General features: G+C 35.7%; 44 protein-coding genes and 1 pseudogene. 22 read left to right on the plus strand and 23 right to left on the minus strand.

Annotated elements, in window-relative coordinates; genetic code table 11:
* The 4 genes and pseudogenes from Q1V95_RS11545 to pyrH form a co-directional block, all read right to left on the minus strand.
* A pseudogene (locus Q1V95_RS11545) lies at nucleotides 1-149 on the minus strand (adenylosuccinate lyase); the annotation flags it as partial.
* A gap of 102 nt (nucleotides 150-251) precedes the next feature.
* The gene (locus Q1V95_RS11550) at nucleotides 252-1,760 is read right to left on the minus strand and encodes an FMN-binding glutamate synthase family protein (protein ID WP_300674045.1); all 1,509 of its coding nucleotides are present in this window, start codon (nucleotides 1,758-1,760) and stop codon (nucleotides 252-254) included.
* Nucleotides 1,761-1,991: 231 nt separating this feature from the next.
* Nucleotides 1,992-2,546: a ribosome recycling factor gene (gene frr / locus Q1V95_RS11555; RefSeq protein ID WP_300674047.1), complete on the minus strand. Its 555-nt coding sequence runs from the start codon at nucleotides 2,544-2,546 to the stop codon at nucleotides 1,992-1,994.
* 85 nt (nucleotides 2,547-2,631) lie between these two features.
* Nucleotides 2,632-3,336: a UMP kinase gene (pyrH, locus tag Q1V95_RS11560; RefSeq protein ID WP_300674049.1), complete on the minus strand. Its 705-nt coding sequence runs from the start codon at nucleotides 3,334-3,336 to the stop codon at nucleotides 2,632-2,634.
* A 169-nt stretch (nucleotides 3,337-3,505) separates the two neighbouring features.
* Here pyrH and porQ point away from each other — a divergent pair, with 169 nt between their 5' ends.
* The 5 genes from porQ to Q1V95_RS11585 all read left to right on the plus strand — a co-directional run bounded on the left by porQ (nucleotide 3,506) and on the right by Q1V95_RS11585 (nucleotide 6,665).
* Nucleotides 3,506-4,525, plus strand: coding sequence for a type IX secretion system protein PorQ (porQ, locus tag Q1V95_RS11565; RefSeq protein ID WP_300674052.1), 1,020 nt, complete (start codon nucleotides 3,506-3,508; stop codon nucleotides 4,523-4,525).
* An 89-nt stretch (nucleotides 4,526-4,614) separates the two neighbouring features.
* Entirely contained in the window at nucleotides 4,615-5,286 is a 672-nt protein-coding gene (gene cmk / locus Q1V95_RS11570) for a (d)CMP kinase (RefSeq protein ID WP_300674054.1), read from the plus strand.
* Between the two features lie 108 nt (nucleotides 5,287-5,394).
* The gene (locus Q1V95_RS11575; RefSeq protein ID WP_300674057.1) at nucleotides 5,395-5,772 is read left to right on the plus strand and encodes a YtxH domain-containing protein; all 378 of its coding nucleotides are present in this window, start codon (nucleotides 5,395-5,397) and stop codon (nucleotides 5,770-5,772) included.
* A gap of 87 nt (nucleotides 5,773-5,859) precedes the next feature.
* Nucleotides 5,860-6,168 carry a phage holin family protein gene (locus tag Q1V95_RS11580; RefSeq protein ID WP_300674060.1) on the plus strand — a complete coding sequence of 103 codons (309 nt, stop codon included), beginning with the start codon at nucleotides 5,860-5,862 and terminating at the stop codon, nucleotides 6,166-6,168.
* A gap of 2 nt (nucleotides 6,169-6,170) precedes the next feature.
* Nucleotides 6,171-6,665 (plus strand): phosphoribosyl-ATP pyrophosphatase, encoded by a 495-nt coding sequence (locus Q1V95_RS11585; RefSeq protein WP_300674063.1) that lies wholly within the window; start codon nucleotides 6,171-6,173, stop codon nucleotides 6,663-6,665.
* 2 nt (nucleotides 6,666-6,667) lie between these two features.
* Here Q1V95_RS11585 and Q1V95_RS11590 read toward each other — a convergent pair whose 3' ends face one another.
* A complete protein-coding gene (locus Q1V95_RS11590) occupies nucleotides 6,668-7,402 on the minus strand; it encodes an RNA methyltransferase (RefSeq protein WP_300674066.1) in 735 nt (244 codons plus the stop codon).
* Between Q1V95_RS11590 and Q1V95_RS11595 the strand changes: the two genes are divergently transcribed.
* The 4 genes from Q1V95_RS11595 to rny all read left to right on the plus strand — a co-directional run bounded on the left by Q1V95_RS11595 (nucleotide 7,388) and on the right by rny (nucleotide 12,571).
* Nucleotides 7,388-10,003 carry a BamA/TamA family outer membrane protein gene (locus Q1V95_RS11595; RefSeq protein WP_300674068.1) on the plus strand — a complete coding sequence of 872 codons (2,616 nt, stop codon included), beginning with the start codon at nucleotides 7,388-7,390 and terminating at the stop codon, nucleotides 10,001-10,003. The genes Q1V95_RS11590 and Q1V95_RS11595 overlap by 15 nt on opposite strands.
* A 256-nt stretch (nucleotides 10,004-10,259) precedes the next feature.
* Entirely contained in the window at nucleotides 10,260-10,484 is a 225-nt protein-coding gene (locus Q1V95_RS11600; protein WP_300674070.1) for a hypothetical protein, read from the plus strand.
* 3 nt (nucleotides 10,485-10,487) lie between these two features.
* On the plus strand, nucleotides 10,488-10,775 hold the full coding sequence (locus tag Q1V95_RS11605; protein ID WP_300674072.1) for a cell division protein ZapA: 288 nt from the start codon (nucleotides 10,488-10,490) through the stop codon (nucleotides 10,773-10,775).
* 224 nt (nucleotides 10,776-10,999) lie between these two features.
* On the plus strand, nucleotides 11,000-12,571 hold the full coding sequence (gene rny, locus Q1V95_RS11610) for a ribonuclease Y (protein ID WP_300674074.1): 1,572 nt from the start codon (nucleotides 11,000-11,002) through the stop codon (nucleotides 12,569-12,571).
* Between the two features lie 393 nt (nucleotides 12,572-12,964).
* Here rny and Q1V95_RS11615 read toward each other — a convergent pair whose 3' ends face one another.
* The 7 genes from Q1V95_RS11615 to Q1V95_RS11645 all read right to left on the minus strand — a co-directional run bounded on the left by Q1V95_RS11615 (nucleotide 12,965) and on the right by Q1V95_RS11645 (nucleotide 19,506).
* The gene (locus Q1V95_RS11615) at nucleotides 12,965-13,354 is read right to left on the minus strand and encodes a tautomerase family protein (RefSeq protein ID WP_300674076.1); all 390 of its coding nucleotides are present in this window, start codon (nucleotides 13,352-13,354) and stop codon (nucleotides 12,965-12,967) included.
* Nucleotides 13,355-13,657: 303 nt separating this feature from the next.
* On the minus strand, nucleotides 13,658-16,195 hold the full coding sequence (locus Q1V95_RS11620; RefSeq protein WP_300674078.1) for a YfhO family protein: 2,538 nt from the start codon (nucleotides 16,193-16,195) through the stop codon (nucleotides 13,658-13,660).
* Nucleotides 16,196-16,443: 248 nt separating this feature from the next.
* Nucleotides 16,444-16,671, minus strand: a complete 228-nt coding sequence (locus Q1V95_RS11625) for a hypothetical protein (protein WP_300674081.1) — start codon at nucleotides 16,669-16,671, stop codon at nucleotides 16,444-16,446.
* A gap of 59 nt (nucleotides 16,672-16,730) precedes the next feature.
* Nucleotides 16,731-17,774: a DUF6263 family protein gene (locus tag Q1V95_RS11630; protein ID WP_300674084.1), complete on the minus strand. Its 1,044-nt coding sequence runs from the start codon at nucleotides 17,772-17,774 to the stop codon at nucleotides 16,731-16,733.
* A gap of 33 nt (nucleotides 17,775-17,807) precedes the next feature.
* Nucleotides 17,808-18,551 (minus strand): 23S rRNA (guanosine(2251)-2'-O)-methyltransferase RlmB, encoded by a 744-nt coding sequence (gene rlmB / locus Q1V95_RS11635; protein ID WP_300674086.1) that lies wholly within the window; start codon nucleotides 18,549-18,551, stop codon nucleotides 17,808-17,810.
* A gap of 18 nt (nucleotides 18,552-18,569) precedes the next feature.
* Nucleotides 18,570-19,028, minus strand: coding sequence for a hypothetical protein (locus Q1V95_RS11640; RefSeq protein WP_300674089.1), 459 nt, complete (start codon nucleotides 19,026-19,028; stop codon nucleotides 18,570-18,572).
* Between the two features lie 4 nt (nucleotides 19,029-19,032).
* On the minus strand, nucleotides 19,033-19,506 hold the full coding sequence (locus tag Q1V95_RS11645) for a DinB family protein (RefSeq protein ID WP_300674091.1): 474 nt from the start codon (nucleotides 19,504-19,506) through the stop codon (nucleotides 19,033-19,035).
* Between the two features lie 265 nt (nucleotides 19,507-19,771).
* Between Q1V95_RS11645 and Q1V95_RS11650 the strand changes: the two genes are divergently transcribed.
* From Q1V95_RS11650 to Q1V95_RS11690, 9 genes are all read left to right on the plus strand, one after another.
* On the plus strand, nucleotides 19,772-20,776 hold the full coding sequence (locus Q1V95_RS11650) for a MoxR family ATPase (protein ID WP_300674093.1): 1,005 nt from the start codon (nucleotides 19,772-19,774) through the stop codon (nucleotides 20,774-20,776).
* 83 nt (nucleotides 20,777-20,859) lie between these two features.
* The gene (locus Q1V95_RS11655; RefSeq protein WP_300674096.1) at nucleotides 20,860-21,723 is read left to right on the plus strand and encodes a DUF58 domain-containing protein; all 864 of its coding nucleotides are present in this window, start codon (nucleotides 20,860-20,862) and stop codon (nucleotides 21,721-21,723) included.
* 52 nt (nucleotides 21,724-21,775) lie between these two features.
* Entirely contained in the window at nucleotides 21,776-22,657 is an 882-nt protein-coding gene (locus Q1V95_RS11660) for a BatD family protein (protein WP_300674147.1), read from the plus strand.
* A gap of 22 nt (nucleotides 22,658-22,679) precedes the next feature.
* The gene (locus Q1V95_RS11665; RefSeq protein WP_300674098.1) at nucleotides 22,680-23,675 is read left to right on the plus strand and encodes a VWA domain-containing protein; all 996 of its coding nucleotides are present in this window, start codon (nucleotides 22,680-22,682) and stop codon (nucleotides 23,673-23,675) included.
* A 4-nt stretch (nucleotides 23,676-23,679) separates the two neighbouring features.
* Nucleotides 23,680-24,687 (plus strand): VWA domain-containing protein, encoded by a 1,008-nt coding sequence (locus Q1V95_RS11670; protein ID WP_300674100.1) that lies wholly within the window; start codon nucleotides 23,680-23,682, stop codon nucleotides 24,685-24,687.
* Nucleotides 24,688-24,837: 150 nt separating this feature from the next.
* A complete protein-coding gene (locus tag Q1V95_RS11675) occupies nucleotides 24,838-25,584 on the plus strand; it encodes a tetratricopeptide repeat protein (RefSeq protein WP_300674102.1) in 747 nt (248 codons plus the stop codon).
* Complete coding sequence (locus tag Q1V95_RS11680; RefSeq protein ID WP_300674105.1) at nucleotides 25,584-27,353, plus strand: BatD family protein; 1,770 nt, start codon at nucleotides 25,584-25,586, stop codon at nucleotides 27,351-27,353. The genes Q1V95_RS11675 and Q1V95_RS11680 overlap by 1 nt, the downstream gene beginning before the upstream one ends.
* Before the next feature lie 45 nt (nucleotides 27,354-27,398).
* The gene (locus Q1V95_RS11685; RefSeq protein WP_300674107.1) at nucleotides 27,399-28,001 is read left to right on the plus strand and encodes a MarC family protein; all 603 of its coding nucleotides are present in this window, start codon (nucleotides 27,399-27,401) and stop codon (nucleotides 27,999-28,001) included.
* 11 nt (nucleotides 28,002-28,012) lie between these two features.
* The gene (locus tag Q1V95_RS11690; RefSeq protein WP_300674109.1) at nucleotides 28,013-28,207 is read left to right on the plus strand and encodes a hypothetical protein; all 195 of its coding nucleotides are present in this window, start codon (nucleotides 28,013-28,015) and stop codon (nucleotides 28,205-28,207) included.
* A 69-nt stretch (nucleotides 28,208-28,276) separates the two neighbouring features.
* On the opposite strand, the gene Q1V95_RS11695 is transcribed toward Q1V95_RS11690, so the two are convergent.
* A complete protein-coding gene (locus Q1V95_RS11695) occupies nucleotides 28,277-29,950 on the minus strand; it encodes a glutamine--tRNA ligase/YqeY domain fusion protein (protein WP_300674112.1) in 1,674 nt (557 codons plus the stop codon).
* A gap of 418 nt (nucleotides 29,951-30,368) precedes the next feature.
* On the opposite strand from Q1V95_RS11695, the gene Q1V95_RS11700 reads away from it, so the two are divergent.
* From Q1V95_RS11700 to Q1V95_RS11715, 4 genes are all read left to right on the plus strand, one after another.
* Complete coding sequence (locus tag Q1V95_RS11700; RefSeq protein ID WP_300674115.1) at nucleotides 30,369-31,046, plus strand: response regulator transcription factor; 678 nt, start codon at nucleotides 30,369-30,371, stop codon at nucleotides 31,044-31,046.
* 102 nt (nucleotides 31,047-31,148) lie between these two features.
* On the plus strand, nucleotides 31,149-32,210 hold the full coding sequence (locus Q1V95_RS11705; protein ID WP_300674117.1) for an ATP-binding protein: 1,062 nt from the start codon (nucleotides 31,149-31,151) through the stop codon (nucleotides 32,208-32,210).
* Between the two features lie 178 nt (nucleotides 32,211-32,388).
* Nucleotides 32,389-32,970 (plus strand): hypothetical protein, encoded by a 582-nt coding sequence (locus Q1V95_RS11710; RefSeq protein WP_300674119.1) that lies wholly within the window; start codon nucleotides 32,389-32,391, stop codon nucleotides 32,968-32,970.
* A 105-nt stretch (nucleotides 32,971-33,075) separates the two neighbouring features.
* On the plus strand, nucleotides 33,076-34,350 hold the full coding sequence (locus Q1V95_RS11715) for an alpha-amylase family glycosyl hydrolase (protein ID WP_300674121.1): 1,275 nt from the start codon (nucleotides 33,076-33,078) through the stop codon (nucleotides 34,348-34,350).
* A 24-nt stretch (nucleotides 34,351-34,374) separates the two neighbouring features.
* Here Q1V95_RS11715 and Q1V95_RS11720 read toward each other — a convergent pair whose 3' ends face one another.
* From Q1V95_RS11720 to Q1V95_RS11765, 10 genes are all read right to left on the minus strand, one after another.
* Nucleotides 34,375-35,670, minus strand: a complete 1,296-nt coding sequence (locus Q1V95_RS11720; protein WP_300674123.1) for an Ig-like domain-containing protein — start codon at nucleotides 35,668-35,670, stop codon at nucleotides 34,375-34,377.
* 51 nt (nucleotides 35,671-35,721) lie between these two features.
* Nucleotides 35,722-36,393 carry a TMEM175 family protein gene (locus Q1V95_RS11725; protein WP_300674126.1) on the minus strand — a complete coding sequence of 224 codons (672 nt, stop codon included), beginning with the start codon at nucleotides 36,391-36,393 and terminating at the stop codon, nucleotides 35,722-35,724.
* 46 nt (nucleotides 36,394-36,439) lie between these two features.
* The gene (locus tag Q1V95_RS11730) at nucleotides 36,440-37,246 is read right to left on the minus strand and encodes a hypothetical protein (protein WP_300674128.1); all 807 of its coding nucleotides are present in this window, start codon (nucleotides 37,244-37,246) and stop codon (nucleotides 36,440-36,442) included.
* 2 nt (nucleotides 37,247-37,248) lie between these two features.
* A complete protein-coding gene (locus Q1V95_RS11735) occupies nucleotides 37,249-37,755 on the minus strand; it encodes a hypothetical protein (protein WP_300674130.1) in 507 nt (168 codons plus the stop codon).
* A 352-nt stretch (nucleotides 37,756-38,107) separates the two neighbouring features.
* Nucleotides 38,108-38,995 carry a pirin family protein gene (locus Q1V95_RS11740; RefSeq protein WP_300674132.1) on the minus strand — a complete coding sequence of 296 codons (888 nt, stop codon included), beginning with the start codon at nucleotides 38,993-38,995 and terminating at the stop codon, nucleotides 38,108-38,110.
* A gap of 18 nt (nucleotides 38,996-39,013) precedes the next feature.
* Nucleotides 39,014-39,298, minus strand: coding sequence for a GNAT family N-acetyltransferase (locus tag Q1V95_RS11745; protein WP_300674134.1), 285 nt, complete (start codon nucleotides 39,296-39,298; stop codon nucleotides 39,014-39,016).
* A 27-nt stretch (nucleotides 39,299-39,325) separates the two neighbouring features.
* Nucleotides 39,326-40,300, minus strand: a complete 975-nt coding sequence (locus tag Q1V95_RS11750; RefSeq protein WP_300674136.1) for a zinc-binding alcohol dehydrogenase family protein — start codon at nucleotides 40,298-40,300, stop codon at nucleotides 39,326-39,328.
* Nucleotides 40,301-40,344: 44 nt separating this feature from the next.
* Nucleotides 40,345-41,220 carry a pirin family protein gene (locus Q1V95_RS11755; RefSeq protein ID WP_300674139.1) on the minus strand — a complete coding sequence of 292 codons (876 nt, stop codon included), beginning with the start codon at nucleotides 41,218-41,220 and terminating at the stop codon, nucleotides 40,345-40,347.
* Nucleotides 41,221-41,389: 169 nt separating this feature from the next.
* Nucleotides 41,390-42,841, minus strand: a complete 1,452-nt coding sequence (locus Q1V95_RS11760) for an efflux transporter outer membrane subunit (protein ID WP_300674142.1) — start codon at nucleotides 42,839-42,841, stop codon at nucleotides 41,390-41,392.
* Nucleotides 42,822-43,869: efflux RND transporter permease subunit (locus tag Q1V95_RS11765; RefSeq protein WP_300674145.1), on the minus strand; the 1,048-nt coding region annotated here is incomplete at its 5' end. The genes Q1V95_RS11765 and Q1V95_RS11760, both read right to left, overlap by 20 nt.

The following is a 43,869-nucleotide window of genomic DNA, read 5'->3' on the forward strand; positions in this document are numbered from 1 at the left end:
TCTGTGATGTCTAAGCCTAAATCTTTTTCGATTTCTGCCAATGCAATCCACAATTGTCTCCAAGTTCTGAATTTATTATTCGGGGAAAAATTGTAAAGCATTTCCTCACTTGAGTAGCGTTCTTCAAGAGGATTTTTGTAGGAATTCATTCTTTCTTTTTACTTTTTTAGATGTACAAAAATAAACAAAAAAAACCTGAATTAAAAGAATTCAGGTTTTATATATTGCTATCAAACAGTCATTAATATCAATTATCTTTTTCTTACATTTCCTAATACATCAGGGAAGTAAGTGTCTGCTAAATGCTCGAACTCGTCACCTCGCATAAACATCGAAGCATCAACTTGGTCATAAGAAGTTCTACCAGCCGCAGCAATCAATTCGTTGCAAGTATGTAAGGTATTTTTGTGGAAGTGGTATACACGTTCCGCCTTATCTGTTACGTCTAGTCCTTTAATCAACATTTTGTTTTGCGTTGCAACACCAGTTGGACAAGTATTTGAGTTACATTGAAGCGCTTGGATACAACCCAAAGCAAACATAAAGCCTCTCGCATTGTTACAAGTGTCAGCTCCCATAGCAATTGCTCTCAAAATATCTAAAGACGTCAACACTTTTCCAGAAGCGATAATTTTAACTTTATCTCTAACATTAAAGTTTTTAAGCGTCGAGTTTACAAAAATTAAAGCTGGTTCTAATGGCATACCAACACCATCAGAGAATTCTGGCGGCGCAGCTCCTGTACCACCTTCAGCTCCATCAACAGTAATAAAATCTGGATAGATTTTAAGAACATTCATTTGAGCACATATTTCTTCAAACTCTTTAGTATCTCCAATACAAAGTTTGAAACCTACTGGTTTACCACCTGATAAATCTCTAAGTTGTTTCACAAATTGTAATAATCCAGCTGCAGTCGAGAATGCGCTATGTCCTGGAGGCGACAATACTGTAATACCTGGTTTTACGTGACGAATTGCAGCAATCTCCGGTGTATTTTTAACACCTGGAAGTACACCACCATGACCTGGCTTAGCACCTTGAGAAAGTTTAATCTCAATCATCTTCACGTTGTCCATCGTTGCATACTTTGTAAACAATTCTGGATTGAATTTTCCTTCGTCATCACGACATCCAAAATATCCTGTACCAATTTGCCAACACAAATCTCCACCTTCCATGTGATAAGGAGAAATACCACCTTCACCTGTATTGTGATAGAATTGTCCTTTTTTCGCACCTCTGTTAAGAGAGATATGCGCTCTGTCTGATAAGGCACCAAACGACATTGCAGAAATATTAAACAATGACGCATTATATGGTTGCAAACAATCTGGACCACCAATCGTTGTTCTTGGCAATTCGTGCGACGGTGTTTTAGCATAAATAGAATGCTTAATACCTTCGTATTTTCTATTGTTAATTTCTAATTGAGTACCAAAAGCTACAGTGTCGCTAATATTTTTTGCACGACGATAAGCTGCAGATCTTTGATTTCTTGGAAAAGGCTTACCATCTGTTTCTCTTTCAATAAAATACTGTTGAATTTCGGGAGAAATCCCTTCCAACATATAACGGAAAAGCCCTAATACAGGGAAGTTTCTTAAAATCGCATGCTTGGTCTGCGTGGCATTGAAAATACCTAAGATGTAAATAGCAGCCAGCGTAATTGGAATCCAATAATGGGCTTTAATAAGAACAGCGATAACTGTCGTAGCAAGGACTAATACCAGTCCCCATGTAAGGAATTTATCTCTCATTATTACTAGGAAATTAAATTCCAGCAAATATAATATAATATTTAATAAATAGTAAATATTTATGCCCCGAAAAGCAAAAAAATAGAATTATGAATTTCAAAAAAATTCATAAATAAAAATGAGAATTTAAAAAATGAATAACTGTTTAAATTTTATCTGAAATTAATTTAAAAAAATGATGAATTTTAACATAAAAAAAAGATTTAGAAAATTTCTAAATCTTTTAATTTTTTAAACTTTTAAGATTTCCGCTTCTTTCACTTTGAAAGCATCATCAATCTTTTTAATATATTGATCTGTAAGATCTTGTATGTCTTTTTCGCTACCTTTCACCAAGTCTTCAGAAACACCATCTAGTTTTTTAAGATCTTTCATTCCCTCTTGACGAGCATTTCTGATAACGATTTTACTTTGCTCTGCTTCGCTTTTTGCTTGTTTTGCCAAATCTTTACGACGCTCTTCTGTTAAAGGTGGAACATTAAGGATAATAACATCCCCATTGTTAGAAGGCGCAAAACCTAAGTTAGAGTTGATAATAGCTTTTTCGATTGCGTTAATCGCTCCTCTATCCCAAGGTTGAATCGAAATAGTCATTGCATCTGGTACAGAAACATTCGCTACTTGATTGATAGGCGTCATAGAACCATAATATTCTACCATAACATCTTGTACCATAGCTGTAGATGCTCTACCTGCTCTAATCTTTTGAAAAGCGTGATCCAAATGCTTAAGCGCAGCATTCATCTCTTCTTTTACTGATGCTACGATTAGTTCTAATTCTTCCATTGTATATTTAAAGTTTGATAATTGACAATTAATTTTGCGAGTCGAGTTTTCTACATTAATAAAACTTCGACATTTAATTTTTATTTTAGTTAACCAAAGTACCGATCATTTCACCATCAACAAGACGCTCAAGATTACCTTGTTTATTCATATCAAAAACGATGATTGGCAATTTGTTTTCGTGGCTCAAAGTGAAAGCCGTCATATCCATCACTTTTAGATTTTTTTCAAAAACCTCTTCGAAAGATAAGCTATTAAATTTAACCGCATCAGCATTTTTCTCTGGATCGCTGTCATAGATACCGTCTACTCTAGTTCCTTTAAGGATAACATTAGCATCAATTTCGATTGCACGAAGTGTTGCTGCAGTATCTGTTGTAAAATATGGATTACCTGTACCCGCTCCAAAAATGACCACTCTACCTTTTTCTAAATGACGAACAGCTCTTCTTTTAATGAAAGGTTCCGCAACTTTATCCATTTCTATAGCTGATTGAAGTCTAGTTTTGATACCAGCATCTTCCAAAGCTCCTTGTAAAGCCATTCCGTTAATAACTGTTGCCAACATTCCCATATAATCGCCTTGTACACGATCCATACCTTTTGCAGCGCCAGCCAATCCTCTGAAAATATTTCCTCCTCCGATAACAATTGCAACTTCGCAACCTTTATCTACTACTTTTTTAATCTCTTCCGCATATTCTTTAAGACGTTCGTTATCAATACCGTATTGACGTTCTCCCATCAAGGCTTCTCCACTTAGTTTTAGAAGGATTCTTTTATATTTCATCTTTTATTTTTTTATTACATTTTAATCAGTCCAATGCCCCGCAAAAGCTAAGGTTTCATTTTTCTTTTAAAATTTTGTTGCTGCAAATATAAGGAATGCAACAGAATTACGTTATGAAGAAGTAAGTTTAACGTCTAAATATTTTGTTAAATTTTAAAAAAATCTATTTTTGCAAATAAGAGAAGCGATTTTGAAGAAGATTTCTATTTTATCTTTAGCGATATGCAGTAGTTTGGTCTATGCACAATTAGGTACCAATGTATATCCTTTTCTAGATATTCCTGTGTCTCCCCGACAATCTGCTTTGGGAGGCGATGCCGTGTCGATAAGAGATTACGATGTTAATATGACTGCTGCCAATCCATCTTTGATGAATATTGAAATGGATAATATGGTATCTGTAAATTACGCATCTTATCTAGCCGATTCCAAAATCGGAACCATAAGCTATGTTAAAGATTTGGAGCAAGGTCATTTAATTTCCATCAATGCACGTTACATGGATTATGGAAAAATGCCAAGAACTGACGAAAGTGCAAATATCCTCGGCGAGTTTTCTGCAATGGATGCTTCAATTGGTGCTGGTTATGCTTATCAACTAGAAGATGATTGGACAATTGGAGGGAACGTTAATTTTGTTACTTCAAAAATTGACAATTACAGTTCGATGGCTGTTTCTGCAAACGCTGGGGTAACTTACCACAACGAAAGAAACAAAGAAACACTTTCCTTAGTTGCTCGTAATTTTGGTTATCAGTTTAAGCCATTCAATGGTGTGCGAGAAGATTTGCCATTTAGAATAGATTTAGGATACACCAAAATTTTGGAACAATTTCCAGCTGCCATAACAGTGACTTTACATGATTTGCAAAAATTTGACATTTCGCAAGAAACCAATATCAACGGGCAACCTGTCAATTTTGGAAGAAAAGTAATGGACCATTTATCCTTTGGTGTCGAGTTATTTCCAGAGCAAGCATTTAATATTAGATTTGGATATAATGTTAAAAGAGGAAATGAAATGGCAGTCCTTGACCAACGTAACTTCTCAGGTGTTTCTGCAGGATTTGGTGTGAAAATTTCTTATTTCAAATTCGATTATTCGCATGCACGCTATCACAATGCTTCCAACGTCAATATGTTCGGGCTTAGCATCGACCTTATAGAACTTAGTGGCAATCGACGATAAATTTTCAAATAGGCTCTAAGTCAAATTTCTTTATTTTGCAATAGCTTTTTCCTTTTTAAAATTTCTAAATTTGTATCAGAAATTCAGAAATGACAAAAAATTGGGTTATCGCCATTGACGGCTATTCGTCTACCGGAAAAAGTTCTATCTCCAAAGTTATCGCCAAACGTCTTGGACTAATACACATGGACACTGGCGCACTTTATCGTGGTATCACTTACTATGCGCTAACACATTGTCTTGATGAAAACAAGGAGGTTAATTTGGAACAACTTATTGAAGAACTACCAAAAATTAATTTGATTTTTGAGAAAAAGGATGACGAACTTCAATTATTTCTAAACGGAACCAACATCGATAAGGAAATCCGTCAACCACAAGTTTCTGCTAATGTTAGTCAAGTTGCAAAACTTCCCGAAGTCCGTGCTTTTTTACTAGACACTCAACGTAATATGGCTAAAACTGGCGGCGTGATAATGGATGGCCGCGACATCGGAACGGTGGTTTTGCCAAATGCAGATTTCAAATTTTTCTTAACCGCAAGTACCGACGAACGTGCAAAAAGAAGACACTTGGAACTTCTAGGTTTTGGAGAAAACATTAGCATCGAAGAGGTAAAACAAAATTTGATGGATCGTGACAAAATTGACTCCGAAAGAGAAGTTGCGCCACTTCGTCAGGCAGAAGATGCCATATTGATAGACAATTCTGACCTTACAAAAGAACAAACTATCGAATTGATGCTTTCGTATATAAAGTAGCAACATTTTAACAAAGTTTAATGAATCTTAAAATCCTTTGGTACACTTGTTGCAACTAAAAATTTATAATTAATCAAGTTAAACATTAATCAAAAAAAATCACACATTATGTCTAGAAAAAATAATTCAGCAGGAATCTTAGCAGGTCTATTAGCAGGTGCAGCAGTTGGTGTTGTTATGGGACTTCTATACGCTCCTGAAGAAGGAAAAGAAACAAGAAAGAAAATCAAGAAAAAAGCTGAAGATCTTAAAGATCAAGCTAACGAGCAATATCAGAAAACGTCTGAAAAAGTGAAAGAACAATACGGAAACGTTTCTGACCAAGTGAAAGACAAATACAATACAATCTCTTCTCAAGTTAAAGATACAGCTAACAACATCGCATCTTCTGTTAAAGAAGGTTATGATAAATACAAAGACCAAATGGTGTCTAAAGCAACTGATGTTGTTAAAGATGTTGAGACAGAACTAGACGGAATGAAATAATCGCCAATCTAGAGTGAATTATAAAGGAACTTAGTCCACTAAGTTCCTTTTTTTGTAAATTTTTGTAACTTTACTAAAACATCTACTATGATAGATCTACTTAAGGAATATATTAACAAGAGAATTGACCTTACACGACTAGAAATCATCGAAAAATCCTCATTATCAACAGGGATTGTTACTTTCGTCTTAACGATGGTTGTGGTATTCACATTCTTTATAATACTATTCAACTTCGGAATTGCTTTCCTTATTGGTCAAGCTCTTAACAATGTATCGTACGGATTTTTAATTGTCGCAGGATTTTATTTATTAATAATGATAATTGTCATAGCAATGAGAAAGAAAATAATAACTTCTGTAGCCAATAATGTTCTTCACTTTCTAAATCGCTAATTATGTCACATCAATACAACAATCTAGACGAATTAAGAAGAAAAAAAGCACTTCTTAGAGACGATATTCAAAATATGGAAGAACTTTTAACTTTCAAAAATAAAAAAGAAAGCTTAAGTGTCCTTACCAACGGAATTACCGATAAATATCTGAAAGAAACCGAAGATGCAGAAGGACATCAATCTTTAAGTTTAAACACCAAAAACATCATGCGCGAAGTCTCGGAAAGTATCCGCGAAAGCACTTCGCCAAAAGGCTTAGTAGGACTTGCAAATAATACAGTTGATTCTGGACTTTTGGAAACGGCGGTTCGCCTTGGTGCAGTCACGTTGGTGGGTAACTACGCGCGCAAAAATCTTAACAATTCCAACTGGAACAAAAAACTAATTGGCCTCGCTTTGGTATATGTTGCGCCTTTCGCTCTTAAATTTATCAGAGAAAAACTGGAAGACTATCAACGTCACAAAACTGCAAGTAGCTTAGAAAAACTGATTTAGTATTAATTTTGATCTGAAAATATTTGACCTAAAATTATTCCCGTCGCCATAGACACGTTGAGACTTTCGGTCGATTGTTGCTTTCCGAATCTTGGGATTGTCACAACTTCCGTCAAAAGTTCTTCAACATTAGGACGCATACCATTCCCCTCATTGCCCAGCACCAAGCTGAATTTTGATGGGAATTCTTTTTTATAAATGCTTTCGCCCTCCATATCTGTCCCGATAATTGGATGTTCATAGGTTTTCAGGTAATCTTCCAACTCCACATAACAGACATTAACTCTAGTAAAAGAGCCCATTGTTGACATCAAAACTTTTGGATTATGAAGATCAACCGTATCTTGACTGCAAATTACTTGCTCTATTCCAAACCAGTCTGCCAAACGAATAATTGTCCCTAAATTTCCGGGATCTTGGATACCATCCAAAATAATTTGGCGGTTAACATCATTAACTTTTGCAGTCTCCAAAGAGCAAACAGCAACTGAATCTTTTGGATTTTGTAAAAAACTTATTTTACGAAGCTCTCTTTCGTCAATTTCAAAAATATCGACATTTCGGAAGAGACTTTTCAAGTCTTCGGGCTTTGTGGAGTAAATTTCTAAAATTTTAACATTAGAATTCGCAAGTTCTTTAATAATCTTATTACTCTCAACTAAAAACAAATTGTATTTTTGTCTAAATTTCTTTTTATCGAGAGATTGTATTATTTTTATTTTATGAGAAGTAAGCATTTTCGAAAATATTCCCAAAAGTATTATATATTTTGTTTATCAGCAAGTCTGGTCTTGTTAATACTCCACGCTTGTAGCACAACTAAGAAAGTTCCAGCTGGCGAATATTTGTTGACCAAAAACGAATTTCAATACCAAGATGGCAAAGTGTTAAGCGACAAAATCCCAAGTTTTGCAGCACAAAAGCCTAATAAAAAAACTTTTTTTATTTTTCCTATTGGACTTTTAGCATATAATGCTGCCAACCCAAAATACGACAGTATTCTTACAGAATATATGACTTATCCTAATGAAATGAGAAATCAAAAACTTCGTGATTCTCTTTTTATTAAATACAATCATCCCGAATATGTTGGCAGAAACCTATTTTGGAACAGATTCTGGCACACGGTAGGCGAAAAACCTGTTATCTATAGCGATGGCAAAACGAAAGCCAGCACTGAAAACATCAAAAATTTCTTAGTAAATAAAGGTTATTGGGATGCCGAAGTTTCTCATACTGTAAAAAGAGATTCTTTAGCTAAAAAAGCAGAAGTTAAATACAATATACTACACCGTGATGCGACTTTTATTAAAGATTATTATTACAACATCAGCGATGCCAGCATTCGTAATCTTTATGAAAGCAACATCAAAAAAAGTTTGGTAAAAAAAGGAAATATTCTTGACGAAACCGTTCTAGAAGAGGAAGTGAAACGCATCACTCAATTGATGAAGGATGAAGGTTATTATAAATTTAATGCTTCGGGAGAACAAATCTTTTTTACCGCAGACACATTATCAAGTCGTAAAGATGTTCCTGTAACAATGGACATCCATCGAGATTCTTTGGATGCGCCTTTTATTAAACCTAAAATTGGTAAAGTTGAAATCGCAGTAGCTGATAATATCAAAGATTTTGAAAATCATTCATTAAAAAAAGACAGCCTTAGAGGCATCTATATTTATAGAAAAGATACAACTGCTTACAAACCGCAATCGCTTTGGCTTCCTATTATCTACAAACCTGGAGACCAATATGACCAAAGAAGTTTTGATGTAACCAAACGTAACCTGATTGCAATGAACAATTTTACGATATTGCAAGCCTCGGATGGTCTTCGTAATGAGGGAACTACAAAACAAATCGACAGTTTAATCGATGTTAAATATATTCTGAAACCGCTTCCAAAATACGATTTCAAAGTCGGAATGGACTTGCATTATTCCGAAATTCTGAACTTTGGTTTTTCGCCATCTTTGGAGCTTACATCAAGAAATATTTTTAATGGTGCCGAAAACCTTAACCTAAGTTTCTCTGGAATTATTGGTACAACAAGCGATCCTAAAAAAGAAAATGCCATCTTCAACGCTTACGAATTATCGACGCAAGCTTCCTTGCAGATACCAAGACTTTGGGTGCCTTTCAAAAGATATTGGAAAGTTATTCCGAAGCGCTATTCTCCAACGTCGAGTGTCTTCTTAGGTGCTGCAATTCAAAATAATATTGGTCTTGGACGTATTAACTTTAACACAGGTCTTAGTTACTATGCCAACGTCAATGACATCGTTTCTCACAAGTTGACATTGTTTAATACACAATTCAGTTTTACACAGAATAAAGACAACTATTATCAATTATTCTTGGCGGACAATGACATTCGACAACAGATTTTTGATTTGTATTTTGTACAACATCCAGATGTGCAGGCACAATATACGAGTGGTCAACTGACGATGGATAATGTATCAAGGATTATTGTGAGAGACACACAATTCCAATCAGGATTGGATCCTCAACAAACGGATACATTCAACTCTTATCGTCAATCGCTTGCCAACAAAGACAGACAGACGCAAGATGTTATTATTTCATCATTTATTTACAATTATACCTATAACGAGATTGGGCAGAAAGACAGAATTAACCCATTCTACTTTAGCGGGAAACTTGAGGTAGCAGGTAACTTTTTAGGATTATTTGCTAAAAATACAACACAAGATGGTATTATTGGAGACAATACAAAAACGATTTTCAAAATCCCTTATTCTCAGTTTGTAAAATTTGATTTTGACTTTAGAAAATATTTCACACTATTCGCAGATAGAGCACAACCGCATACTTTGGCAATTCGTCAATTTATCGGAATTGGTATTCCGTACGGCAACTCTAGCAATATGCCATTTATCCGTTCTTACTTTAATGGTGGTTCCAATGACATTAGAGCTTGGGTAGCCTTTGGAGGTCTTGGGCCAGCGGATTCACAATTAGATTCACGAGTACGTTCTTATGCAATGGACAACGTAAAGCTTACCACAAGTATCGAATACCGTCTTCCAATTAATACGATGTTCGAAGCTGCAGTTTTCACTGATGCTGGTAACATTTGGGGATTAAAAGACAATGGCTTTGGCGACCAGTTTAAGTTTAATAAATTTATTAGCCAAATGGGTGTTGGTAGTGGATTTGGAATTAGATTAAATGTTGCCTACATCAAATTACGTGTCGATTTGGCTTACAAAATGTATGATCCTAACCAGCCCGAAGGCGAACGTTGGGTGATGATGAAAAATAAGTTATTACGACCAACGCTTAATTTTGCATTTGGATATCCATTTTAACAACATAAAACTTTCATCAATCGGTGAAAGTTTTTCTTTTATAATAAAAATCATCAACTAAATCTTTAAGTTACAAGCGGTTAAAAGCTCTTATTTAAAACATTAAATAAAAACCAAAAATCTTTCTTTTTGTGAAGTTTTTTTATATTTTTGTAATAGTTAGAATTTATCAAACTCGATGCTATCAGAATTAGAAAATAATTTCGTGCAATTAGAAAAGAAAATTATGAAGTTGCACAAGAAACATATTAGTCTTATGGACAAATATGAAGAACTTTCTAAAGACTATCAGCACTTGCAGAATGAATTTGATGAAGAGAAAAAAAGAAATCGAGTTTTAGCAGAAGAACAAAAAGATTTAAAACTTTATTCAGCTATAAGCGGAAATGCAGATCATAATAAATTGATGAAAAATCACCTAAATAAATTAATAAAAGAGGTTGATTTTTGTATTGCAGAATTACGAAACAGTGGATTATAAGATATGGATATTAGAAGAATTACCATCAACATTGCTGGAAGAGTCTATCCTCTTAATGTCCCCGCTGCCGAAGAAGAAACCCTACGTAAAGTTGGGAAACAAATTGAAACGATGATTAAGGAATTCGAAGCGAATTTTGATGTACGCGACAAGCAAGATGCTTTAGCCATGTGTGCATTAAAATTAGGAACCAACGCCGAAGTTCACTTAACCAATAATGAAAAGAATTTAACAAATACTAATGATCGATTGATAAAAATTAATCAGTTATTAGGAGAATTGGAGGACTAAAATCTTCCAAATATACAAGCTGCCTACAATAATTCTAACACAGCAGGTAAACTCAACGCTAAACAATTGCCGAACGAATGTTCATTAGATGGCGCGCTGCCTAGTCGCAGATTACAGATAATGAAAAACAGTTCAAATCGTGTTGATTAGGAGTTTACTCTTAATAATGGATTGTTGTAGGTTTTTTTATGTTTAAAAATTAATTAAATAACTCACTATAAATTATGACCACAATTACGCTTATTATCGGTATAGTTGCTTTGGTAATAGGTGCAGTTCTAGGAATTATGTATTCCAAAAGCTCACTAAACTCTAAGGGAAAATTCATCTTAGAAGATGCCAAGAAAAGTGCCGAGACAATTATAGAAAAAGCAAACACACAGGCTGAAACTATTAAAAAAGAAAAACATCTACAAGCAAAAGAAAAATTCTTGGAACTAAAATCGGAACACGATTCTAACATCCAATCTCGCGAAAAGAAAATGCAGGAGGTTGAGAAAAGAACCAAGGACAAAGAACACAAACTAAACGAAGAACTTAGCAAAGTTGGCCGTCAAGAAAAAGACCTAGAAAAGCAACTTTCGGACTACGCAAAAAAACAAGAAGTTGTTGATCGCAAACAACAAGAACTAGATGCTGCTACAGCTCAAAAAGTTGAAATGTTAGAAAAAATCTCTAACTATTCTGCTGAGGAAGCTAAAGAAGAATTGGTAGAATCTATGCGCGCTGAGGCAAAAACAAGAGCGCAAGCTTACGTCCAAAACATTATGGAAGAAGCGCAGCTTAATGCCAAAACTGAAGCTAAGAAAATCGTTATCCAAACCATCCAAAGAATCGGAACCGAGCAAGCAATCGAAAATTCTGTTTCTGTATTCAACATCGAATCGGACGAAATTAAAGGTAGAATCATCGGACGCGAAGGTCGTAACATCCGTGCGCTAGAAGCTGCGACAGGTGTAGAGATTATCGTTGATGACACGCCAGAAGCGATTTTGTTATCGTGCTTCGACCCTGTAAGAAGAGAAGTTGCAAGACTTTCACTTCACAGATTGGTGACAGACGGAAGAATCCACCCTGCTCGTATCGAAGAAGTAGTACAAAAAACGCAAAAACAAATCGAGGAAGAAATCATCGAAGTTGGTAAAAGAACCATCATCGACCTTGGTATCCACGGTCTTCATCCAGAGTTGGTAAAAATCGTTGGCCGTATGAAGTTCCGTTCATCTTATGGACAAAACTTGCTTCAACACTCTCGCGAGGTTGCAAACATCGCAGCAACAATGGCTGCCGAATTAGGATTAAATGTTAAACTGGCAAAAAGAGCTGGTCTATTACACGATATCGGAAAAGTTCCTGAGCAGGAGTCAGAGCTTCCTCACGCTTTATTGGGTATGCAGTGGGCTGAGAAATATGGTGAAAATGCGGAAGTGGTTAACGCCATTGGTGCGCACCACGACGAAATCGAAATGACGTCTCTTCTATCGCCGATTATCCAAGTTGCGGATGCTATTTCTGGTGCTAGACCAGGTGCAAGACGCCAAGTTTTGGAATCTTACATCCAAAGACTGAAAGATCTAGAAGCAGCTGCCCTAAGCTTCGATGGTGTATCAAGTGCTTACGCAATCCAAGCTGGTAGAGAGCTTCGTGTGATGGTAGAAAGTGCGAAAGTTAATGATGAAGTGGCACACCAATTATCGTATGACATTTCGGAGAAAATTCAAAATGAGTTAACCTATCCAGGTCAGGTAAAAGTTACTGTTATCAGAGAAACGAGAGCCGTAAATATCGCAAGATAATTTCATCAAAATATAGATTAAAAGCTAGGTCGTAAGACTTAGCTTTTTTATTTGGGCGGCATTTCGGGCTATTCAGGGGTTCCGTCTTCAGAAGCCAAAACTTTGGCCTAGCTTTTCTTCAGACCGCTCGCTTCGCTCGCGCCCTTACTATCCCTGCCGCGACTACTAACTGTCATAATTACAAAACAAAAAAATCCTATCGTTCGATAGGATTTTTATTAAATAACCTGAGTTCGGGATAGGAAATTGACGTCAGTTCGAGTGTTTTTTCGTAATGAAATGAAGAAAAAATGTATCGAGAACTTCTTGTAAAACTTCTCGATACAAAATCTTTCAGATTTTTACTAGAAGCAACGCTTTGTATAAAAAAAAGTACTTTATCTCGAACTCCTATTAAATATGATTAAAACTTTGTATTGCACCTTGCCCGAATGACCAATTATCTTTTTCGTTTTCGAGTAAAGTAATGATAACATCATCCGTTTTTATCGAGGTATTTTGTGCAATTAGCTCTGCAATTTTTTGATAGAGATTTCTTTTTTGTTCAGTCGTTCTTCCTTTTGCTGCAATAATCTGGACAAAAACAATATTATCAGTATGTGCCACATCAAGATAGGTTGTAGGATATTTTAGCTTTGGTTGCTTTAGCGCTTCTATAATGTGGAAATAATCGTCAGCAGGAATATTAAAATGTTCTATCAAAGCTTGGTGAACAGCTTTCGAAATGGCGTCTTGCGTTTCTGAAGAATGCGACTTAGACAATGAAATTCTTACTAGAGGCATAATAAAAATATTTTTAAATATTTCAAAAATAAATTAAACCAAATCATTAAAATCTAATTTTACTTTAATTTTTTATTAAATTTCAACACGTAAGATTTAAAATTTCCTACAAAATACAACCAGCAGATTGTCGCGCCCCAGATGGAACGGCATGTTGGAGCTCTTTTTCTCGGTAGCTAATTCTTGGTTGCTGAGCGGAGTCGAAGCACCAAAGCTACCGAGAAAAAAGCGACTAGTGACAGCTGGAAAAGGCGCCTAAATAAAAAAGCTGCTTCCAAAGAAACAGCTTTTGATTATTTTGTTTTAAAGTTGTGTACCGACAACTTCTTTGGAATTTTTCTTTTTATAATACAAGCCAAATCCTAGCAAACTTAGCAGTGCAAAAACACCGACGCTGGCGTACGAGAACATCTTGCCTTTTTCGATAACCGCAGGCTCAAATTTCATGCTGATTTGGTGCTTGCCAGCCGGAACATAAACCGCTCTCAAAAGATAATTGGCTTTGATGTATGGCACTTCTGCCCCATCAATCATCACCTTCCAACCGTGCGGATAATAGACCTCTGAGAAAACCGCCAACTGAGGCGTTTTGGTCTGTGCTTCGAATTCTAAAGCATTAGCCTCATAACTTTTAATCTGGATGTATGCTGTAGAATCTGCTTGCAACGCCTTTCCGTTAAGGTAAGCTTGATCTTCCTTGCCGATAATTGCAATTTTCTTGGTATCCAAATCGCCAATTGATTTCAACTCTTCATTTGGAGAATTTGCAACTTTGATATCTGACACAAACCACGCATTGCCATTGGCATCTGGGTTTGGATAGCTTATTGGTTGATTTTGATCGCCACCAACAAAGTATTTTGCATTCAGCATGTTAAGAACACGTGGCATTCTGATGCTGTCCGTTTGGTAGAAATAAGCGTTGATAAGATCATCGTAACGTCTCAATTTAACCGCGTGATAACCACCAACAGAGGATTTGAAATTCGAGGTATTGGTTTCGCTAAACGTTCCCAAAGTGGTATTGAAAATTCTATAATGCGTTTGGTCTTTCGACGAAATCGTTTCCAAAACTTTATTCACTTTATCTTGTTGAAGAAGTCCTTGTATGTAAGGATTGTCACCAGCTTTCTCCATCAAATATTCTGAATTCTCAGTCTGGAAAGGATTTTGTGCGAAAGTTTTGTCCGCAAAGTTTCCATCATTTAGATATCGTTTGTTAACCGTCCAAAGGTCAAAGAAACTCACCAAACCAATAATCACTAAAGCGATGTTAACTGATAATTTCTTTTTGAAACTAAAATACATTGCCACCGCAGTAATCGCAACATACAACATAGCTTTTAGTGCATCCGATTGGAACATTTTGAAACGTTCGCCAACTAAATAATTTAGCAAATCGGGTTGCAAATAAGTTAATTCTTTGTCTGTATGGAATCCTAAAATTGCTTTTCCAGCAAACAACAAAATTAAAGTTACCCCCAAAACGCCGCCTGTCGTATACATTAAGACTTTTTGTTTGTATTCGTCAGTCAATGTATCATCCGTAAAGAATCTGTACAATCCAACAATCGCAATTAGTGGAAATAATAATTCGACAACCACCAATATTGATGATGGTGCACGGAATTTATTATACATCGGAACATAGTCAATAAAAAAATCTGTTAAGAATGCAAAATTGCTTCCCCAAGCTAAGAATATTGTTAAAATCGTAGCACCAAGAATCCAATATCTATACTTCTTCCAAGCGAAGAAAAAACCTAACAAAGCCAAGAAACAAACGACTGCTCCTTGATAAGCAGGCCCCGAAGTTCCAGGTTGGTCGCCCCAATAGGTTGGACTTACAAAACCTTTCATAAACTGCTTATGCGCTCCTTCGCTTGTCACATTAGCTTGATACCATTCTTGGATGTATTCCATCATTTTTTCAGAACCTTCCTCTTGACTACCGCCTCCCATTAATCTTGGGATGAATAAATTAAGCGTTTCTAATTTACCATAACTCCAAGCTGTAATACTTTCATAGTCCATACCAGACTTGCCCGAAGTATGTCTGTCAGAGTCTAAAATTTGTTTTCCTCTAACTGTTTCTTTTACATATTCGGCATTTGCCATAATACGTTGTGAGTTCATCCCAACACCTAAAGCGAATGCTAGAGCCAAAATCCCAGTGGAAATACCAAAATGTTTCCAAGTAATCTTGTGTTGAAAAGCTCTTATCAATTCTGAAAGGAATAAAAAACCTAAAGCCAAGAACAGATAATAGGTCATCTGCGGGTGGTTGGCGCTGACTTGTAATCCCATGAAAATCGTGGTAACAACAAAGCCTAGCAAATACTTTTTGCGAACATAGACTAATAAAATCCCTGCCAACAAGGGCGCAAAATAAGCGATGGTATGGACTTTTCCGTTATGTCCTGCTGCAATAATGATATAGAAATAAGTTGACAGCCCAAAGAATGTTGCTCCTAGAAGTGCGTATTTCCAATTACGCGTTGCCACGATTCCCAAAAAGAAAAAACCGGCAAACAGCAGGAAAATATAATTGGCTGGCTTTGGCAAAAACATGATAACATCGTCCAATTTTTTGATGATGTCGCCACGAAACTGCACTCCCGTTTGATAAGTCGGCATACCACCAAACATCGCATCACTCCAGTAGGTTTCTTGTCCATGTTCGGCACGATAATCCAAAAGTTCTTTGGCACCACCTTTATAATGCACAATATCAGGCTGAATCATCTCTTTGCCTGACATGATAGGATTTGCGTATAAGACAGCAATTAGCACAAAAATAACGAGACTAACCGCCGCAAAAATCAAATTCTTATTCTTCATATTTAAAATTCAAAAACTCAGTTGATATATTGATTTTAATTTAGATTAAGGCTTTCAGATTTTTGAACCCTGAAAGCCTTAACCCCATTAACATCGTAAATTTATAATATTATAATTCGAATGCGAAAATATAAAATTTTCCACATCATTAAAAAGATTTAAAACTTCATTTTCCTGTTTTCATTAAAAAGCCATTTCTAACGACAAAAGCCTTTCGGAGTTTGAAACTCTGAAAGGCTTTTCCCATTTTATTTTTTTTCCTCTTTTACTTCTTCATAATCTACAGTCTCGGCATCCCAATTAACTTTTTCTTTCAACTTCTTTTCTTCCCTATTTGAGCGTTGGTTTTGCTGCTGATTGTTAGGATTGAAGTTTGGAAAGTTTCGATAAAATGAATTAAAAAACATTTTTTTCAAAATATTCCATACAAAGAAAAAAATGATTGTTCCGAGAACGATTTCTATGATATACTTCATAATATTAAAAAATACACATTAGACTTTACTAAAGCTACCAAGCCTCAACTTAGTAAAACTTACTTGTACGAAGGATTGATAATAATCGATGATGTCGAAGCTTGCGTCATACTTTGGCTTTTTGTGCCATCGGATATCGATTCCTTTTGATTGGTTTTGATGCTGATGTTCTCATGCAATAACCATCCTGTATTGCTGTCAAAAATAATAGTTCCAGATTGCGAACCTCCCAATGACATACTGTGTGTTACACCCTCATTCGTTTTTTTATCCGATTTTGTTGGGATTGTACCATTGACAGAAATTTCGGCTTTACCATTTTCCACTTTTGTTAAAGCATAAGTAGAAGTCAGCTTCAATTCGCCACCTGGGATAATATCTTCAGAAGTTGTCCACTTCTCTCCTATCTTGACACCTTTTGAAGGAATAATTTTTAGATTCTTCTCAAACTGTTCTTTAATAGTCGCTTCATTAAAACCTCTTTTAAAATTACCAACAATCTCAGCACGCTGCTTAGCATCTTTAACCAAAGCAGTTAAGGATGTCGTAATTTTTGTATAGATTGGGTCAAAGCCTGTCACCGAAATAATTTTCCCATTAACATCCATTTTCATGGCTAGCTTATTACCTGTAATCGCTTTGTTAATGGTGTACATACCTTTCAGTTGCTCCTCTTTTGGCGCTGCAGCTTTGGTATCTGATACAACCGTTTTTCCATTGGCACTTGTGCTATTTCTTTTAGCTACAAGATTAACCGACAAATCGTAAACATTATCTTTGAAATCATTAACCGTTACTGTCATTTCGTCTGTAGATTCCGAAGTCCCAGAAACAGATTTCCCGTCTGGTGTTGACACATTTTGGATATCTCTTTGATAAGCTACTAACGGATAAGTTTTCCCTTTCTCCAAAAAGAATTTTTGTTTGTAAATACCTGCACTATCCACAATCGCAGCTTTCACTGCTTCTTCTGCTGGCACTTCAACGGTTACCGTTTCCGTCTTTCCTGTTTCTGGATTAACTTTGGTAACTGTTTTTGTATTTTCTTTTTTACATGCTACCAAAGCAGCCGCAAACAATGTAATCCCTAAAATCTTTTTCATCAATTTATTTTGTGAACTAAACTAAGTTCGTGTTTATAATGTCTTTGTTATTTTCTGTCTCATCGCTTCGTACAACATTGCGCCACAAGCAACAGAAACATTAAGAGATTGCGTTTTTCCTTCAATCGGAAGTTTTATTTTCTCATCACTATGATGCAAAACTTCTTTTGAAATTCCTGTTTCTTCGTTACCCATTACAATAGCGCAAGGTTCTGTAAAGTCAACATCGTACAGCAATTTTTGAGCCTTTTCTGTCGCAGCAAATACAGACACACCACTTTGTTGCAGATAATCAACAGCATGTGCCAGATTTTTTTCTTTACATATTTTGATATTGTAAATCGCACCAGCCGACGTTTTGATAGCATCTGAATTAATTGGCGCAGCACCTTTTTCTGGAATCACAACTGCATCAACACCAACGCATTCTGCCGTTCTACAGATTGCACCAAAATTTCTGACATCAGTTAATCGGTCCAAAATCAAAATAAATGGCACTCTTCCCTCTTCAAAAATCTGAGGTAAAACATCTTCGATGCTGTGAAAAGGAACATCCGAAATAAAAGCGACTACACCCTGGTGGTTCTTTCTTGTAAAACGGTTCAGCTTTTCTATCGGGACATAATTGGGACGAATTTTATGTTTTGTCAATAAAGTTTTAAGTTCTGCATAGATAGGACCTTGCAAAGCATTTTGCACAAAAACTTTATCAATCGTTTTACCAGCTTCTATCGCTTCGATTACTGGCCTTAGCCCAAATATAAAATCGTCTTTCATTTAATAATAAATAATTTTTTAATCAATAACGAACACTTTGTACTCGTCATTTTCTATTTTGAATCCGAGTTCTTTCACTCGGCGTAATTCTTCGAAATCTCTTGTTGGAAAATTGTCATCAAACTGCTTGGTAACGAAAAATTTTCCTTTTAGTTTTACAGGAATCTTTTTCACAAAATTGTCACGCACATCATCCGAAAATTCTGGTCCCAACTTTTTTTTGGAGTCAACATAGAAGCAATGTTCTATCAACTCATTTTTATCAACATATTTTTTAAAATCCTCAAGTCTCACAAAATTCGGAAGCTTTTTATCTGGCCAAGTAAGGTAGATTACTTCCAAAGTTTCATTTTTCTTACCAATCGCTTGGTAGTACTTGAAGCGTTCTGGCGTCTTTTCTTTTTCGGTCACACTTGTCCAAGACTGACTGCTCAGCATCAAAAAAAACAATGCGAAAATATAAAGAATCGACCTCATAATTTTAGCTTAATCTTTCACCAAGAATCGCACGTTTAAGCGCCAAAATATAACCATAATGTATGCATTCGTGCATATTATTAAAAATAATAGCATCCTGAATATTCTTTAAATCAACTCCGAAACTTGTTGAATATGGTGTATAATCCTCAAAAAATTCAGCGTCATAATCTTTCATCAAAACTTTAGACGTTTCGATTAGTAGAAAAGACAAATCTTCAATTTCGGTTTGCTCAACATCCATCTTTGCAAAAGTCCCTTTCTTGTATTGCTCAACCCAATATTTATCAATTCGGAAAGCATTTCCACTAAGATAATATTGCAGCAATTGTTGCGTCGCGACACAGTGCGCAATATTCCAATAGATATTATTGTTAAAACCATCAGGAATCAAAAAAAGATCCTCCTTAGGCGTGTTCTGTAATATTTCTAAAAGATTTTTTCTTATTTGTCGGTGTGCCGAAAAATGATAATTCATTTTAAGTCAATTTTTTAAACTTCAAAATTACTCCAATTATACGAATGTGACAAATGAGAAGCATCTAAAAACAAAGGATTTAGACCTGTTTTTTAACATTTAAAATCCAAATAACCCAATATTCTTTTATAACATAAATCTTTACAAGAATCTGCACGTTTTGTACAGCATAGATTTTTAACAAATATTTAACTCATAATTGGCATTTCTTATGTTGACTAATGCTAGGATTTATGAGACCTTTACCGAATAATTTAAACGAATTATGTCAGAACTGAACCAATCAGAAGATATTAAAAATTTAATGGAAAAAGTAAAAGAACAAAATTACTTTTTCAACCTCCTAAAACAAGAAATCAATCGTGTCATTATCGGGCAAGAATATATGGTAGACCGTTTATTAATCGGATTACTAGGAAATGGTCACGTCCTATTGGAAGGTGTGCCGGGACTTGCAAAGACTTTGGCGATAAAAACACTTGCCGAAGCGGTACACGGACAGTTTTCGAGAATACAATTTACGCCAGATTTATTGCCTGCCGATGTTGTTGGGACGATGATTTACAATGTTAAAGACAATGATTTCTCAATCAAAAAAGGACCTGTTTTTGCAAATTTCGTTTTGGCGGATGAGATTAACCGTGCGCCAGCAAAAGTACAATCGGCACTTTTGGAAGTAATGCAAGAAAAACAAGTAACCATCGGTGATGAGACAATGCTATTACCAAAACCTTTTTTAGTTTTAGCAACGCAAAACCCGATCGACCAAGAAGGAACTTATCTTTTGCCAGAAGCGCAAACCGACCGTTTTATGCTGAAATGTAAAATCGAATATACTGAGTTCGAGGACGAAAGAAAGGTTATGCGTATGATTTCTACACAAGATATCCCGACAATCCGTCCAGTTATTTCTTTAGACCAAATTGTTGAAGCTAAAAAATTAATTAACCAAATCTATCTTGACGAGAAAATCGAAAAGTATATTTTGGACATGGTTTTTGCTACGCGTTATCCAGAAAAGTATGGTTTGGGCGAATTAAAAAATCTTATCAACTTCGGTGCATCGCCAAGAGCAAGTATCAACCTTGCTATCGCTTCGCGCGCCAACGCTTTCATCAAAGGAAGAGCTTTTGTAATTCCTGAGGATGTTAAATCTATCGCGAAAGATGTTTTAAGACATCGTATTGGTCTGAGTTTCGAAGCCGAAGCTGAAGAAGTATCGCAAGATGAAATCGTTGATAGAATTTTAGCTAAAATACAAGCACCGTAATTCAATTTACGATTTTAGATTTACGATTTTAGATTTACGATTTTAGATTTAGGATTTACGAATCACTGTTACATTAACAAAAAATGGAAATAAAAGATATTGTCAAAAAAGTAAAACAAATCGAAATCCGTACTCGCAAGAAGACGGAAGCGAGTCTTATGGGGCAATATCACAGCAATTTCAAAGGTCAAGGGATGACATTTTCGGAAGTTAGACCTTACCAATTTGGGGACGATATCCGACGTATCGACTGGAACAAAACCGCACGTTTCCGCGAACCTTTCGTAAAGGTTATGGAAGAAGAGCGCGAACTGACGATGATTATCATGGTTGATATTTCGGCTTCCATGGACTACGGAACGCACCACGGATTAAAACGCGAATTTGTTGCAGAAGTTGCCGCATCGCTTGCTTTTTCGGCTGTTGGAAATAACGATAAAGTTGGACTAATTCTGTTTGCTGATAAAGTCTACAAAGTTGTTCCGCCAAAGAAAGGACGAAAGCATGTCTTGTCGATTATCAGTAATATTTTGACTGCGGATTATGTTCCATCGAAATCCGATTTGGACGGTGCGCTCAATTATATGATGAGCGTTTTTAAACGGAAATCTTTTTTGTTTTTGTTTTCTGACTTTCAAGATGATTTCGACCAACGTGTTTTGTCGGTTGCTTCAAAAAAGCATCAACTTTTAGGTTTAAGAATTTATGACCAAAAAGACCAAGAAATTCCAAATGTTGGTTATGCATTATTGCAAGATTCGGAAACAGGACAAGAAGTCTGGGTCAATACATCCAATTCTCGCTGGCGATATGAGTTTGCAGAGCATCAAAAGCAAAAATTTCGACACTTGCAAGAATCTTTTGAAAACAGTGCTGCGAGCTTAATTAACATGACAACCAACGAAGATTACAGCAAATTTTTGTATCAATATTTTCAAAAAAAGTAGTTTAACCTCAAAAATAGAATTTTAAGCCTTGAAATATTTCAAGTTTTCATATATCGCGATTTTAGTTTTTTTAAGTCAAATTTTATTTGGACAAACGCTTTCTTCCAATCTTAGCAATACGACTTTGGCTTTGGGAGAAGTTGGCGAATACAAGCTAAAAATCGATAATCTCCAAGGAAAAGATGTTGTAGCATCTCCAAAAAACGAATTGCTTCCTTTTCATTTTGAAGTGGTTAGTGACAGCATTTCTAAACAACAAAACGAATATTTTCGTGTTGTAAAATTCCAAGTTTTCGAAGAAGGAACTTTCAAAATCCCAGCTTTAGATATCAAAATCGGCGACCAAATCCAGAAGACAATTCCGTATGAAGTCGAAGTTATTAACACTGCAAAAAAAGATGATGTCATCAACGACATTATGAAAAATAAGCAGGTTAATCTCGATATTAAAGATTATTGGGAGCTTTACAAATTCTACATTCTAGTAGGCTTAGCGATTATCGGTATTATTTTCCTAATCGTTTATTACATCAAATACGGACGAAAAGTAAAAGGCAGCCCAAAAGTTTTGACCAACCAAACACTCAAAGATTTGGAACGTCTCAAAAAGAAAAACTACATCCAAAACGGGGATTACAGAATGTTTTATGTTGAGCTGATTGATATTACACGAGAGTTTTTAACGAAACAATATAAAATGCCAGCTAATGTTTTGTTAACCGATGACCTTATTGATTATATGAAAGGAAGCAATATTATTTCGGAGCAAAATGAAAACGTCATTGAAGAAATTTTCCAACGCGGAGATTTGGTAAAGTTTGCGAAAACAATCCCAACCAGCGAGATGATGGAAAACGACTTTAACGACATCAAAGCTATGGTACAACGCTCTACCAAAGATGTGGAAGCTGAGCAAATAAGAACTATGAACTAAATGCGCGAACGACTTTAGAATAATGAATTTCAATTTTGAATTTTATAGCCCTTGGCTGTTGCTGCTATTTTTGGTTTTCGTGCCTTTGATCATTTTAGATTTAGCTCGAAAAAAACCAAAAGGTATTAAAGTACCAACAACCCAAGCAATGCGTCCAGCTGGCGGTTTGGGATTGGTAATGGCATTTTTAAGATTTTCAAAATGTCTTATTTTGTCAGCTTTAATTATTGCAATGGCGCGTCCAAGGACTTTCACAATAACGGATGACCGCGATGAGACCAAAGGTCTTGACATTATGCTAACCGTGGATGTATCGCTAAGTATGTTAGCAAAAGACCTTGACCCTGATCGTCTTGAAGCTTTAAAAAAGATTGCTAAAAACTTCGTTAACCAGCGTCCAAATGATCGAATCGGATTGGTTGCCTATTCTGGAGAAGCTTACACCAAAGTTCCTCTAACAACTGACCACCAAGTGGTTACTGACGAAATATCAGAACTTAGCCCAACCGAACTACAGCCAGGAACTGCTATTGGCGAAGGTCTTGTTGTTGCCGTTAACCATTTGAAAGAATCTAAAGCAAAAAGTAAAATCATTATTTTGATGACGGATGGTGAAAATAATGTTACCAACGCGACACCTCCAGAAATTGCCGCAGAACTTGCAAAAAACAACGGTATTAAAGTTTACACGATTGGTATTGGAAGTCGTGGTTATGCACTTTTCCCAACAGCAACTGATATTTTTGGTGAAATCGTTTTTACCGAAAAAGAAACGGATTTGGACGAAAATCTTTTAAAAGAAATTGCCAACAGAACAGGTGGAAAATACTTCCGAGCTACTTCTAATGACAGTTTGCAAGAAATTTACGATGATATTAACAGCTTCGAAAAATCAGATATTAAAACATCAAAACTATATCAATATCAAGAATATTTCCGCACATTCCTTTGGATTGCCTTGGCAATTTTGTTGTTCGACATATTCTTAAGATGGTTTGTATATAAAATATTGAGCTAGACCCATGGATTTTTATTTAGATAATTATTGGTACATCCTACTTTTCCTTTTGCTTCCCGTAATTGGATTGTTGCTGTTTAGCTTTATAAGATGGAAAAAAAAGAAGCGTGAAGCCTTTGCAGACGCTCAATTTCGAGATCAGTTGTTTGCAAAATCAAGTTCGTTTTCGAAGATATTTCCGAGTTTATTTTTCTTTGCAATACTGTTTTTAATTTTTGCCATGATTGACCTTTTGGGAGGCAAACAAGAAATAAAAACGCAACAAAAAATGAACAATGTCATTTTTTTGCTAGACGTTTCTAACTCGATGAATGCGCAAGACATCCAACCAAGTCGTCTACAACAAGCCAAAGACATTATCATTAATAGTTTTCAGAAGATGAATAATGATCGTGTGGGCATCATCGTTTTTGCTGGTGAAGCCAATTCGGTTATGCCATTAACAACCGATTATAATGCGGCGCAATCTTATATAACAGGTATCGAAACCAGTGTTGTGCAAACGCAAGGAACAGACTTTTTACGTGCGATGCAAATGGCTGTTAAAAAATTCAAATCTATACCAAAAGGCGCTCGAAAAGTTGTCTTAATCAGTGATGGCGAAAACAACGAAGAAAACGAATCTGCAGCAATTAAATTAGCAAACCAAGAAGGCATTAGCGTTACCACAATTGGTATTGGTGGCGAACAAGGCGCACCCGTTCCCGAATATTATTATGGTCAGCTTATGGGTTATAAAACCAATAGAAATGGCGAAACTGTAATGACAAAATTGGAGCCTAAATCATTGAAAAATATTGCTTCTAGCACCGATGGCGTCTACATCGACGGCAACGAGCTGGATCCCGCAATTAACACTTTGACCGAAGTTCTCAAAAAGACAACCAACGCGAACACGTCTTATATTAATTCTCAATCAGCAGAACATTATTACCAATACTTTTTGGCAATTTCTATCGTTCTATTTTTAATCATTTATATCTTTAATCCAAAACGAGATTTAAACATTTAAAATCAACATTTTCATACTTAGATAGAATTAGTCTAAATAGCAAACTAACAATTCTCCCAAAATCTCTTATTTCTTGGGATATTTAACCCATTTTTAACGTTTTAGGAATGGGTTTTTAACAATTAAAGAAATAATTTTGCAGGTATGAATATGAAGTTGATTCTCAGTCTATTGTTTTTTGTAATTCTTGGTCAATTTGCTTTGGCTCAAGAAGCTTACAAAACTCTTGTATATGAAGGCAATAGACAATTCGACAAGAAAAATTATGACGCTTCTTCTTCCAAATTCTTGGAGGCCGCTAAACTGGACGACAAAACTTTTGACGCACATTATAACCTTGGCAATGCATTGTACAAAAAGAAAATGTATGATGAAGCAAAAGCAGAATTCCAAAAAGCGGAACAATACGCAAAAAATAAAAACGATAAAGCAGCTGCACAATACAATTTGGGAAATGCCATGATGCAAACTCAAAAAATGGAAGACGCAGCCAACATGTATAAAAAAGCTTTAAAAAATGATCCTTACAACGAAAGCATTCGTAAAAACTACGAAATAGCTAAGCTGAAAGAAAAGGAAAAAGACAACAAAAAAGATCAAAAGCAAGATAACAAAGGCGCTGATCAAAAAGATAAAAACAAACAAGGCGGGCAAGATAACAAAGGTGACCAAAAAGGCGATCAGCCAAATGGAGACTCCAAAGACAAGCAAGAAAATGGTGAAGGCTCTGATGACAAACAGTCAACGCAACAACCAAAAGAAGGAGGCAACAAAATCCCGAAAGATATTGAAAACGCTATTTTAAATAAAGTACAGGACAGAGAGAAAGAAACGGCACGACGAATTCTTAATAAAAATGCCAATTCTATCCCACAGTCCAACGAGAAAGATTGGTAATGAAGCATATTTGGTTTTCGTTCATTTTTAGTATAATCTCGACCATAAGTTGTTATGGTCAAGTCTATATTTCGTCCGAAACCAACGTTAAAGAAGCTACTACTAATGATATTATTAACCTTACCATAGTTGTTGAAATCAGTGGTGAAGATTTAGAACAAGAATCACCTGTGAAATTTCCAGATTTTCAAAAATTTGAAATGTTGGATTATTCTTCAGATAGAAATACAATCATAGATCCTGTTAGGAAAATTAGAATTAACCAAGTTGTTTATCAAGTTTTATTACAACCAAGACAAACAGGTTCCCTAAAAATTGGTTCGGCGCTTGTAAAAGTTAATGGCAAAATGTACAAATCTGAGCCATTCGACATTATGGTGCGCGACGTTTCAAAACGTGTCCCTGACAACACAAGAAATCTAGCAAGCCACAACAATCAAACATACCTCAACGTAAAACTTGATGATCGCGAGGTTTATAAAAACCAAGCTGTTGTTGCGACTTTATCCGTGATTACAAGAGATGTTGATAATTTTAGAAAAGTTAAAAACATCCAACCTCCAAAAACTGGAAATATCCTTGTGCAACCTATCAGCATGCAACGTTCGGATATCGAGCAAGATTCTAGATCGGGCATGTTGTCGCAGGTTATCGGAATGTTTATTATTTTCCCGAAAGAAGAAGGCTCGGTAGAAATCCCAGCTTTTACCGCAGATATGGTAGAACATGGTGCAGTACGATTGGTTTCTAATAAAACAAATGTTTCCGTAAAACGTCTTCCTGCTGGTGCGCCCGAAGATTTCAATAATTTTGTTGGAAACTTTAGTGTCGATATGACCAATGTTGAAAGCATTCCACAACCTATCGAGATCAATAAGCCTCTAGATATTGTTGTTAAATTGGTTGGTCGCGGAAATCTATCAGCTCAAAAAATGCCGAAAATTATTTCGACAGACGAATATGATGTTTTCCCACCAAAATTGGTTAAAAATCTAAAAGTAGAAAAAGACGGCATCGTTGGCGACATAGAAGCACACTACGTAATTGTTCCTAAAAAAGCTGGTAACATCTCTATTAAGACAGAAAAAATGGCTTTCTTTAATCCAGAGAACAAGCTTTATAAAGATCTTGGAGAGAAGTCAATTGTGCTTCGTGCAATGACTTCAACAGAAATCGAAGATGCCAAATCAACTATGCAACGTGTTAATGAATATACCAATACTGTTTTGGATAAAGTTAATACGCCTGTTTTGCAAACCGAAGGTTTAAAGTTATCTGAAAACAAAAGCATGAATTGGCAGATTATTTTTGGCAATCTGGCTTTGCTTGGTGCGATGGGAATGGTTATCTACTTGCTTAGAAATCGTTACCAAAAGAAAAAATTAGCAAGCATCATTAAAGAGGAGCAAATAAAAGCCCGTCCAAAAATTACAACCATCGAAGAAACGGAAACGATTATCCGAAATACAGCAAGTCTAAACCTTGGCAGTCATTTCGCTTATCTGCAAAATCTATTAATTCAGAAAAAATATTCGGAATTCTTTAGTGAGTTTTCAAACCTCGAAAATGAAATTAATGTTAAATCGACACAAAAATTCGGCAAAACATTTGAACAATATTTAAAAGAAAGCAATAGTAATTTTTATCAAAAATACGCTTTAATAAAGGACACGATTAATACAGAAAAATATTCTCCGATTGCAAATCCAGAAGTTTTAGAAAATATATTAACCCAAAGTAAAGAGGTTTTTTCAGCAATTGAACATTAAACAAAAATATTTCATAATTTTGCGAAAAATTAAATTAATACATCTGTGAATTTTTTTGAACACATCTCTTGGAAAGAAACCTTTACGTGTTTCATGGTTTTGTTTGCGGTAATCGACATTATTGGATCTGTACCGATTATTGTATCGCTTCGCCAAAAATTCGGTAAGATTGAAGCCGAAAAAGCAGCGATTGTAGCTGGACTTATCATGATTGCGTTTTTGTTCATTGGAAAAGAGATTCTAAGATTTATTGGTGTTGACCTTAACTCATTTGCGATTGCTGGTGCATTTGTCATCTTTATTATCGCTCTTGAAATGATCTTGGGCATCGAAATCCAAAAATCGTCGCAAGCCAACGCCGCATCTATTGTACCTATCGCTTTTCCTTTGGTTGCTGGTGCAGGAACATTGACGACAACACTTTCTCTAAAAGCAGAGTTTCACGAGATTAATATTATTTTAGGAATTATCCTTAATACGATTTTGGTATACATCGTTTTGAGAATTGCACCTTGGATTGAAAAGAAAATGGGCGAAGGATCGCTACAAATTTTACAAAAAGTTTTCGGAATTATCCTTTTAGCGATCTCTATTAAATTATTTACTGCTAACTTTGCACAACTTATTCAGAATTACGTACATTTTTAAAATTAAATATTATGCAGCTGTTTTATAAAATATTCTTAGTCTTATTCGTAGTTTTTATTGGTATTAACCTCTACGGAATCAATTGGAGCAATAACATGTTGGACGAGGAGAACGCTAAGTTTGTTTTCTCAATTGCAGCTTCGATTATTGGTATTATCGTAGTTTACATTATGAGTACTTGGCAAAAAGTTGGTATTAAAAAATAAATTTAATACTTCTAAAAAATAAAAAAAGCTTCTCAATTGAGAAGCTTTTCTTGTATGTAGAATCCTCTATTATTGAGGTTTGTAACTATCTTTAAGTGTTACAGTTCTGTTGAATACCAATTGTCCATCGGTTGACGTTTTATCTTTAATAAAATATCCGATTCTTTGGAATTGGAAATGATCTTCCGTTGTAGCATCTTTCAGACTTGGCTCTCCAAAACCATTTTGAACCTTCAAAGAATCTGGATTTACAAAGTTAAGGAAATCAACGTCTTTCTCAGCGTCAGGTTGCTCAACCGTAAATAACTTATCGTAAATATTAACTTTAATTGGTAACGCATGTTTTGCAGAAACCCAATGTAAAGTCCCTTTTACTTTTCTTTGACTCGCTTCAGTTCCGCTTCCAGAACGGCTATCTTCATCGTAAGTTGCATAGATTGTTGTGATGTTGCCATCAGCATCTTTCTCAACACGATTTGCTTTGATGATGTAAGCAGCTTTAAGACGAACTTCGTTGCCAAGGCTTAATCTAAAGAATTTCTTCGGTGCTTCTTCCATAAAGTCTTCTCTCTCGATATAGATTTCTCTTGAGAAAGGCACTTTGCGGCTTCCAGCATTTTCATCCTCAGGATTATTTTCAGTTTCTAAAAACTCTTCTTTATCTTCAGGATAGTTTTCGATTACCAATTTAACAGGATCTACAACCGCCATGACACGTGTTGCTACTTTGTTAAGATCTTCTCTAACGAAAAATTCTAATAACTGAATTTCGATAAGGTTTTCACGTTTTGCAACGCCTACTCTATCGATAAAGTTACGGATTGCGTTAGCAGTGTAACCTTTTCTACGAAGTCCAGAAATAGTTGGCATTCTCGGATCGTCCCAACCCGTTGTTACGCCTTCTGCAACCAATCTTTGTAATTTACGTTTTGACGTAATCATGTATGACACATTCATACGTGCAAACTCACGTTGTTTTGGTGCAACTTTAGAATTATCATATACTTGATCCAAATACCATTCGTAAAGTGGACGGTGATTTTCAAATTCTAAAGAACATAACGAGTGCGAAACTTGTTCTAAATAATCACTTTCGCCGTGTGCCCAATCGTACATTGGATAAATCTTCCAAGTATCTCCAGTACGATGATGTGCACGTTTTAGAATACGATACATAACAGGATCACGCATGTTCATGTTAGGAGAATTCATATCGATTTTTGCACGAAGACTCATCGCACCTTCTTCGAATTCGCCATTCTTCATACGCTCGAAAAGATCAAGACTTTCTTCAACTGGACGATTACGATAAGGCGATTCTACACCATCTTCGAAAGGCGTTTTTCTTTGTGCTGTAATATCTTCTGACGGTTGCTCATCAACATAAGCCTTTCCTTCTTTGATCAAAGTTACAGCCCAATCATACAATTGCTGGAAGTAGTCAGAAGCATAACGCTCTTCTGCCCAGTTAAAACCAAGCCACTTCACATCTTCTCTAATAGAATCTACGAATTCCTGCTCTTCTTTCTCTGGGTTAGTGTCATCAAATCTTAAATTAACTGGTGCGCCATAACGCAATCCAAGACCAAAATTGATACAAATAGCTTTTGTATGACCAATATGAAGATAACCGTTAGGCTCTGGTGGAAAACGGAATCTCAACTTGTCCTTTCCCAAACCATTAGCCAAATCATCTTCAATAATTTGCTCTAAAAAGTTAAGTGATTTTTTTTCTTCTTCCATAAAATTGTATAATGAGACAGCAAATTTAAGACTTTTAGAGCTAAATCTCGCTATATCCTTACTGCGATTATCTTTAGAAACTCTTAGAGCCTATTTAAAAATTTCACCGAAACATATTTTTAAACTATTCAGATCTTCTTTGCTACATTTTAATGCTCTTTTAAGCCAATTTTTTGCTTCTCATTTTTGATTTAGCCTGCTAAATCCTCAAATATGAAATAAAAAATTCATCTCAAAATAGCTGTGAAAATTTTATCAATAAAACTTAAACAAGCTCTTAAACTAACTTTCCTTTTTTAATTTTAAATTAACATCAATTTAATAATAACGCGATATAATTGGATAGATATTAATTTTATGTAAACTACTTAAAATTCAATTCAATTTTTATTAATTTTGAGAAACATAAAATCTAAAAATGAATCGTAAGAAAATCCTTTTGGTTGACGATGAACAGGACATTCTTGAAATGTTATCGTACAATTTAGAAAAAGAAGGTTACCAAGTCCACACCGCGTCCAATGGGCAGGAAGGCATCTCCAAAGCAAAAGAAATAATCCCAGACCTTATACTTCTAGACGTGATGATGCCAGAGAAAGATGGCATCGAAACTTGTCAAGAAATGCGTCAAATAAAAGAATTACAAAAGACTTTAATCGTTTTCTTATCAGCAAGAAGTGAAGAGTTTTCTCAACTTGCAGGTTACCAGGCTGGTGCCAACGATTACATTATTAAAGTTATTAAACCAAAAGTATTGGTATCTAAAGTTGCTGCGCTTCTTCAATTGGGTGCAAAAGCTAACGAAAACACCAACTACATCGAGCTTGGCGATTTAATCATTGATAAAGACAACTTCAAAGTAACAAAAGCTAACGAAGAGTTTTTACTTCCTAAAAAAGAATTTGACCTTTTATTTTTGTTAGCGTCTAACACGGACAAAGTTTTCAAAAGAGAAGAAATTCTTGAAAAAGTTTGGGGTAATGACGTTATCGTGGGCGAACGTACTATTGATGTACACATCCGTCGTCTTCGTGAAAAGTTAGGTATCAACAGCATACAAACCCTAAAAGGAATTGGATATAAATTGGTTGTTTAGGTTTTAGCAAAAGCTTTCCTGTATTATTGCAAAATTTAAATAATTACATTTAAACAAACTCTAAGATTTTCTAAGGAAAATCTTTTTTTATAAATTTAACTCATGTATTCTACCCCGAATAAAACTTTAAAAATAAATTGGGTTTCGGCACTTGCTTCCTTTAGCTTAGTCGCAGTAATTGGTTTGGTTGTTTTGATCTTCCAAAGCAAAACCGATGACGACTATTTCAAATCGAGGGACTTCAACCTTTTTATCTTATCTACTTTAAGTTTGGTATTGATTCTTAACTACTTTATCCTCGAGTTTTTATTTAATTATAATAGCAAGACCCAGATTAGAAGAATCAAAAAAATACTGCCTGATAATTTTATTTTGGATCATGAGCCAGATCTTAGCATTAAAGAATTTGGTGAACGTGTGAGTCTTATGAGCACGCAAAACGATTTCGAAATGGACATGATGAAGGAGATGGAAAACTTCCGAAAAGAATACATCGGCAATGTTTCTCACGAGCTCAAAACACCGCTTTTCTCTATCCAAGGCTATGTATCGACATTATTAGATGGCGGCGTGGAGGATCTTAACATCCGCGACAAATATCTACAGCGCATCGATAGTTCCGTTGATCGTCTTCTTAATATTGTTAAAGATTTGGACATGATTAACCGTTTCGAAGCAGGACAAATTGAGCTAAGTCTGACCAATTTTGATGTTAATGAATTGGTGGAAGAAGTTTTTGACCTCTTAGATTTGGAAGCCGAAAAACAACAAATGAAACTCGAACTGCAAAGCACCCAGAAAAAATTAATGGTGCATGCCGACAAGAACAAAATTTCGCAGGTTTTCACCAATTTGGTTTCAAATGCGATTAAATATTCTAACCGCGAAGGCGCCAGAATTGCGATAACGACCAAAGAAGAAGCAAAATATGTTTCTATAACCGTGGAAGATAATGGTATGGGAATAAAACCAGAAAGTCTTAACCGTATTTTTGAGCGCTTCTATCGCGTCGAAACCAGTCGTAATCGTAAAGATGGAGGATCGGGTCTGGGACTTGCGATTGTAAAACATATTCTGGAGGCACATCATCAAAACATCGGTGTAGAAAGCGTTTATCTAAGTGGGACAAAATTCAAATTTAGATTAGAAAAATCTTCTTTGTAATTTCAAAAAAAATATTAGTTTTAAGGCAGAAATAAATGCAAAAATTTGAGGTCTGAGAAGGGCTAAAATTTAGTAAAATATTTTATTAAAAAAAGTGTTTTTTTGGCTTTTATCCTTTTTCAATTGTCATATATTTGCAGCAAAATAAATGTAAAAGTAGTTTTTAGAAGAGAAAAAAATGGTTTACAAGATAAGAGTTATTTTAGATGCAAAAGAAAGCATCTTTAGAGACATCGAGATCAAGGAAAAACAAACCTTATGGAATTTGCACTTAGGTATCAAAAGTGCTTTTAGCCTTGCAGGTGAAGAACTTTCCAGCTTTTATTTTTCTGATGAAGAGTGGTCCGAAGGTAGAGCCGTACCATTGGAAGATATGAGCGACGAGGGTGATGGTGAGATTATGTCCGACGTGTATATCAGCGAAGGATTCACACAAAAAGGAGACAAAATGAGATTCCAATATGGATTCTTAGATCTTTGGGAATTTTTCTGTGAATTGATTGATATCGTTGACGAAAAATCTGCTGTTAACTATCCTATCACCGTGTACAGATTTGGAAACGTACCTTTGAAAGCACCTAGCAAAAATGGCGCTTCTGGAGGTGGATCAAAAAAATCAGCAATGCCTTTTATGGATGATGATTTTGGGTTCGAAGATGATTTTAAATCCGCTGACTTTGATGATGAAGATGAATTCGGTGACGAAGAAGAGGAAGAAGAAGGATATAATGATGATGTCTTCGAAGATGACGAAGATTAATCGTTAACAATATTTTTAAAATAAGCCTGATGTTGAGTCAGGCTTTTTTATTTTGTTTATTTTTGATTATACAAAACCTATCATCCGCTTAAAAATTCTACACCAATGGACCAACCAACAGAATGGAAACACACGACCAACATTTACGAGATTAATACCAGACAATATTCCGAAGAAGGCACTTTCAAAGCTGTTGAAAAAGATCTTTCCCGACTTGTGGCAATGGGCATTAAGACAATTTGGTTAATGCCAATTACGCCAATTGCTCAGCAAGACAAGAAAGGAAGTCTGGGAAGTCCTTATGCGGCGCAAGATTACACGAGCGTTAATCGAGAATTCGGAACTTTACAAGACTTCAAAGATCTAGTTAATACAGCGCATTCTTTAGGTTTAAATGTTATTATCGATTGGGTGGCAAATCACACAGGCTGGGATCATACTTGGACTAAAACCAATCCCGACTTCTATCGCAAAAACCCTGACGGAAGCTTCCATACTGCCGAAGGCATGGATGATATTATCGAACTCGATTACAGCAATCCGAAAATGCGAGAAGCGATGATAGATGCGATGAAATATTGGATAAAAGAAACCAACATCGACGGTTTCCGTTGCGACCTTGCAAGTTGGGTCGAAGTTGACTTTTGGCAACAAGCGCGTCCCGAAGTCGAAAAAATAAAGCCTCTATTTTGGTTGGGGGAATTCGATGAGTTGGATGCACCAGTATACGGAAAAGTATTTGACGCCAGCTACTCTTGGAAGTGGATGCATCAGACTTTAGACTTTTACCAAAACAAAATAAGTCTGCAAGATCTTAAAAATTTGCTTCAAGATTATTCTAATATTGGCGACAATTCGATGCGTGCTTGGTTTACAACAAACCACGATGAAAATTCTTGGAATGGCACCGAATATGAAAAATATGGCGACCTCGCTCCTGCTCTAGCAGTATTTTCCGCAACTTGGAACGGCGTGCCGTTGTTGTACAATGGACAAGAATTACCATTAAAAACAAAACGCTTAGCGTTTTTTGACAAAGATCCAATTCCGTGGACTGGCAATAATCTTCTCAATGATTTTTATAAAACTTTATTAAGTTTAAAATCAGAAAACCCTGCGCTTCGTGGCGGCGATCCTGCTGTGACAACCTATTGGATCAGAACTTCTGCCGACGACAAAGTCCTTGCATATCAACGCAAGAATGGCAACCGCGAAGTTGTGGTTTTGTTAAACATGTCGTCTGAAAATTTGGAAGTTGACATTCAAGGAAAAGAATTGGAAGGACAGTATCAAAATGTCTTTACAAAAGCTCCGCAAGCCTTAATGGATGGCAGTAGACTTGTTCTGAAAGCCTATGATTACTTGGTTTTCGAGAAATAATTTTATACAGATAGCTAGTTAAGTTTAATTGGTTTTAAACTTAACTAGATATTCTTCTTTTGCTAAAGGATAGCCATCTTTCGAGCGAAAACTATTGTTGGTGATGACAAATTCGTAGTCTTTGTTTGCTTTTAAATCTAAAACTAAAACCATGGTTTTATCATCATTTTCAAAACCTTTAACCTTTGTAATTGGGTAATAATCTGGTCCTTTTTTAGTATAATTAATCGAGAAAGCATGAGGATTCATAGGTTTAGAAAAAGTAATTCTAAGCTCCTTTGTCGTTGAATCGACAATCTTCGAATTATTTTTAAAAGGCTCAAATCCAACAACATAAGGTTGTTGCTTTTTATAATCTTCAATAATTTTTCCTTTGTTAATTTTTTCGTTAAAAAACTTTGACTTGTAAAGAAAATCTTCAACAGCGTGGTTGTCAGAATAATTTAATCGAATAATATCTTTAATCGCCTTTGCCTTGTCAGTCAAGCCATCATAATAATCTTTGCAAATCTGATAACCTACAAAATATCCCAAATCAGCATTCTCTTTTTGTTGTCCATTATAAAGCCAATTCGAAAGATTATTGGAGAACATTTCTTTTTTAAACGCCTCTTTAATTTCTGGCAAATGACTTCTGCCATAGTCTAAATACTGTGTCTGAATAGGTTTTCCTAAAGCCAGTTCTGCTATGAAATCACAACTTCCCTCTTTGATGCTTTGGTTAAGCAATCGACTTTTCCCACCAACTTGTTGCGTGTGGATATACTCATGAATATTAAGATAGACGATATTATCCAAAGTCTGCCTCTCGAAAACCTTTTTTAACCACGTATTAGGAAACTCGGACACATCAACATTGGGTGTTCCAGTTGCAATTTCTGCGCCTACCAAAACCATATTATCCGTAACCGTTCCTCCAGAACGTAATCCACCAATCGTAAAATACATTTCGGCATCTTTCAGCTCAGGATAAAGCTTTTTAAGATTCGAAACCGCATTACTCAATTGGTCTGTTTTATCTTTAATTGCTAAAGTATTTGGTCTAATAGAATTCCAAAACTTCGGATAATCATCAATTAATTTTACATAAAGACTGTCATTGTAATCTCGCGCTTTCATAAAAGCCACAAGGCCTTTTGATGCCTTTTTAATATAGAATTCGTTGATTAAGTTCAACTTTTCGTTATAAGTTTTAGCCTGTTGAATATTGTCGTAGGCAAGCCAAAAATTATCAATATCACTTGTGAAAATCTTCTTCGATTCTTGTCCGAATCCGTTTGCAAAGCACAACACAAAAACTAAAATAATAAGTCGCTTCATAGGACTAGCTTTTATTTAACAATAAACATTTTAAATTGCTATTTTAAAAAATTAACTCTCCTGTACTTCCTTTAAATAAGGATATTTTTTAAGATAGTAACGGGAAACAATTCTTGTGGTTAATGGAATAAACGGTGGAATTAAATACGCCCAAACCGTCACAAAAGACAACAAAAATGTAATGGCGAAACTAATCGGAATAATTAAAATTCGCATCGAATTGTAATCGATAACTCTTTTGTCAGTTAGTGTCGTTAATTTGTTTTTTGGATTGGTGATAACTTTCCAAAGATTAAATGATAAAATACCACATAAACAAATGGTTAAAGCATAAACAGCAAACGGAATTCTTAAGGTTTCGGAGTAATAAAAACGGCTAAAAAGCTTTGTACTAAAAGGCATTATCACAATCGGAAACAAGAATAATAAGTTGTTCCAAACCAATTTATGATTGATAGAAGTGACGTACTTTAACAATCTGTGGTGTGCCATCCAGTAAAGCCCAATCACGAAAAAGCTGACAACGAAACTAATTAAAGTCGGAAGTTGTTGCCCAAACTGAATAAGCAAATCCTTGTCTGTTAAGCCTTTTTTATCAATATCAGGAATCTGAATTTCTAAAACTAAAAGTGTAATCGCAATCGCAAAAACACCATCGCTGAACGCCGCCATTCTGTTCAGCTGAAATTCATATTTATCTTTTAAAAAATTGATATTTCCCATTTAATCATAATCGTATTTGCAATTTTAGTGATATTTTTTGGTTTATTTACAAGCTTTCTATACTCTCCGAATAGACTTTGTTAAAATGATGCGTGTATCCATCTTTCATAAAATTTCCGTTTTTATACGCCTCAATTGCAAGATTTTTATTGGATTCGTAAGACTGTGGCAAGGCTTCTAATTTTGAAAGTTTTGCCAGATAAAAATAATTTTCCGCTAATTCCCGCACTTTCAATTGTTTCTCAAATGCAAGCCTAGCATTTTTGAAATCTTTAATTTGAAAATAAGTAACGCCTAGTTGATAATAATCGTAAAAACCAACATTGTAATTTGATTCTGAAATTTGTTTTTCCATAATCGCAATTGCTTTTTTCTTATCACCTAAAGCACTATAACAAAAAGCTTTAGCAAATGTCAAATGATAATCTCCATTCTGCGAATAACCAATGTTATCTGTCAAGCTTTCAAGCTTTTCAAAATCTTCAATGGCGCCTTTATAGTCTTTGAAAAACTGATATTTAATCCATCCTCGATAGCCCAAATTAGATTTTTCATCATACTTAACCGCTTTATCCATCAAAGTTTTCCAAGTGATAAAATCGCCACTTTTTGTGTAAGCCACTGATTTTTCTCTGTAAGCATAAGCGAAATAGGGACAAATCTCAAGTGCTTTATCATAAGCTTCTTGAAACTCTCGACTGAACTGATAATGTTTTTCGTCAATATTTTCTACAAGTTTGCAGGCTTTGTATTGAAGTGTATCACCATTGTATTTGAAAGCTTCACAATTGACTTGTGCATTGATTTTACAAACTAGAAATAGCAGCGGAATTAAAAACAAATACTTTGTCATGACTAAGGTAGAATTTCGATTAGGTTGCCATTTTCGATTTTAAAAATCAAATATTGATAATAATCCACAGAATGTCCTTCAATACTTTTGGGATGCCAATCTTCAATTTTCTTCGTGATAGAAAGCAATTGCTCAGATATTTTTTTATCAAAAGTAAAAGGATTATAATTCTGATCCATCTCTAGAAGCCTAAATCGGTCAGCCTCGCCTTTACAATTGACAACAAACCGAATCCTAATAAGTCCAGATTGATTTTTGATGTTTTGGTTTTTATATTGATCAAAGAATATTTTATCTAATCGCAATTTTTCACCTTTGAATTTTTCTAACTCATTATCATCATTAAAATATTGAAATATGTATTGCGGGAAACAAAGCTTGAAGTTCGGATTGTCAGTTTTAGCATCATATTCGATGTCACCGATATTTGCTGGATATTTTAAAATTTGTTTTTCGCTTTGGCAGCTAAAAAGCATTGGAATTAAAAACAGGAAAAATCTTTTTATCATTTAGTTTTTGATGAATCTCGAAAATACGGAAAAAAACGCAATCAAAAATTTATGATTTAGAGTTGTTTCAAAAAAAGAAATGTTCAACAAGCTACAGAAATTAACAGGTCGCTCCTACGGAGCTCCCCAAAAAAAATCTCCAAAATTGCAAGCAAAGATGTGCTCCGAAGTAGCACAACATCTTTTCAATTATAGATTGAAAGGTCAAAATTTGGAATAAGAAAACGAACGTCGGTTTGAACAATTTTCCAAGAAAATTATCTCAGTAACATATTTGTTTACTTATCCCTAAAACTTCGAAACAAAAAAAGCTGCTCGACAAGGAGCAGCTTTCTACTTTTATTTTTAAAACTTATTTAAGCGAAGTCGCAGGCAACGGAACAAATTCCGTCTCGCCCGGAACTTTTGGAAACTTCTGATCTTTCCAATCGTGTTTTGCTTTTTCGATTGTGTCTTTACTCGAACTCACAAAATTCCAGTGGATATAACGTTCTTCAGGAAAAGCTTCACCACCAAAAATATAAACCGTTGTATGTGCAGCCATTTCAAAAGAGCATAATTTGGTATCTTTTGCAATCAAAATATGCTTTGGATCGTAGGCATTTCCATCATTTTTAATTTGACCTTCCAAAATATAAAGGGCGCTTTCTCCATAAAGATGCTCGCCAATATTTACCGTTTTAGACTCATCAGAATCGTTGATGATTTCAATAAAATAAAGCGGACTATGCACGGGTACAGGCGATTCTTTTCCAAAAGCCTTACCAGCAATCAGTTTTATTTTTAGACCATCTTCTTCCCAAACTGGGATATCTTTAGCTTCGATATGATGAAAAGTAGGTTCCGAATCTTCCAAATGTTTTGGCAATGCCACCCAAATTTGAAGTCCATGAAGTTTCTTGTCCGTGTGACGAAGATATTCTGGCGTTCTCTCAGAATGCACAACACCTTTGCCAGCCGTCATCCAATTAACCGCGCCTGGCTGAATCTCAACCGCCGAACCAACGCTATCACGATGAAAAATTGAACCTTCAAAAAGATAAGTTAAAGTTGACAATCCAATATGCGGATGTGGTGGGACGTCCAAATTTTGATAATCCTTAAGCTCCGCAGGTCCCATGTGGTCGATAAAAACAAATGGCCCAACCGACCTTTTCTCGATGAAAGGCAAAAGTCTTCCCACCATAAAATTTCCAATATCGGCAGCACGTTCTGGGATGATGATTCCTATATTTGACATAATATTTTTTGTTTAAATTTAAGCAACAATTCTATTCCACTCGGGATGATTCTTCAAATATTTAACAACCAAAGGACAAAGCGGTTTTAACTTTTTACCACTTTCCTCAATAGCTGCCAAGGTTTTTTCGATAACAGCAGTCGCTGCACCTCGACCTTGCAAAGCATCTTCAACTTCTGTGTGAATCAGCGTTATCGTCGCATCACTTTCTCTATAAACGATGAATGCTTTAGCACCATCAATTTCGATTTCGTATTGTTTATCCGTTTTTACTAACGGAATATTTTCAAATTCTGGTTTCATAATATTTAGGTTAAAATGATTTATAATTTAATCAGCAATTTTAATAACAAGGCGTTTTCCAGCTTCAACATCTTTATTCCACGCCTTTTCAATGTTCGAAAGCGGTTCGACATCGATTTCAATTTTTAATTTTCCTTCCGCAGCCAATTCAAACATTTGTGGAAGTATATTTTTATGAAAATCTTCCAAATCCTTTGGTGAAAGGCTTCCAAAACCAGAACCCAAAATCTCAACATCCGTACTTCTCAACAATCCAGAACCTAGATTGATGTTAGCACCAGCCATTTCGCCAACGGTCACAATTTTGACAGGTTTTGCTTCGTGGCTCACACTAGAACCTTTCACCGATTTTAAAATAAGTTCCATCGGTTTTCCCCAAAGATAATCGATGACAATGTCAATATGATGCTCTTGATGAATCTTTTGCAATTGCTTAACAATCGCCTCATCATCTTGATTTAACGAAACAACGATGTCAGCACCAAAATCTACGGTCTTTTGCAACATGGCTTCATTACGTCCAGTAACGACAATTTTTCCAGCTTTATAATATTTAGCCAACTGAACCGCCAACATTCCTGTAACGCCCGTTGCACCATTTATCAGAATCGTTTGACCTTCTTCAATTTTTGCACGGTACAACAAAGCCATTGCCGAACCAATAACAGCGTTAGGCAAAGCAGAAGCCGTTTCAAAATCTAGATTATCTGGCAAAAGTGTTATTTGATGTGGCGCAACCAAAGCTTGTTCTGCCAACATTCCGGTGATACCTTGCGCATAAACACGTCGTCCATCTTCCAAAATTCCTACGCCGTCTATACCAATCGTTGTCGGCAAATTGCTGTAACTCGCATAATGCGTTCCCGAAGCTCTCGCCTTATCCAAATTTTTAACAGAAGCCGATTTAACATTGAGTAAAAGTTGACTGTCTGAAGCTTTCGGTGTTTCAAAATCACCATAAACAGGTGCTTCGCCAAGCTTATTCAAAATTGCTGCTTTCATATTTTATATGATGTGTTTTAATTTTTTATTTAAAGTTTAAAAAACTAAGCATTAATTGAACCAAACTTTCCTCGGCTAAAATCATCAAAAGCTTGTACAATTTCTTCTCTCGTATTCATCACAAATGGACCGTGTGCAAAAATAGGTTCGTTGATTGGTTCACCACTTAACACCAAAACTACAGCATTTTCAGTCGCTTCAATTTGGAAATCCAAACCTTGATTTTTAAACAAAACCAAATTATCAGTTTTAACAACGTCGCCATTTACCTTTACTTCGCCCTCAATGACTAACAAAAAAGTATTGTAATTTTCAGGGAAAGAAAAATGCGCTTTTCCACCAGCATTCAATTTAGCATTCATCATATTAACAGGTGTAAATGTGAAAGCTGGACCTTTTTTATCATTGTAACTTCCCGCAATAACTTCAACAAAACCGCTATTATCAGGCAATTCAACTTTCGTCATTTCAACATTGGCAATCGCTTGATATTTTGGATTTGATTTTTTGTCTTTCGCTGGAAGATTTACCCACAATTGCACCATTTGGAATTCGCCACCCGTTTTATTAAAACTTTCTTCATGGAACTCTTCATGTAAAATACCCGAAGCTGCCGTCATCCACTGCACGTCGCCTTCATCGATTACGCCTCCACCTCCGCTGCTGTCTCTGTGTGCAACACGACCTTTGTAGGCAATTGTCACCGTTTCAAAACCTTTGTGAGGATGTTCGCCAACGCCTTTTAAATTTTCGGTTGGTGGAAAAACATATTTTGAATTGTAATCTAACATAATAAAAGGACTCATACGTTCCATCGATAATCCTTGCACACTTGGTATAAAATTGTGAACTCTAAATCCGTCTCCTACGAAATGTGTGCCTTGTGGCGCAATGATGCGCTCTATAATTTTTGTACTCATAACAATTTGCTCTAAAATATTGATTAATAATATCTTCTATTTTTCTTAAACAAAATTACGGACAAAAAACAGCTCCTACATTGATGTAAGTTAAGTCCGAACAAACTCTCCAAAACCATCTGAAACAAAAAAAGGCTGCCCTCTCGGACAGCCTCCACCACATCACATATTAACGATCTAATTTTCCACCAAGGGCTTTGAAAAGAAGAACGTTATTTCTTGTATTCTGGAACTGAAATTCTAATAAATTCAGTTCCGCATTGAGTTTGCTTCGTTGCGAGTTGATTAATTCCATATAATTGGCATAACCTGTGAGATACAAATCGTTGGAAACCTCGATGGCGTTATCCAAAAATTTAACCTCATCGCTTTTTAGTTTTAAAACTTTCTGAAAAATTTCGGTTTGTTTTAAAATAGATTGCAACTCGTTATAAGCCGTTGTCACACTTTTCTGATAAGTGATAAAAGCAATTTCTTGCTCTTTATTAGCGACATTAAAATCGTGTTTCAATTGTCCTTTATTAAAAATAGGAACCATCAAACCGCCCAACAATTGACCAGCCAACGAAGCAGGATTAAACAGCTTATCCATTGAAAATGAATTCAATCCAAGGCTTGCGCCCAAGTCTATTTTTGGATAAAATGCTGCTCGAGCTGCCTTTGCATCTGCTTGCGTAGCTTCCAAAACAAAATAATTGGAAATAACATCTGGTCTGGAATGGATAATCGAATTGACATCCATCGACTTATTCAACAAGGTTAAATTGGTTGCTAAAAGCTGTTTGCTTCGTTTAACCTCGCCGCCATAACGACCTGTTAAAGTCGTAATCGCTTGTTCCACAGAAACAATTTCTGCTTTTATGTGCTCAATCTCTGCAAGCCAATTGTTGTTTTGCGCTCGAAATTGTTGAACAGCCAATTCCGTCGCCTTCCCTACCTCACGCTGTGCCGAAACAATTTCATAAGCGCGTTGTTGAAGTTTGAAATTTTCTTGATAAATATCCAGCTTGGTATCCAACGAAACCAATTGATAATACAAGTTGGCGATTTCTGTAAATAACTCAACCTGAATTAATTTTAAACCTTCTTCAGAAGCCAAATACTTTTTCTGAGCGGCTAATTTTTGATTTTTAAGTTTTCCCCAAGCATCGATTTCCCAAGAACTTCTTGCACCCAACCAATAATTTGGCGTTACATTTCGGTTGACTTTTTGGTCTTCGGTGATGTTCCCCGACAAATTGGTGTCGTAATTTCCGACACCTTCCATTGTGTATTTTCCGTAATGGTCGCCACTTACAACAGCGCCAACTTCTAAAGACGGCAAAAACGACATTTTGGAACGTTGCAAAAAACTGTTCGCAATTTCTATGCGTTGCTGTGCAATTTGGAAATCTGGATTGGCTTTTACCACCTCATCAAAAAGATTCAACAATTCGGGGTCGTTAAAATAAGTTCTCAGCTCAACTTGCTTATTCAAATCTAATTTAACATCGGTTTCAGAAATCGTATTTGTTGGAATTTCTTTTGCTTTTTTAATCTCGGCAACTTGCGGTGTAGCGCACGACATCACAACAAGTGACAAGATTCCTATTTTAAAATAATTATTTAGTTTGTTGTTCATTTCGTTCTTTTCTTTGTTCAAGTTTTGCAAAAAAGATGTAAAGTCCTGGGATAATTACCAATCCGAAAACGGTTCCGATAAACATTCCTCCCGCCGCAGCTGTACCAATCGAACGGTTACCAATGGCACCTGCTCCAGAAGCGATTACCAACGGAATAAGTCCTGCGATAAACGCAAAAGAAGTCATCAAAATAGGACGGAGTCTTTGTTTAGCACCTTCAATGGCTGCTGGAATAATGTCGTAACCTTCCTTATTTCTTTGAATGGCGAATTCTACAATCAAAATGGCATTTTTCGCTAAAAGTCCAATCAACATCACGAGGGCAACTTGGGCATAAATGTTATTATCTAAACCAACCGCCATCAAAACGATGTACGAACCAAAAATCCCAGTCGGTAAACTCAATAAAACGGGTAACGGCAACAAGAAACTTTCGTATTGCGCTGCCAGAAGTAAGTACACGAAAATCAAACAGATGATAAAAATGTAAAAAGTCTGATTTCCTGATAAGATTTCTTCACGCGTCATTCCCGACCATTCGACATCGAAACCTCTCGGCAGGCTTTCTTTCGCAATTCTTTCAACGGCTGCAATAGCGTCTCCAGAGCTATAACCATTGGCAGGTTCACCGTTAATCATCGCCGACATATACATATTGTATCGCGTTAAAACTTCGGGACCGTACACTTTTTCAATTTTAATAAAGGTTGAAAACGGCACCATTTCGCCCGAATCATTTTTAACAAACAATTGCAAAATACTTTCCGGTGTATCCCTTTGGTCTGGACTCGCCTGAACCATCACTTTGTACATCTGACTAAATCGGATAAAATTGGTCGCGTAATAAGAACCCAACAACGTTTGCAAAGTTGACATCGCATTGTCCACCGAAACACCTTTTTTCGCTGCCATATCATAATCCATCGTGATTAAATATTGCGGGAAAGTGGCATCAAAACTCGTAAAGTTGTTTTGAAGTTCTGGCGCTTCATTTAGTTTTTTAACAAAATCTTTCGTGATTTTATCG

The sequence above is a fragment of the Soonwooa sp. genome (assembly GCF_030151385.1).
Classification (GTDB): domain Bacteria; phylum Bacteroidota; class Bacteroidia; order Flavobacteriales; family Weeksellaceae; genus Soonwooa.

Coding starts and splice junctions, on each gene's coding strand:
- Q1V95_RS11695 (WP_300674112.1), bottom strand. CDS start 29,950: ATGGAAGAAGAAAAAAAATCACTTAACTTTTTAGAGCAAATTATTGAA.
- Q1V95_RS11600 (WP_300674070.1), top strand. CDS start 10,260: ATGGACAAATATGAAGAACTTTCTAAAGACTATCAGCACTTGCAGAAT.
- Q1V95_RS11750 (WP_300674136.1), bottom strand. CDS start 40,300: ATGAAAGCAGCAATTTTGAATAAGCTTGGCGAAGCACCTGTTTATGGT.
- Q1V95_RS11645 (WP_300674091.1), bottom strand. CDS start 19,506: ATGAATTATCATTTTTCGGCACACCGACAAATAAGAAAAAATCTTTTA.
- Q1V95_RS11715 (WP_300674121.1), top strand. CDS start 33,076: ATGGACCAACCAACAGAATGGAAACACACGACCAACATTTACGAGATT.
- Q1V95_RS11640 (WP_300674089.1), bottom strand. CDS start 19,028: ATGAGGTCGATTCTTTATATTTTCGCATTGTTTTTTTTGATGCTGAGC.
- Q1V95_RS11705 (WP_300674117.1), top strand. CDS start 31,149: ATGTATTCTACCCCGAATAAAACTTTAAAAATAAATTGGGTTTCGGCA.
- Q1V95_RS11615 (WP_300674076.1), bottom strand. CDS start 13,354: ATGCCTCTAGTAAGAATTTCATTGTCTAAGTCGCATTCTTCAGAAACG.
- cmk (WP_300674054.1), top strand. CDS start 4,615: ATGACAAAAAATTGGGTTATCGCCATTGACGGCTATTCGTCTACCGGA.
- Q1V95_RS11605 (WP_300674072.1), top strand. CDS start 10,488: ATGGATATTAGAAGAATTACCATCAACATTGCTGGAAGAGTCTATCCT.
- rlmB (WP_300674086.1), bottom strand. CDS start 18,551: ATGAAAGACGATTTTATATTTGGGCTAAGGCCAGTAATCGAAGCGATA.
- Q1V95_RS11690 (WP_300674109.1), top strand. CDS start 28,013: ATGCAGCTGTTTTATAAAATATTCTTAGTCTTATTCGTAGTTTTTATT.
- Q1V95_RS11595 (WP_300674068.1), top strand. CDS start 7,388: ATGAGAAGTAAGCATTTTCGAAAATATTCCCAAAAGTATTATATATTT.
- Q1V95_RS11735 (WP_300674130.1), bottom strand. CDS start 37,755: ATGATAAAAAGATTTTTCCTGTTTTTAATTCCAATGCTTTTTAGCTGC.
- Q1V95_RS11755 (WP_300674139.1), bottom strand. CDS start 41,220: ATGAGTACAAAAATTATAGAGCGCATCATTGCGCCACAAGGCACACAT.
- Q1V95_RS11630 (WP_300674084.1), bottom strand. CDS start 17,774: ATGAAAAAGATTTTAGGGATTACATTGTTTGCGGCTGCTTTGGTAGCA.
- Q1V95_RS11710 (WP_300674119.1), top strand. CDS start 32,389: ATGGTTTACAAGATAAGAGTTATTTTAGATGCAAAAGAAAGCATCTTT.
- Q1V95_RS11680 (WP_300674105.1), top strand. CDS start 25,584: ATGAAGCATATTTGGTTTTCGTTCATTTTTAGTATAATCTCGACCATA.
- pyrH (WP_300674049.1), bottom strand. CDS start 3,336: ATGAAATATAAAAGAATCCTTCTAAAACTAAGTGGAGAAGCCTTGATG.
- Q1V95_RS11745 (WP_300674134.1), bottom strand. CDS start 39,298: ATGAAACCAGAATTTGAAAATATTCCGTTAGTAAAAACGGATAAACAA.
- Q1V95_RS11575 (WP_300674057.1), top strand. CDS start 5,395: ATGTCTAGAAAAAATAATTCAGCAGGAATCTTAGCAGGTCTATTAGCA.
- Q1V95_RS11730 (WP_300674128.1), bottom strand. CDS start 37,246: ATGACAAAGTATTTGTTTTTAATTCCGCTGCTATTTCTAGTTTGTAAA.
- Q1V95_RS11590 (WP_300674066.1), bottom strand. CDS start 7,402: ATGCTTACTTCTCATAAAATAAAAATAATACAATCTCTCGATAAAAAG.
- Q1V95_RS11670 (WP_300674100.1), top strand. CDS start 23,680: ATGGATTTTTATTTAGATAATTATTGGTACATCCTACTTTTCCTTTTG.
- Q1V95_RS11655 (WP_300674096.1), top strand. CDS start 20,860: ATGGAAATAAAAGATATTGTCAAAAAAGTAAAACAAATCGAAATCCGT.
- Q1V95_RS11580 (WP_300674060.1), top strand. CDS start 5,860: ATGATAGATCTACTTAAGGAATATATTAACAAGAGAATTGACCTTACA.
- Q1V95_RS11625 (WP_300674081.1), bottom strand. CDS start 16,671: ATGAAGTATATCATAGAAATCGTTCTCGGAACAATCATTTTTTTCTTT.
- Q1V95_RS11760 (WP_300674142.1), bottom strand. CDS start 42,841: ATGAACAACAAACTAAATAATTATTTTAAAATAGGAATCTTGTCACTT.
- Q1V95_RS11585 (WP_300674063.1), top strand. CDS start 6,171: ATGTCACATCAATACAACAATCTAGACGAATTAAGAAGAAAAAAAGCA.
- Q1V95_RS11650 (WP_300674093.1), top strand. CDS start 19,772: ATGTCAGAACTGAACCAATCAGAAGATATTAAAAATTTAATGGAAAAA.
- Q1V95_RS11665 (WP_300674098.1), top strand. CDS start 22,680: ATGAATTTCAATTTTGAATTTTATAGCCCTTGGCTGTTGCTGCTATTT.
- rny (WP_300674074.1), top strand. CDS start 11,000: ATGACCACAATTACGCTTATTATCGGTATAGTTGCTTTGGTAATAGGT.
- Q1V95_RS11720 (WP_300674123.1), bottom strand. CDS start 35,670: ATGAAGCGACTTATTATTTTAGTTTTTGTGTTGTGCTTTGCAAACGGA.
- frr (WP_300674047.1), bottom strand. CDS start 2,546: ATGGAAGAATTAGAACTAATCGTAGCATCAGTAAAAGAAGAGATGAAT.
- Q1V95_RS11675 (WP_300674102.1), top strand. CDS start 24,838: ATGAAGTTGATTCTCAGTCTATTGTTTTTTGTAATTCTTGGTCAATTT.
- Q1V95_RS11550 (WP_300674045.1), bottom strand. CDS start 1,760: ATGAGAGATAAATTCCTTACATGGGGACTGGTATTAGTCCTTGCTACG.
- Q1V95_RS11700 (WP_300674115.1), top strand. CDS start 30,369: ATGAATCGTAAGAAAATCCTTTTGGTTGACGATGAACAGGACATTCTT.
- Q1V95_RS11620 (WP_300674078.1), bottom strand. CDS start 16,195: ATGAAGAATAAGAATTTGATTTTTGCGGCGGTTAGTCTCGTTATTTTT.
- Q1V95_RS11725 (WP_300674126.1), bottom strand. CDS start 36,393: ATGGGAAATATCAATTTTTTAAAAGATAAATATGAATTTCAGCTGAAC.
- Q1V95_RS11740 (WP_300674132.1), bottom strand. CDS start 38,995: ATGTCAAATATAGGAATCATCATCCCAGAACGTGCTGCCGATATTGGA.